Annotated in this window: 53 protein-coding genes and 3 tRNA genes (2 of these 56 only partly in view); 30 read left to right on the top strand and 26 right to left on the bottom strand. The window is 76.1% G+C overall.

The window, feature by feature from the left end; all coding sequences use genetic code 11:
- From BLR12_RS03870 to BLR12_RS03855, 4 genes are all read left to right on the top strand, one after another.
- Positions 1-257, top strand: the 3' portion of a protein-coding gene (locus BLR12_RS03870) for a UDP-glucose dehydrogenase family protein (RefSeq protein ID WP_091374353.1). 1063 nt of this gene lie to the left of the window's left edge; 257 of the gene's 1320 nt are visible here — the last part of the coding sequence; its start codon lies off the left edge, out of view; it ends in the stop codon at positions 255-257.
- Between the two features lie 303 nt (positions 258-560).
- The gene (locus BLR12_RS03865) at positions 561-2033 is read left to right on the top strand and encodes a sugar transferase (protein ID WP_218120529.1); all 1473 of its coding nucleotides are present in this window, start codon (positions 561-563) and stop codon (positions 2031-2033) included.
- 193 nt (positions 2034-2226) lie between these two features.
- Positions 2227-3969, top strand: a complete 1743-nt coding sequence (locus BLR12_RS03860; RefSeq protein WP_091373603.1) for an FAD-dependent oxidoreductase — start codon at positions 2227-2229, stop codon at positions 3967-3969.
- Positions 3966-5051, top strand: coding sequence for a glycosyltransferase (locus BLR12_RS03855; protein WP_091373599.1), 1086 nt, complete (start codon positions 3966-3968; stop codon positions 5049-5051). Before BLR12_RS03860 ends, BLR12_RS03855 begins: the two co-directional genes overlap by 4 nt.
- Here BLR12_RS03855 and BLR12_RS03850 read toward each other — a convergent pair.
- The gene (locus BLR12_RS03850) at positions 5024-5716 is read right to left on the bottom strand and encodes a class I SAM-dependent methyltransferase (RefSeq protein WP_091373596.1); all 693 of its coding nucleotides are present in this window, start codon (positions 5714-5716) and stop codon (positions 5024-5026) included. The two genes, BLR12_RS03855 and BLR12_RS03850, sit on opposite strands and share 28 nt — an antisense overlap.
- Positions 5717-5994: 278 nt before the next feature.
- On the opposite strand from BLR12_RS03850, the gene BLR12_RS03845 reads away from it, so the two are divergent.
- The 8 genes from BLR12_RS03845 to galE all read left to right on the top strand — a co-directional run bounded on the left by BLR12_RS03845 (position 5995) and on the right by galE (position 15165).
- On the top strand, positions 5995-6786 hold the full coding sequence (locus tag BLR12_RS03845; RefSeq protein WP_091373593.1) for an FkbM family methyltransferase: 792 nt from the start codon (positions 5995-5997) through the stop codon (positions 6784-6786).
- A gap of 89 nt (positions 6787-6875) precedes the next feature.
- On the top strand, positions 6876-7028 hold the full coding sequence (locus tag BLR12_RS24265) for a hypothetical protein (protein WP_176832326.1): 153 nt from the start codon (positions 6876-6878) through the stop codon (positions 7026-7028).
- Between the two features lie 66 nt (positions 7029-7094).
- Complete coding sequence (locus tag BLR12_RS03840; protein ID WP_091373590.1) at positions 7095-7937, top strand: hypothetical protein; 843 nt, start codon at positions 7095-7097, stop codon at positions 7935-7937.
- 270 nt (positions 7938-8207) lie between these two features.
- A complete protein-coding gene (locus BLR12_RS23895; protein WP_143018688.1) occupies positions 8208-9380 on the top strand; it encodes a hypothetical protein in 1173 nt (390 codons plus the stop codon).
- A gap of 132 nt (positions 9381-9512) precedes the next feature.
- Positions 9513-11840: a bifunctional polysaccharide deacetylase/glycosyltransferase family 2 protein gene (locus BLR12_RS03820; RefSeq protein ID WP_091373578.1), complete on the top strand. Its 2328-nt coding sequence runs from the start codon at positions 9513-9515 to the stop codon at positions 11838-11840.
- Entirely contained in the window at positions 11837-12898 is a 1062-nt protein-coding gene (locus BLR12_RS24260) for a glycosyl hydrolase family 18 protein (protein ID WP_176832325.1), read from the top strand. The genes BLR12_RS03820 and BLR12_RS24260 overlap by 4 nt, the downstream gene beginning before the upstream one ends.
- Position 12899: 1 nt before the next feature.
- A complete protein-coding gene (locus BLR12_RS03810) occupies positions 12900-14135 on the top strand; it encodes an acyltransferase family protein (RefSeq protein WP_091373575.1) in 1236 nt (411 codons plus the stop codon).
- A gap of 46 nt (positions 14136-14181) precedes the next feature.
- A complete protein-coding gene (gene galE / locus BLR12_RS03805) occupies positions 14182-15165 on the top strand; it encodes a UDP-glucose 4-epimerase GalE (protein WP_091373572.1) in 984 nt (327 codons plus the stop codon).
- Between the two features lie 15 nt (positions 15166-15180).
- On the opposite strand, the gene BLR12_RS03800 is transcribed toward galE, so the two are convergent.
- The 12 genes from BLR12_RS03800 to BLR12_RS03745 all read right to left on the bottom strand — a co-directional run bounded on the left by BLR12_RS03800 (position 15181) and on the right by BLR12_RS03745 (position 29915).
- On the bottom strand, positions 15181-16002 hold the full coding sequence (locus tag BLR12_RS03800; protein WP_091373569.1) for a metallophosphoesterase family protein: 822 nt from the start codon (positions 16000-16002) through the stop codon (positions 15181-15183).
- Positions 16002-18032 carry a PIG-L family deacetylase gene (locus BLR12_RS24255; protein WP_176832324.1) on the bottom strand — a complete coding sequence of 677 codons (2031 nt, stop codon included), beginning with the start codon at positions 18030-18032 and terminating at the stop codon, positions 16002-16004. The genes BLR12_RS03800 and BLR12_RS24255 overlap by 1 nt, the downstream gene beginning before the upstream one ends.
- Entirely contained in the window at positions 18029-19468 is a 1440-nt protein-coding gene (locus BLR12_RS03790; protein WP_091373566.1) for a polysaccharide biosynthesis protein, read from the bottom strand. Before BLR12_RS03790 ends, BLR12_RS24255 begins: the two co-directional genes overlap by 4 nt.
- Positions 19465-20643: a GNAT family N-acetyltransferase gene (locus tag BLR12_RS03785; protein ID WP_091373563.1), complete on the bottom strand. Its 1179-nt coding sequence runs from the start codon at positions 20641-20643 to the stop codon at positions 19465-19467. The genes BLR12_RS03790 and BLR12_RS03785 overlap by 4 nt, the downstream gene beginning before the upstream one ends.
- On the bottom strand, positions 20640-21752 hold the full coding sequence (locus BLR12_RS03780; RefSeq protein ID WP_091373560.1) for a GNAT family N-acetyltransferase: 1113 nt from the start codon (positions 21750-21752) through the stop codon (positions 20640-20642). The genes BLR12_RS03785 and BLR12_RS03780 overlap by 4 nt, the downstream gene beginning before the upstream one ends.
- Positions 21749-22879, bottom strand: coding sequence for a GNAT family N-acetyltransferase (locus tag BLR12_RS03775; protein ID WP_176832323.1), 1131 nt, complete (start codon positions 22877-22879; stop codon positions 21749-21751). The genes BLR12_RS03780 and BLR12_RS03775 overlap by 4 nt, the downstream gene beginning before the upstream one ends.
- Positions 22880-22881: 2 nt before the next feature.
- Positions 22882-24093: a glycosyltransferase family 4 protein gene (locus BLR12_RS03770; RefSeq protein ID WP_218120528.1), complete on the bottom strand. Its 1212-nt coding sequence runs from the start codon at positions 24091-24093 to the stop codon at positions 22882-22884.
- Positions 24090-25562, bottom strand: coding sequence for a hypothetical protein (locus tag BLR12_RS03765; protein ID WP_176832322.1), 1473 nt, complete (start codon positions 25560-25562; stop codon positions 24090-24092). Before BLR12_RS03765 ends, BLR12_RS03770 begins: the two co-directional genes overlap by 4 nt.
- Positions 25549-27189, bottom strand: coding sequence for a phospholipid carrier-dependent glycosyltransferase (locus BLR12_RS03760; protein ID WP_091373552.1), 1641 nt, complete (start codon positions 27187-27189; stop codon positions 25549-25551). The genes BLR12_RS03765 and BLR12_RS03760 overlap by 14 nt, the downstream gene beginning before the upstream one ends.
- Positions 27186-28640 (bottom strand): glycosyltransferase family 4 protein, encoded by a 1455-nt coding sequence (locus BLR12_RS03755; RefSeq protein ID WP_091373550.1) that lies wholly within the window; start codon positions 28638-28640, stop codon positions 27186-27188. Before BLR12_RS03755 ends, BLR12_RS03760 begins: the two co-directional genes overlap by 4 nt.
- On the bottom strand, positions 28637-29371 hold the full coding sequence (locus BLR12_RS03750; RefSeq protein WP_255363268.1) for a glycosyltransferase: 735 nt from the start codon (positions 29369-29371) through the stop codon (positions 28637-28639). Before BLR12_RS03750 ends, BLR12_RS03755 begins: the two co-directional genes overlap by 4 nt.
- Positions 29372-29657: 286 nt before the next feature.
- Positions 29658-29915, bottom strand: a complete 258-nt coding sequence (locus tag BLR12_RS03745; protein WP_091373545.1) for a hypothetical protein — start codon at positions 29913-29915, stop codon at positions 29658-29660.
- 16 nt (positions 29916-29931) lie between these two features.
- Between BLR12_RS03745 and BLR12_RS03740 the strand changes: the two genes are divergently transcribed.
- On the top strand, positions 29932-30480 hold the full coding sequence (locus BLR12_RS03740; protein ID WP_091373542.1) for a hypothetical protein: 549 nt from the start codon (positions 29932-29934) through the stop codon (positions 30478-30480).
- Positions 30481-31668: 1188 nt separating this feature from the next.
- Here the strand turns inward: BLR12_RS03740 and BLR12_RS03730 are convergent.
- Genes BLR12_RS03730 through BLR12_RS03715 form a run of 4 tightly spaced genes read right to left on the bottom strand, consistent with a single transcriptional unit; the run spans position 31669 to position 34474 of the window.
- Entirely contained in the window at positions 31669-32721 is a 1053-nt protein-coding gene (locus tag BLR12_RS03730) for a PHP domain-containing protein (protein ID WP_091374343.1), read from the bottom strand.
- Positions 32718-33266: a DoxX family protein gene (locus BLR12_RS03725; RefSeq protein WP_091374339.1), complete on the bottom strand. Its 549-nt coding sequence runs from the start codon at positions 33264-33266 to the stop codon at positions 32718-32720. The genes BLR12_RS03730 and BLR12_RS03725 overlap by 4 nt, the downstream gene beginning before the upstream one ends.
- Positions 33267-33300: 34 nt before the next feature.
- Positions 33301-33918 (bottom strand): phosphatase PAP2 family protein, encoded by a 618-nt coding sequence (locus BLR12_RS03720; protein WP_091373537.1) that lies wholly within the window; start codon positions 33916-33918, stop codon positions 33301-33303.
- A 22-nt stretch (positions 33919-33940) separates the two neighbouring features.
- Complete coding sequence (locus tag BLR12_RS03715; RefSeq protein ID WP_091373534.1) at positions 33941-34474, bottom strand: CGNR zinc finger domain-containing protein; 534 nt, start codon at positions 34472-34474, stop codon at positions 33941-33943.
- A 152-nt stretch (positions 34475-34626) separates the two neighbouring features.
- Between BLR12_RS03715 and BLR12_RS03710 the strand changes: the two genes are divergently transcribed.
- From BLR12_RS03710 to BLR12_RS03700, 3 genes are all read left to right on the top strand, one after another.
- Positions 34627-35832 (top strand): MFS transporter, encoded by a 1206-nt coding sequence (locus BLR12_RS03710; RefSeq protein WP_091373531.1) that lies wholly within the window; start codon positions 34627-34629, stop codon positions 35830-35832.
- A gap of 81 nt (positions 35833-35913) precedes the next feature.
- Positions 35914-36002, top strand: a tRNA-Ser gene (locus BLR12_RS03705).
- A 21-nt stretch (positions 36003-36023) separates the two neighbouring features.
- A tRNA-Arg gene (locus BLR12_RS03700) sits at positions 36024-36096 on the top strand.
- Between the two features lie 368 nt (positions 36097-36464).
- Here the strand turns inward: BLR12_RS03700 and BLR12_RS03695 are convergent.
- Genes BLR12_RS03695 through BLR12_RS03680 form a run of 3 tightly spaced genes read right to left on the bottom strand, consistent with a single transcriptional unit; the run spans position 36465 to position 40144 of the window.
- Positions 36465-37379: a universal stress protein gene (locus BLR12_RS03695; RefSeq protein WP_176832321.1), complete on the bottom strand. Its 915-nt coding sequence runs from the start codon at positions 37377-37379 to the stop codon at positions 36465-36467.
- Positions 37376-38797, bottom strand: coding sequence for an amino acid permease (locus BLR12_RS03685; protein ID WP_218120527.1), 1422 nt, complete (start codon positions 38795-38797; stop codon positions 37376-37378). Before BLR12_RS03685 ends, BLR12_RS03695 begins: the two co-directional genes overlap by 4 nt.
- Before the next feature lie 30 nt (positions 38798-38827).
- Positions 38828-40144 (bottom strand): alpha-hydroxy-acid oxidizing protein, encoded by a 1317-nt coding sequence (locus BLR12_RS03680; protein WP_091374330.1) that lies wholly within the window; start codon positions 40142-40144, stop codon positions 38828-38830.
- Between the two features lie 186 nt (positions 40145-40330).
- Between BLR12_RS03680 and BLR12_RS24250 the strand changes: the two genes are divergently transcribed.
- The 9 genes from BLR12_RS24250 to BLR12_RS03635 all read left to right on the top strand — a co-directional run bounded on the left by BLR12_RS24250 (position 40331) and on the right by BLR12_RS03635 (position 49455).
- Entirely contained in the window at positions 40331-41020 is a 690-nt protein-coding gene (locus BLR12_RS24250; protein WP_176832320.1) for a hypothetical protein, read from the top strand.
- 25 nt (positions 41021-41045) lie between these two features.
- A complete protein-coding gene (locus tag BLR12_RS03670; RefSeq protein WP_091373523.1) occupies positions 41046-41561 on the top strand; it encodes a MarR family winged helix-turn-helix transcriptional regulator in 516 nt (171 codons plus the stop codon).
- 157 nt (positions 41562-41718) lie between these two features.
- Entirely contained in the window at positions 41719-43218 is a 1500-nt protein-coding gene (locus BLR12_RS03665; protein WP_091373520.1) for an HAD-IIIA family hydrolase, read from the top strand.
- Positions 43215-44237, top strand: coding sequence for a glycosyltransferase family 9 protein (locus BLR12_RS03660; RefSeq protein ID WP_091373518.1), 1023 nt, complete (start codon positions 43215-43217; stop codon positions 44235-44237). Before BLR12_RS03665 ends, BLR12_RS03660 begins: the two co-directional genes overlap by 4 nt.
- Positions 44234-45226, top strand: coding sequence for a glycosyltransferase (locus tag BLR12_RS03655; RefSeq protein WP_091373516.1), 993 nt, complete (start codon positions 44234-44236; stop codon positions 45224-45226). Before BLR12_RS03660 ends, BLR12_RS03655 begins: the two co-directional genes overlap by 4 nt.
- The gene (locus tag BLR12_RS03650) at positions 45223-46425 is read left to right on the top strand and encodes a glycosyltransferase (protein WP_091373513.1); all 1203 of its coding nucleotides are present in this window, start codon (positions 45223-45225) and stop codon (positions 46423-46425) included. Before BLR12_RS03655 ends, BLR12_RS03650 begins: the two co-directional genes overlap by 4 nt.
- A complete protein-coding gene (locus BLR12_RS03645) occupies positions 46422-47096 on the top strand; it encodes a D-sedoheptulose-7-phosphate isomerase (protein ID WP_091373509.1) in 675 nt (224 codons plus the stop codon). Before BLR12_RS03650 ends, BLR12_RS03645 begins: the two co-directional genes overlap by 4 nt.
- Positions 47093-48466 (top strand): D-glycero-beta-D-manno-heptose 1-phosphate adenylyltransferase, encoded by a 1374-nt coding sequence (rfaE2, locus tag BLR12_RS03640; protein ID WP_091373506.1) that lies wholly within the window; start codon positions 47093-47095, stop codon positions 48464-48466. The genes BLR12_RS03645 and rfaE2 overlap by 4 nt, the downstream gene beginning before the upstream one ends.
- Positions 48463-49455 carry a glycosyltransferase family 9 protein gene (locus BLR12_RS03635; RefSeq protein ID WP_255363267.1) on the top strand — a complete coding sequence of 331 codons (993 nt, stop codon included), beginning with the start codon at positions 48463-48465 and terminating at the stop codon, positions 49453-49455. The genes rfaE2 and BLR12_RS03635 overlap by 4 nt, the downstream gene beginning before the upstream one ends.
- 114 nt (positions 49456-49569) lie before the next feature.
- Here the strand turns inward: BLR12_RS03635 and BLR12_RS03630 are convergent, their stop codons facing one another.
- The 5 genes from BLR12_RS03630 to BLR12_RS03610 all read right to left on the bottom strand — a co-directional run bounded on the left by BLR12_RS03630 (position 49570) and on the right by BLR12_RS03610 (position 54038).
- A complete protein-coding gene (locus BLR12_RS03630) occupies positions 49570-51210 on the bottom strand; it encodes a vWA domain-containing protein (protein WP_091373502.1) in 1641 nt (546 codons plus the stop codon).
- A gap of 90 nt (positions 51211-51300) precedes the next feature.
- The gene (locus BLR12_RS03625; RefSeq protein WP_091373499.1) at positions 51301-52278 is read right to left on the bottom strand and encodes a UDP-glucuronic acid decarboxylase family protein; all 978 of its coding nucleotides are present in this window, start codon (positions 52276-52278) and stop codon (positions 51301-51303) included.
- 118 nt (positions 52279-52396) lie between these two features.
- Positions 52397-52630 (bottom strand): DUF2630 family protein, encoded by a 234-nt coding sequence (locus tag BLR12_RS03620; protein ID WP_091373497.1) that lies wholly within the window; start codon positions 52628-52630, stop codon positions 52397-52399.
- 47 nt (positions 52631-52677) lie between these two features.
- Complete coding sequence (locus BLR12_RS03615) at positions 52678-53598, bottom strand: prephenate dehydrogenase/arogenate dehydrogenase family protein (protein ID WP_091373495.1); 921 nt, start codon at positions 53596-53598, stop codon at positions 52678-52680.
- Complete coding sequence (locus tag BLR12_RS03610; RefSeq protein WP_091373493.1) at positions 53595-54038, bottom strand: PaaI family thioesterase; 444 nt, start codon at positions 54036-54038, stop codon at positions 53595-53597. Before BLR12_RS03610 ends, BLR12_RS03615 begins: the two co-directional genes overlap by 4 nt.
- 43 nt (positions 54039-54081) lie before the next feature.
- On the opposite strand from BLR12_RS03610, the gene BLR12_RS03605 reads away from it, so the two are divergent.
- The 5 genes from BLR12_RS03605 to BLR12_RS03585 all read left to right on the top strand — a co-directional run bounded on the left by BLR12_RS03605 (position 54082) and on the right by BLR12_RS03585 (position 56698).
- A complete protein-coding gene (locus BLR12_RS03605) occupies positions 54082-54744 on the top strand; it encodes an O-methyltransferase (protein ID WP_091373490.1) in 663 nt (220 codons plus the stop codon).
- Positions 54741-55250 (top strand): tRNA adenosine deaminase-associated protein, encoded by a 510-nt coding sequence (locus BLR12_RS03600; RefSeq protein WP_091373487.1) that lies wholly within the window; start codon positions 54741-54743, stop codon positions 55248-55250. Before BLR12_RS03605 ends, BLR12_RS03600 begins: the two co-directional genes overlap by 4 nt.
- On the top strand, positions 55247-55906 hold the full coding sequence (locus BLR12_RS03595) for an HAD-IA family hydrolase (RefSeq protein WP_091373483.1): 660 nt from the start codon (positions 55247-55249) through the stop codon (positions 55904-55906). The genes BLR12_RS03600 and BLR12_RS03595 overlap by 4 nt, the downstream gene beginning before the upstream one ends.
- Before the next feature lie 151 nt (positions 55907-56057).
- Positions 56058-56522, top strand: coding sequence for a nucleoside deaminase (locus tag BLR12_RS03590; RefSeq protein ID WP_218120525.1), 465 nt, complete (start codon positions 56058-56060; stop codon positions 56520-56522).
- 88 nt (positions 56523-56610) lie between these two features.
- A tRNA-Ser gene (locus BLR12_RS03585) sits at positions 56611-56698 on the top strand.
- A 73-nt stretch (positions 56699-56771) separates the two neighbouring features.
- Here the strand turns inward: BLR12_RS03585 and BLR12_RS03580 are convergent.
- Positions 56772-57671, bottom strand: the 3' portion of a protein-coding gene (locus tag BLR12_RS03580; protein ID WP_218120524.1) for a serine/threonine-protein kinase. It continues 762 nt past the right edge of the window; the window shows 900 of its 1662 coding nt (coding positions 763-1662); its start codon lies beyond the right edge, outside the window; it ends in the stop codon at positions 56772-56774.

Raw genomic sequence — 57671 nt, 5'->3', positions numbered from 1 at the left:
CCGACCCCGCCGCGATCGAGAACTCCCGCCGGCTCTGGCCCCAGCTGGACTACGCCACCACCCCGGAGGAGGCGGCCGAGCGGGCCGATGCCGTGCTGGTGCTCACCGAGTGGCGGCAGTACCGCGAGCTGGACCCGGTCGCCTTCGGCGAGGTCGTCGCGAGCAAGCGGGTGCTCGACGGGCGCAACGCCCTGGACCGCGAGGCCTGGACGGCCGCCGGCTGGACCTACCGGGCCCTCGGCCGTCGCGCCGGCTGAGGAGCCCCTTCTCGTCCCCACGGGTCCGACGTGTCCTCAGTGTTGCCGCCCGGGTACTGACGTGTGACCTCGTGGCCAGCAGCCCGGCCGCCGCGTGAGTACTGCACCGCGCTGTGTAGCAACCGCGCCGTGTCGCCAGAGGGGCGTTGCCTTGCACGGGGTGCCGTGCCACGTTGGCGCGGTCGTGCAGAGCAGTTTTCGATACCGCATCTCCCGGAACGGCTGCCTGTTGCGCTCCTCATCGTCGAGGACGTCCTCGGCGAGTGGGGTGCAAGCCGGTCTCGACCAGCGGGGGTTTCCAGCATGAGCGTCATCAACCGGGTGACCGCTGCGTCCGGACCGGCGCGGGGGCGGTCGGACGCCGTCCTCCGGTCCGTGCCCCGGCCCCGCGGGGCGAGCGGCGCGTCGGTCCGTCCGCTGCCGCCGCCGGCGCTCACCTCTCCGCACCGCGCCGTGGCGCGCGTCCGGGCGTGGATGCTCGTCCCGCCCGTCGACGCCGTGCTGCTGCTCAGCCCCCTGCTCTGGGGCGAGCAGCACAAGGCGGTGCTGGTCATGACCGCCCTGTCGGTGCTGATGCTCTCCGGCTTCGGCCGGTACCGCGCCCGGCTGCACCTGAGCGTGCTCGACGAGCTGCCCACCCTGCTCAGCCGGTTGCTCACCGCGGCCGCCGCGGTCGCCGTGGTGATCGCGCTGCGCCACGAGCAGGACTCCGTGGTGACGTTCCTGCAGAACACCGCGGTCTCCATCGGCCTGGTCGTCGCCGGGCGGGTGCTGGTCACCCAGCTGATCATCGCCAGCCGGCGGCACCGGCTGACGGTGCACCGCACCGTGCTCATCGGGGGCGGCCCGCTCGCGGCCGAACTGGCGCAGATCCTGCAGCGGCACCCCCGGTACGGGTTGGCCGTCGTGGGGTTCGTGGACGACGGTGGCAGCCGCGAGGCCGAGTCGGTGGTGCCGCGGGTCGGCGGGCTCGCCGACCTCGACGTCGCGGTGCGGGAGACGGGCGCCGACGTCCTGCTCGTCACCGACGGCGACTTCTCCGAGCGGGAACTGCTCGACGTCGTCCGGACGCCGACCTGTGCGCCGTGCGACCTGCTCGTCGTCCCGCGGCTGCACTACTTCCACACCCAGACCGGGCAGGCCGACCACATCGGCTCCATCCCGGTCATGCGCATCCGCACGCCCAACCTGGCCGGCCCGGCCTGGGCCATCAAGCGGTCCTTCGACGCCCTCGGCGCCACCGCGTTGCTGGTGCTGCTCGCGCCTGTCATCGCCGTGTGCGCGCTCGCCTCGCGCATCGAGGGCGGCCCGGGGGTGATCTTCCGGCAGCCGCGGGTCGGCCGGAACGGGCAGCTGTTCGACTGCCTCAAGCTGCGCTCCATGCGCCCGGTCGACGAGCGGGAGTCGGCCACCACCTGGTCGATCGCCCAGGACGACCGGGTGGGCCGGGTGGGTCGGTTCCTCCGCCGGACGTCCCTGGACGAGCTGCCGCAGCTGTGGAACATCGTCCGGGGTGAGATGACGCTGGTCGGGCCACGACCCGAGCGGCCGCACTTCGTCGAGGAGTTCTCGGCCACCTACGACCGCTACGCCCACCGGCACCGGGTGCAGGCCGGGCTCACCGGGTTCGCCCAGGTGAGCGGCCTGCGCGGGGACACCCCGATCGGCGACCGCGCGCGGCACGACAACTACTACATCGAGAACTGGTCGCTCTGGCTCGACGTCAAGATCCTCCTCCGGACCTTCGCCGAGCCTTTCCTCGCCCGCGGTCGCTGAGGCAGGGTGCCGCGGGGGAGCCCGGCGGTCCGATCGGCACTACACTGAGTGTGCACCGGAGCTCTCAGCGTGGTGGGCACCGGCCTCCAACCGGACGACATCGCGACTCCGGCCGTGGAGCCGGTCGCCGTGTCGCCGTCCGCCGGGCCGGCGCCGCGGACCCTGGCCGGCACGGGTCGCGGGAAGGCCCACTGTGCAGCCCACCTCGACGACCCCCGACGGCCCCGTCCCCGACGTCTGCGTCGTGGGCGCCGGGCCGGTCGGGTTGTCGCTGGCCCTGGAGGCGGCCCGCGGGGGACTCCGGGTCCTGCTCCTCGAGGCCGGTCACGGTGCGCGCCGAGCCTCTGGCACCCCGCTGGACGCCTCGGCCGCCACGGTGGTCGACCCGGCCGTGCACGCGCCGTTCAGCGTCACGACCCGGCTCGGCCTGGGCGGGACGTCGTGGGTGTGGGGTGGCCGCTGCGTGCCGTTCGAGGCGACCGGCCTGGCCCGCCGTGACCACGTCCCGTTCTCGGGGTGGCCGCTCACCCGCGCGGACGTCGCCCCGTTCGAGCAGCGTGCGGCCGACCACCTGGACTGTGGGTCGGCCGAGTTCCACACCGATCCGGTCGACGGGTGGGACGAGAGCCTCGTCCACACGACCCAGCGGGAACGCTGGTCGCGGCGTCCGGCCGTGGCGCGACGGCTGGGCGCCCGGGTCCGTGCGCACCCGGGTGTCTCCGTGCTCCCGGACGCCACGGTCACCGACGTGGTCCTCGACCCCCACGGTGCCGCCGTGCGGCACGTCCGGGTGCGGCGGGACGGCGGGGAGACCACCGTGGCCGCCCGCGCCTACGTCCTCGCGTGCGGCGGCGTGGCCACCACCCGGCTGCTGCTCAACGCCCGGCGGACCTGCCCGGCGGCGTTCGGCGAGCCCGCCGGCGCGCTCGGCCGCTTCTACATGGGCCACCTGACCGGGAGCATCGCCGACATCGTCCTCGACCGCCCGGAGGACTTCGCCGACTGGGGCCTGGTCCGTGCCGAGGACGGCGTCGCGGTCCGGCGGCGGTTCACGCTCTCCGAGCGGGCCCAGCGCGACCACCGCCTGCTGGACACCGCCTTCTACCTGGCCAACCTCCCGTTCTCCGACGCCCGCCACGGCAACGGCGCCCTCTCGCTGTTCTCCCTCGTGCTGGCTGCCCCGGGCGGTCTCTGGCGGCTCGTGGCGAGGGCGGAGACCCGGCGCCGCAACGCGCGCTGGCAGGCCCTCGACTGGCGGGCCCACCGGCGCAACCTGACCCGGCGGCCGCACCGGGTCGTCCGGGACGTCGGCGCGGTGGTGCGGCTGCGGCTGCGGGACCCGCGACGCCGCGAGCAGTTCGTCCTGCGCACCGACACGGGCACGTACGCGCTGCGCTACCACGCCGAGCAGGTGCCCGACCCGGACAGCCGGATCACCCTCAACCACCGCACCGGGAGCGACGGGCGGCCCGGCATCGACGTCGACCTGCGGTACTCCTCCCAGGACGTCGACTCGGTGCTGCGGGCCCACGCCCTCCTCGACGGGCAGCTGCGGGCCAACGGGCTGGGTCGTCTCGTCTACCGGCACCCGGCCGGCGAGCTCGCGGCGGCGGTGCGCGACCAGACCATGGACGGGTACCACCAGCTCGGCACGACCCGGATGAGCAGCGACCCGCGGGACGGCGTGGTGGACGCCGACTGCCGGGTGCACGGGGTGGCCGACCTCTACGTCGCGTCCACCAGCGTCTTCCCGGCCGGCGGCGAGGCCAACCCGACGTTCATGGCCGTCACCCTGGCGGTCCGGCTGGCCCACCACCTCGCCGGGCGTCTGGCGGGTCCCGAGTCGCGCCCGGTACCGGCCGACCGGGTGGCACCGTCCCCGGGCGACCTCCCGGGGACTGCGGCGGGCCATCAGGACGAGGATCGACAGCCGTGACACACGACGCGCGAGGAGCCTGGCCGGTGCCCGTGGACGGCGTCTCCGTCGTCCTGTGCACGTACGACGGGGCCCGGTTCGTGCGGGAGCAGCTGGAGACCGTCCTGGGGCAGACCCACCCGCCGCTGGAGGTCGTGGTGAGCGACGACGGGTCGACCGACGACACCCTCGACGTGGTGCGGTCCGTCGCGGCCGGGACGGCGACGCCCGTCCACGTCTCCCGCAACCGGACCACGCTCGGGTTCGCGGACAACTTCCTGCAGGCGAGCACGCGGGCGCGCGGCCGGTGGATCGCCTTCAGCGACCAGGACGACCGCTGGGCGCCGGAGAAGCTCGAGCGGTCCCTCGACGCCCTCGGCACCCACGGCGCCGTGCTGGCCACTCACCCCGTGCGACTGGTCGACGAGCAGGGGGCGCCGCTGCCGGCCGGGCGCCGGCGTCGACCCCGCGGGACCCGCGTCGTCCCCCCGGGCCACGCCGACCCGTGGGGCAACCACTTCGGCTTCACCATGCTGCTGGAGCGCTCGCTGCTCGAGCGGATCCCCAGCAGCGAGCGGGGGCTCGACGACTTCACCCCCGGCGCTCCGCTGGCCCACGACCGGTGGGTGCACTTCCTGGCCTCCACGTTCGGTCGCACGGTGCTGCTGGCCGAGCCGCTCGCCGACTACCGGCAGCACCGCTCCCAGGCCTACGGTCGCCTGCCGCACAGGGGGATCCGGGCCCGCATCCGCACGAAGGTCGAGGCCGGCCGCGACCAGGCGCTGTACCTGGCCGGTGTCGCGGCGCACCGTGCTGCGCTCCTCGAGGACTGGGCGCCGGCCGGGGACGACGGCGCCTGGCGGGCCGGCGCGCGACGGTGGCGGGCCATCGAGTCCCACTGCCGCCGGCGGGCCGAGCTGCAGGGCGCCGGACCGGTCGCGCGGCGGGCGGGGTTGCTCGCCGGCAACGTGTGGCACGGGGTCTACCGCTCGACGGGCCGCGGTGGTCTCGGCGCCGAACGCCTCGTCGAGGACGTCGTGGTCTCCGTCCTCCGCGGCCGGGCCACCCGGGAGGGCTACTTCGCCAGCACGAGCAGCGAGTAGCCGCCGAGGACCCGCACCGTCAGGTCCGGGTCCCACCGGAAGGCCGCCCGCCGGAGCGGAGCGACCACCCGGCTGCTGCGCGCCTGGTCGGGCAGCTCCAGGCGGCTCGCGGTGTAGCGCCAGTCCAGGACGTGGTACCCGCAGTCCTGCAGGAGGGCCAGCGCGGTGTCCTTGGTGAAGTAGTGGATGTGGCCGACGCCCTCGCGCAGCCCCATGATCGGCCGCATCCGGGCCACCGACTGGACCGAGAGGTCGAGCGGGATGTGGAAGACCTTGAGCGCGCCGAGGTCCCGGACCCCACGGGTGAAACCGACGTAGTCCTCGACGTGCTCGATGACGTCGGCGACGAGGACCAGGTCGAAGGGGCCCTCGGGCTCGGTCAGGACGTCCTTCGCGTGGAAGCTGACCCGCGGGCGCTGCCGGCGCCGGGCCAGCTCCAGGGCCTGGGGGGAGATGTCGTACCCGGTGAAGGTGGCCCGGGGGAACGCCTCGGAGAGCTGGACCAGGATCTCCCCGGTGCCGCAGCCGACCTCGCAGACGGTTTCGAAGGACACGTCGTTGTCCTCGAGGATCGAGCGGATCTGCCTGGCCTTCCACGGCGCGTCCGCCTCGTGCCAGGACGGGTTCGCCGCCGCGTACCCGCCGTCCCGGTAGAAGTCCTCCACGGCTGCTCCATCCCACGGGGTCGGTGAGGAGCGCGAACCTACCGGGACCACACCGTCCCGGCGTCCCCTCGGCGCACGCCGACACGCACGGACGCAGTGGGCTGCGACACGGCGTGTCGCTGCGGGCCGGGCCCGCGGGCCGCCTGCACGGCCGGGAGGTGTCGTAGTCTCCGCGCGACCCGGCAGGGTACGGCACGGGCAGCGACAGCACCCGTCCCGGCCGCCCGCCGAGGGGACGTCCGGACACCGCAGAGCCGTACGCCGCAGGAGGCCACAGCGTGGACGCTCGCGCCCTGTTCCACCGCACCTCGGTGGCGACCCTGAACCGGCTGGCGGCCACCCCGCGGCTGGCCTACGCGGTCTTCGCCATGATCGGTCTCCACGACCACTGGCGGGACCACGCCTCGGAGGAACTGCGCTTCCTCGCGTTCTGCGGCAGCCTGCGCCACCTGTCCCACGCGCAGATCCTGCAGGACCTGTGGGTCCTCTACGAGCTCGACCTGAGGACCGGCGGCTACTTCGTCGAGTTCGGCGCCTACGACGGCACCGTGCACAGCAACACCCGGGCGCTGGAGGAGCGCTTCGGCTGGCGGGGGCTGCTCGCCGAGCCGAACCCGGCCATGGCCGAGGTGCTCCGGGCAGGACGCACCGCCACGGTCGACCAGCGGTGCGTCTGGGACACCACCGGCGAGGAGGTCGAGCTGGTCGTCACCGGTGACGCCGAGCTCTCCACCGTGGCCGAGCACGCCGCCCACGACCTGCACACCAGCGCGCGGATCGCGACCACCGTGGAACGCGTCGCCGTCCCGACGGTCTCCCTCGACGACCTGCTCGCCGAGCACGACGTCCCGGCCGGCTTCGATTTCCTGAGCGTCGACACCGAGGGCACCGAGCTGCGGATCCTGCGCGCGTTCGACGTCGAGCGGTGGCGGCCACGGCTCATCGCCGTGGAGCACAACGGCCGGCGCGACCAGGAGGCCGAGCTGGACACCCTGCTCGGCGCACACGGCTACGAGCGCCGGTTCCGCCAGCTGTCGGACTGGGACGCCTGGTACCGGCTGCGTACCTGAGCGGCCGGTGCGGACGACCGGGGTCCCGTGTTTGCGCAGGGGTCGTGCTGGGCATCCAGCCTGCCGATGTCTGACGCATGGAGGCGTGGATGATCGGCGTACTGGTCCTGTGGGTCATCGTGGGCCTGGGCGTCGCGCTCGTCCTGGGCCGGGGCATCCGCCTCGCCGACGCCCCCGGCGGCGCGGAGCCGCCGTTCAGCACGGCGGACCTGCCGGCCGGCTTCCGCAGCTCGCACTCCTGACCACCCGATCGGGTGACCGGGGCGCACTGAGTTCAGGAGTCCCGCGCGCGTGCCGATGACGGCTACGTGTGGACATGGGTCGCCGGGGGACTCCTGCTGTGGGTGCTGCTCGCCTTCACCGTGGCCGTCGTCGTCGGCCGCGGCATCCGGATCGCCGACGTCCGCTCCGCCGACCTGCACGCCCCCGCTGAGCCGCTGAGCGAGGTGCGGCTGCGCACCGCCCGCCGTCGCGTCCCCCTGCCGCCCGTCGGCGTCGCCCTGGCCGCCACCGCGGTGCTGCTCGAGACCACCGGCTACGTCAGCCGATTGGCCGGCGCCACCGGCCCGGTCGCCCGCGCCCTCTCCATGGACGCCCCGTACTCCGTGCCCCGTGCCTTCGTCGCGGCCCTGTTCGCCGCGGCGGCCGTCACCGCCGTCGTGGGCGCCGTCCGCGTGCCGGGGCGCCGCGCCTGGTGGCTGGCCGTCGGTCTCGTCAGCGCGGGCATCGCCGTGGTCAAGGTCGGCGGCACCGTCCACGTCGACGCGGTCGCCGCCCTGTCCGCCGCCGTCGGCGAGGCCGGTGCGGTCCTCGTGAGCACCGCCCTGGTCGCATCCGTGCTCGGCGTGCTCGGCTTCGTCAGCCGCAGCGAGCGCCGTGACCGCCGCCGGGTGCTCGGCACGCTCGCCGCCTACGGTGCGGCCTCGGTCGGCCTCTCCGGCCTCTCCGCCCTCGCCGTGGGGCAGTGGGCGGTCACCGCCATCTACCTGGAGGAGTCCGGCGAGGCGCTGGCAGGTGTGGCGGTCCTGGTCGCCGTCCTGGTCGGCGTCGCGCCGCGCCTCGTGCTGCCGGCGTCGTGGGTGCTCCGCCGTGAGGACGACGCCGCACCGATGCCGCTCGCCGAACGGCTGCCCGGCGCCCTCCGCGGCTGACCTGGAAGACTGGGCCGCCGCCGGGCACACAGGGTCCTCGGACCCTGGTGGAGGCGGCTCCACTCCTGATCGGAACGCGCGTGTTCCGGTGCGTAGCCGTACCCCCTCGTGACGGTGCGTCAGATCCATGCGCGCGTTGGGGTGAGATCCGCCCATCTGGTTGACGTACGCCTCGCCGCGTCGAAGAGTCGCTGCAGAGTGACGGGGCGAAAGAGGCCCCGGTCACACGCCACATCGCCACCCGCGTGGATGTGGCTCGGGGGCTGATACGTGCTGGTGGACGCCGGGATCGGCGGGGGAGTGCGCGGCCGTGCCGCGTCACCCTCCGTCGTCGTCCTCCCGTCGCCCGGGCTGCTGGCCGGCTGGGCCGGCCGGCTGTTCCTGGTCGCCGTGTTCGTCCTCGGTGCCTGGCTCCTGGCTGTCGCCGCGGCCGGTCCCGCCGCCGCAGCACCGACTGCGCCCCCGCCGTCGGACACGGGAAGCCGGGCGACCGCCGTCCCCGAGGTCGACGCGGAGACGCCGGCCCCGACCGGCGACGCGCCGGTGCCGGTCACCCACCCCGCCCGCGTGGCGGACCTCCCCGCCGACGACACGGACGGCGAGCCCCGCACGGCGGACGACGTCGAGCCGCCACCCGCCGGGGACGACGACCGTGAACCGCCGCGCGACAGCAGCGACGGACCGGCGCGCCACGACACCGACGGTGGACCGCCGCGCGACGACGACCGGGACGAGGACGCCCCGGCGCCGACCCGGCCCGGCGGGCAGGACGCTCCCGGTTCCTCGACGGATCCCGACCCGGCTCCCGCGCCCCCGGCCGACCCCACGACGACCCCGCCGGCCGACCCCGCGACGACCCCGCCGGCCGACCCCGCGACGACCCCGCCGGCCGACCCCGCGACGTCCGCGGGGTCCGACCCGGTGACGGCTCCCGACACCCCGGTCGCGGCGGACCCGGGTGCGACGCCGGCGACCGACCCCGCGGCTGCGCCGCAGGTCCCCGCCGCCACGCCCGGCCAACAGCTGCCGCAGCGGGCCCCACCCGCCGAGGCGGCCGGGGCCGGGGCCGACTCCCCGGCACAGGAGCGGCCCGCCGCCGCTCCGGCCGCTGCGGACGACCGTCCCGCACCCGCGCGCGAGGCCCCACCGGCCGCCGGGCACACGATCGACGCCGGCACGACCGAGGTCCCGGCTGCGCCGGCGCCGCACGCACCGGTGTCCACCCCGGCACCTCCGCCGGCTCCCGCCGGTCCGGCCGGCCCGTCCGGCGGCGGGCACGCGCCCTCGGCCGGATCCGGCGCCGGCGCCGACGTCGGCCCCGCCGCGGCGCACCTGGCGGCGGTCACCGCGACGCTGCCCACCGGGACGGCGGTCCTGCTCGCCCCCGGCAGTGCCGGGGTGGTCGTCGGCGACGCCGGCGAGCCCGTCGCACGACCCGACTGACCCCCGCGGCGCCGGCCGTCCCGCCGCGCTCTCCGGAGCGTCCCGCGGCGCGTCCGCGCGCCCTCCAGCCGTCAGCCGCAGCGTCGTCCTGCGGCACGCCCGCACGAGACCCACCCGAGGACCAGACACCCCATGAGGCGATCGCAGCGCCCCGGCCGTCCCACCGCCCGCACCGTGCCCGTCTTCGCCAACCCCTCCGGCCGTCGCTGGAGGTGGCTGCGCGCCGTCCTGCTGACCCTGCTCGTCGTGGCCGCGGCCTCGGCGGTGGTCGCCGTCCCGCGCGTGCTGGCCCCGCCGACGCTGGCCGGCGCGGCCGCCCCCGACGGACCGACGCCGGAGGAGGTGGGCGACGACGCCCCGGTGGTCGGTGCCGGCCCGCTCGTGCGCGTCGTCCGCCTGCTCCAGGAGGGCGGCGCCACCTACGCGCAGGAGCCGTTCACCGGACAGGTCGTGTCGCAGCTGACCGAGGACGACGCCGCCACCGCCGGCGACGCCCCCTACGCCCTGGAGCGCTACGGCTACGGCCCCGGCGTCGACCGGACGATCTCGCTGACCTTCGACGACGGCCCCGACCCGGTGTGGACGCCGCGGCTGCTGGACCTGCTCAGCGAGTACGGCGTCCCGGCGACCTTCTTCGTGACCGGCACCCAGACCGCCCGGTACCCGGAGATCATGCAGCGCATCGTGCGGGAGGGTCACGCGCTCGGGAACCACTCGCTGACCCACATCGACGTCAGCGAGACCACGCCCTTCCGCCAGCGGCTGGAGATGTCGCTGGCCGACCGCATCACGCGGGCGCAGACCGGGCAGAGCGCGGCGTTCTTCCGGCTGCCCTACGAGGGCGCCGACGAGGAGACCACCCGCGAGGACACCACCGGCATCCTGCGCGCCCAGCAGATGGGCTACGTGGTGGCCTCGCACGACTTCGACACCCTGGACTGGGCGCACGGGTCGGGCCTGCGCGAGGGCGGCATCCCCATGCCGCCGCTCGGCGACCAGGAGAACCTCACCATGCTGCTGCACGACGCCGGCGGGGACCGGTCGCAGACGCTGGCCTACGTCGAGGAGCTGGTCCGCGAGGCCCGTGACCAGGGCTACACCTTCACCACGATGCCGCAGTCGCAGCCGGAGATCGCCGGCGCGACCGGCACCGTGCAGCCGGCCCTGTGGGACCACGTCGCGCTGTGGACGGCGCAGGCGCTGTTCGTGCTGCCGCCGGACCTGCTGTACGTGCTCTTCGTGCTCGCCCTGGTGACCATGCTGGGCTTCGGGCTGTTCAACGCGGTGCTGGCCGTCGCCCGCTCCCGCCGGCGCACCCGGCCGGTCGGCACCTCACGGGACCCGGTCACCGTGCTGATCGCCGCCTACAACGAGGAAGCGGTCATCGCCCGGACGCTGGAGTACCTGCTGCGCTCGGAGCACCCGGTCGGCGAGATCGTCGTGGTGGACGACGGCAGCACCGACCACACCGCCGCCGCGGTGCGCTCGGTGGCCGACCGCGACCCGCGGATCCGCCTGCTCCGGCAGGCCAACACCGGCAAGTGGGCGGCGCTCAACCGGGGATTCGCCGCGGCGCAGCACGAGATCGTGGTGACCCTCGACGCCGACACCCTGTTCACGCCGCAGACGGTCGGCAAGCTCGTGGAGCAGTTCTCCTCGCCGCGGGTCGGCGCGGTCGCCGGTGTCATCAAGGTCGGCAACTGGTCGACCAACGTCATCACCCGCTGGCAGGCCCTGGAGTACGTCACCCAGATCGGCCTGGAGCGGTCGGCGGCCGCGCTGCTCGACGCGGTCATGGTCGTGCCCGGCGCGTGCGCCGCCTGGCGCCGGGACGCCGTCCTGCAGGCCGGTGGCTACACCGACGCCACCATGGCCGAGGACTGCGAGCTCACCCTCGCCCTGCACCGCCACGGCTGGCGGGTCGAGCAGGCCGACGAGGCGGTCGCCTGGACCGAGGCGCCGGAGACCGTCGACGCCCTGCTCCGGCAGCGGGTCCGCTGGATGTACGGCACCATCCAGGCCGTCTGGCGGCACCGCGACATGCTGCTGCGCCCGCGCTACGGCTGGCTCGGCATGCTGATCATGCCGATGACGGTGGTCACCATCACCGTGCCGCTGCTGTTCACCCCGCTCATCGTCCTGGGCGTCGTGCAGACGCTGTCGTCGCAGGGGCCGCTGGCGCTGGCGGCCTACTTCGCCGCCTTCGCCCTCGTCTACGGCGTCCTGGCGGCGATCGCCGTCCGGCTGCTGAAAGAGCGGGCCGAGCACCTGCTGATGGTCCCGGTGTACCGGCTGATCTACGAGCCGCTGCGGGTCTACCTGCTCTACGCCTCCCTGGGGACGGCGCTGCGCGGCGTGCGGCTGGGCTGGAACAAGCTGACCCGCACCGCGAACATGGACGACGTCGCCACCGGGACGGCGCCGTCGGCCGCGGTCCGCCCCGTGGTGGTGGGCCCGTGAGGCGGCACCGTCGCGATCCGCTGCTGTGGGCCGGGGTCGCCGTCGCCGTCGTCCTGCTCGTCGTCGGCGCCGTCGTCCTCCGGCCCCGGCTGTTCCCGCCGGCCCAGCCGCTGGTGGCCGCCGCCTGGCTGCCGGTGTGGGACGAGCGCGCCGCCGCGTCCCTCGGGACCGCCCTCGCCGACGGCGGGGTCACCGAGGTGAGCCCCACGTGGGCGACCGTGGCCCTCGACGGCTCGCTGGTCACCACGCCCCCGCCGCCGGAGGTGCTCGACCAGGTCACCGACGGCGTGCGGCTGCTGCCGACCGTGCAGAACTTCGCCGAGGGGGAGTGGCAGGGCCGGCTGGTCGCCGACCTGCTCGCCGACCCGGCCCGCGCCGACGCGCACCGTGCCGCCCTCGTCGACCGCGCCCTGGCGGAGGGCTGGGACGGCATCGACATCGACTACGAGGCGCTGCCGCCGACGGCCGGGCCGCAGTTCACCGCGTTCCTCACGGCGCTGCGCGACGACCTGCACGCCGAGGGCCTCGAGCTCACCGTCGCCGTTCCCGCCCGGGAGAGCGACGAGGACCCCGGCACCCTGGCGTACAGCTACCAGGTGATCGGACAGGTCGCCGACCAGGTGCGGGTCATGGCCTACGACCACTCCTGGAGCACCAGCGAGGCCGGACCGGTGGCGCCGGCCGGCTGGGTGCGGGACGTCGTCGACTACGCGGTCGAGCGGGTGCCCCCGGAGAAGCTGATGCTGGGCCTCCCCACCTACGGCTACGACTGGGTGGGTGCGCGAGGGGTGAACGTGTCGGCCACCGAGGCCGTATCCCTCGCCGACGAGGTCGGCGCCGAGCCGCGGTGGGACGACGGTGCCGCGGCCTGGACCTTCCGGTACCAGCGGGACGGCGAGGAGCACACGGTCTGGTACGAGGACGCCCGCTCGCTGGAGCGCAAGCAGCAGATCGCCGTCGAGGAGGGCCTGCGCGGCATCGCGATCTGGAGCCTCGGTGGCGAGGACCCGCAGACCTGGACGTCCGTGGCGGCCGCCACGAGCACGGGGGTGGAGTGAGATGGCACGGCAGCGCGACCGCTACATCGACGTCCTGCGGGCCGTCGCCCTCATCCGGGTCACGACCTACCACGTGCTGGGCTGGGCCTGGCTGCCGCTGGTCTTCCCGTCGATGGGCATCATGTTCGCCCTGGCCGGCGGGCTGGTCGCCGCCTCGCTGGACCGGGCGGACTCCGTCCGCGCCTTCTGGTGCAAGCGCGCCAAGCGGCTGCTCATCCCGTTCTGGGTCTTCGCCGCCGTCGTCCTGACGGGCATGTGGGCCCTGGGCTGGTCGGTGACCGAGGAGGCGGGCCAGCCGCTCAGCTGGGGCAACGCCTGGACGTGGGTGCTGCCGCTGTCCACCCCGCCGTCGTCGGCCGAGGCCGTCAACTGGGTCTCCCCGCTCTGGTACGTCCAGACCTACCTGTGGCTGGTGCTGCTCAGCCCGGTGCTGCTGTGGCTGTTCCGCCGGTGGCCGGCGCGGCTGATGGCGCTGCCGCCGGTCGTGCTGGTCGTCGTGACGCTGGGCCTGGTCACGCTGGACGGGCGCATCTACGACACCGTCGTGTTCCTGGCGACCTACGCCTGCTGCTGGCTGCTCGGCTTCGCCCACCACGACCGCACGCTGCGCCGGCTGCCGCTGGGGCGGACCCTGCTGGCCGGCGTCGCACTGCTGGGGGCCGGTCTCTGGTACGCGCTGTCCCAGCGGGAGGCGCTCGGCACCTACGACATCGACGACATCCCGCTGGCCAACATGCTGTACTGCCTCGGCGCGGTGCTGATCCTGCTGCGGCTCTACCCACGGCCGGGCCGGCTGGACCGGCTGGGCCGGGTACCGGGCCTGGACGCCGCCGTCTCGGTCTTCAGCAACCGGGCGATGACGATCTACCTGTGGGGCAACCTGGCCATCTGGCTGGTGCCCCCGGTGCTCGCGGCCACGCCGCTGGCGCAGTACCACACCGACGACGCGTCGGGGACGGCGCTGGGTTACGCGGCCGCCTGGACGCTGCTCTGGGCGGTCGTGCTGCTGGTCGGCTGGGTCGAGGACGTCGCCGCCGGGAGGCGGCCGCGGCTGCTGCCCTGGAGCCGGACGACGCCGGTCGCGGTGCCCGCGCCGCAGCCGGTGCGCCAGGTGTCCTTCGCGGACAACGTCGCCGCCGAGGCGCCGTCCCGGGAGGAGGCGTCCGCGCCCGTGCCCCACCCGGCGCGGCCGGACGGCAGAGCGGAGGCGGTGCCGCGGTCCGGGGCCGGCCGGTAGCCGACGGTGGTGCCCGTGTGCACTGCCGTGTCGCTACCCTCCGCCGGTGACGTGGCTGGTGACGGGTGGAGCCGGCTACATCGGTGCGCACGTGGTGACCGCCATGTGCGGGGCCGGTGAGTCGGTGGTGGTGCTCGACGACCTCTCGTCCGGCGACCCGGCGCGCATCCCCGGCGTCCCGCTCGTCGTCGGCAGCGTCCTCGACGGCGACCTCGTGGGCCGCACGCTGCGGGACCACGACGTCACCGGCGTCGTGCACGTCGCGGCGGAGAAGCGGGTCGAGGAGTCGGTGCGTCACCCGCTGCGCTACTACCGCACGAACGTCGAGGGCCTGCGCGTCCTCCTCGAGCAGGCGGTCGGCGTGGGCGTCGGCGCGCTCGTCTTCTCGTCGAGCGCGGCGGTCTACGGCATGCCGGACGTCGACGTCGTCCGCGAGGACACCGAGTGCCGGCCGGTCAACCCGTACGGGACCACGAAGCTGGTCGGGGAGCGGATGATCGAGGAGGTCGCGGCCGCGACGGGCCTGCGGTACGCCAACCTGCGCTACTTCAACGTGGCCGGCGCGGCGGCTCCGGAGCTCACCGACCGCGGCGTCTGGAACCTCGTCCCGATGGTCTTCCAGCGCCTCGAGCAGGGGCTGCCGCCCGTGGTCTTCGGGGGCGGGCACCCGACACCCGACGGCACGTGCATCCGGGACTTCGTCCACGTCGCCGACGTCGCCTCGGCCCACGTCGCGGCCTCCCGGGCGCTCGTCGACGGTCGCGTGACGGCGTTGACCGCCAACATCGGCCGGGGGGAGGGCGTCTCCGTCCGGGAGGTGCTCGACGTCATCCGGGAGGTCACCGGGACCGCGGGGGAGGCGTGGGCAGAGCCCGTCCTCGCACCGCCGCGTCCCGGTGACCCGCCTCGGGTCGTCGCCAGCGCCGACACCATCCGGGCCGTCCTCGGCTGGACGGCGGAGCACGACGTGCACGACATGGTCGCCTCCGCATGGGCCGGGTGGAGGGCGGGCCCGCTCGCCGCCCGGTGACCCCGCCCCCGGGGCTCACCTGGTGCGCGCGGAGCGGCGCCGCCGCTGGCCCGGCAGCCGGGCGGCGGCCCGGTCGAGGACCAGCCGTGCCCGGCGGGCCGCCGGCCACCACACCGGCGGCGGGGCGTGCAGGCACCGGTCGGGCAGTCCGTGCCGTCGCAGCTCCTCCCGGCTCGCCGCGACGTCGAAGTCCACCCGGAGGAACTCCACCGTCCCCGCCACGTCGTCGATGACCGCGCAACGGGCCCGGGGACGGCGCTCGCGTTGCCGGGACTGCCCCACGCTGCCCGGGTTGAGCAACCACGGTGCGGTCGGCGTCGGCACCGTGCTCCGCACCCGGACCGTGCCGGTCCCGGCGCCCACCAGCCACGGCTGGTGCGTGTGACCCAGCACGAGGGTGTCCGCGCCGGGGGCCTCCCGGGGCAGCCGGGCGAGCAGCTCGAGGGCTCGGGGCTCGCGCGTCACGTACTCCTCCGGGCTGTCGAGCGACCCGTGGGCCATGAGCACCCGGCCGGTGCGCAGCACCGTGGGCAGCGACTCCAGGTGGCTCCGCGTGCCGGCGGAGAGCAGCGAGCGGTGCAGCTTGGCGGCCATCCGGGCGACGGCAGGGAACCGGGTGGGTGGCAGGCGGTCGAGGACGAGCAGGTCGTGGTTGCCGAGCACGCAGTGCGCGCCTGCCTCGGCCAGCGTCGCCACGCACTCGTCGGGCTGCCCGCCGTAACCGATGAGGTCCCCGGCGACCAGGAGCTGGTCGACGCCACGGCGCGCCAGCACGCCGAGCACCGCCTGGAGCGCGGGGAGGTTGGCGTGGACGTCGGAGAGGACCCCGGTGCGCATCAGCGGCGGCGGTCGGCCGGGGCGCTCCTGCGGAGCCTGCGGTAGGCCGGTGCCAGCGCACCGGCGAGCGCGGGGAGCGGGTCGGTGAGGTCGAGCGGCGGCGTGGTCCCGGCCGCGGCCACCCAGCGGAGCCAGGTCACCGGGTGCATCCCCTCCTCGCGTGCGGCGAGGTAGTCCCGGTCCACCCGGCACCACGCCACCTCGGGACGGGCCGTGGACCTGGGCGGCCGGGGGAGCCCGAGGAGATCGGCCCGGACCACCGCCGGGATGTTGACGCCGGCTGCCGCACCGACGTGGTGCCACAGGCTGAAGCGCGGGTTGACCTCCAGCAGCCAGAGCCGACCGTCGGCGTCCCGCTTGAAGTCCAGCTTCGCCACTCCGCGCAGGTCCAGCGCCGCGACGATCTCCCGGCCCAGCCGCGCCACGTCGGGTGCATCGGAGGTGACGACGGCGGTGGAGTGGCCCATGGCCATGGGATGGGTGCGGACCTTCCGCCCGGTGAACTCGGCGGCCACCTGACCGGACGAGTCGACGTACACGTGGTGGCTCTCCATCCGGGTCTCCGGGCCCGGCACCGGCTGCTGGAGGATCAGCTGCGCGTGGTGGGCGGCCAGCTCGTCGACCAGCGCGTCGAGCTCCCCGCGGTCGCCGACGACGGCCGCCTTGGCCGCGGTGCGGACGTCCCAGCACGGCTCGCGACGGAGCGGCTTGACCACCAACGGGAAGGTCAGGCGGTCGTCGAGCACCGGCCGGGCGAGGTCCAGGACCTGGCCCCGCGGCACGGGCAGCCCGGCCTGCTCGGCCAGCTCCTGGAAGGCCGCCTTGTCGACCAGCTTCTCCACCAGGTCGGCGTCGGGGACGACGAACCGCAGGGCGGGGGAGAGCTCGTCGCGGTGGCGCGAGACGAACAGCAGGTCGTCGTCGGACTGGTAGAACAGCGTCGTCGGCTCCTGGCGGCCGCCGGCGTGGGCCACCAGCGCGGTGACCAGCGTGTCCTCGTCGGGGCGGGGGTCGTCCAGCCACCGGGAGACGTACCGGGAGAACCGGTCGGCCCGGGTGGGCCGGCCGACCATCGTGACCGAGGCGCCGACCGCGTGCAGCGGGACGGCGAGGTCCAGGTCGCCCAGCACGAGCGCCTCCGCGCCGGCGGGCACCGTCCGGCCCGCCCGTGCCCACGGCCGGGGAGACCGGGCTGCGACCGGCCGGTGGGGAGCAGGTACCGGCGTCCCTCCCTCGTGCCCGGGCGCCGTGAAGTAGGTCTCCGGGACGGCGGGGACCACCCCGTCCGGGAACAGCGCCGCCACCTGCGTGCGGTAGCCCTTGATGAGCACCTGCTTCGCGTCGAGGTCCCGGTCCCACGTGACGGCCGTCAGCCGGCCCACCCCCAGGTCGGTGACGTCGGCAGCGCCCCTCCAGTCGTAGGGGAAGTCGGAGTACAGCACCGTGGGCAGTGGCTGCCGCTCGGCCAGGGTGCGGGTGAGCAGGTGGTCGACGTGCCGGCCGACGCCGACCGGGCCCAGGACCACCGCCGCGTCGATGCGCCCGGCCAGTGCGCGCAGCTGCGCGCCGAGCCGGTCGACCAGCGCCCGGTCCCCCCGGGAGACGCGTCCCCGAGCGATGTCGAACCGGAACGTGGGGTAGCGGTGCGCCACCTCGGGGACCGCACGGCCGAGCCGGGCGACCGGCGGCGGGACCTCCCGCCGCCGGAAGAGGGCGTCGGGGGCCCCGAGGTGGACGTGCTCGACACCGAGCCCGGCCAGCACCTCGACGTCCTCCTGCTGCCGGGCCGCGTACAGCTCCGCAGCGTCGCCGATCGTGCACTGCCCCAGGAAGGCGCGGGCGGCCCGGGTGTGCGGCGGCGGCCCGGCCTCCGAGAACACGGTGGCCACCGTGACCGGGGTCCGCCGGGCCAGCGTGCTCAGCAGTGCACCGCACGAGAGGACGGCGTCGTCGAGGTGGGCGGACAGGACGAGGACCGGCCGGCCGTCGGCCATCGCCTCCTCCAGGGGCCCGGGCAGCAGGTCGGTCATCGGATCTCCAGTTCGTCGGCCGGGTCGTCGTCGGTCCGGCGAAGCAGCCGGAGCACCACGACGCCCAGGATCAGGACGGCTCCCACCCACACGGCGGGCACGGGGCGGACGGCGACGAGGAGGGCCACCAGCGCGGCGGTGGCGAGGAGGGCCCGCACCCCACGACGCAGCGTCTCCCGGGGCAGCAGCGGCGCGGCGGTGAGCCACAGCGCACCCGTCGACAGCAGCGCCGCCAGCGCCACCCCGAGGGCCAGGCCCGGGACGCCGTCGATCCGCCAGCCCAGCAGCAGGCCCGCGGGCATGAGCACGACGGCGGCGAGCAGCCCCACCTGGCACCGCCGGTAGGCGCGCATCCCGAGGAGCACGGAGGTGAACAGGGTGAGCGCGGCGTACCCGACCCCCGCCGCGGCGAGCACCGGCAACAGCGCCAGGGAGCCGGCGTACCGCTCGGGGAAGACGAGCAGCATCAGCTCCCGGGGCACGGTGGCCACCACGGCTGCGGAGGCCAGCGCGAGGACGGTGAACGAGTGCATCGTCGTGGACAGGATGTGCTCGGTCCGCGCCTGGCGGCTGCGCAGGAGCGGGAAGGCGACGGCGACCGCGCCGGCCGCCACGTAGACCGGCGCCTTCGCCAGCGTGGACAGCGCCTGGTAGCCCGCGCTCTCCGTGTCGTGGGCCGCGAGCACCGCGACCAGCACGACGTCGGCCCCGACCAGCGTGTAGACGACCAGCTGGGTGATCGCGATGTCCCCCGTCTCGGCCCACCGCGCGCGTTCCCGCAGGACGCCCGGGCGCCACGCCAGGTCGCGGCGCAGGGCCCGGGGCACGGTGAGCAGCACGAGCGCCGACCCGGCGACGAACCCCAGCAGCGCGCCGTCGGCCCCCCATCCGAGGACGACGACGCCGACGCTGACGAGGATCCGGACGCCGACCTCGGCGAGGATCACCACCGCGTCGCGGACGAACAGCAGCTCGCCGTGCAGCCAGCCCCACACCGGGCTGCACACGAACAGCACCAGTGCCGACACGGCGACCACCATCGCCACGCGCGGTGGCGCGAAGGCCGCCGTCACCAGGCCGGTCGCCAGGGCGGCGAGCAGTCCCCCGGCGATCGACAGCCACCCGGCGAAGGCCATCCCGCGGCGCCGCTCCTCCGACCGCCGCGGGTGGCTGCGGATGACGTGGGTGAGCGGCATCGGGATGAGTGCCGCGGCGAACACCCCCACGGTGCCGAGCAGCGTCGCGGCCGCGGCGTAGACGCTGTAGGCCGGCGGGTCGAGCAGGTGGGCCAGCACCAGGGCACCGCTGTAGCTGATGACGGCGACCAGGGCCATGGCCACCGACACCAGGGGGCCGCGCGAGGTGACCAGGCTGCCGTCCACCTCCGCCGGGACGCCGTCGGGCACCACCGTGCCGGCGGGCGGGACGGCGTTCACCGCTCCACCGTCCCGCCGGCCGGCCGGCCGGCCGTGACGTGGCCGACGACCGCCCGCAGCCGGTCGGTGGCGGTGGTCAGCGGGAGCCGCTCGAAGCGGAGCGTGTCATAGCTGGTCGGCGTGGCCCCGAAGCCGGCCTTGAAGCGCGCCACCCCGGATCCGGGATCGGACTCGCCCAGCTGGAACCACCGGGCACCCGCCCGGCAGGCGGCCTCGATCGCCAGGGACTGCAGCAGTGCACCGGCGTTCGTCCGCCCCGCCAGCCCCTGGTCCATCGCCGACATCCAGAACCACGCCTGTTCGCGGTGCTGCACGGCCACGTACGCCGCGACCGCCTCCCCTTCCAGGTGCGCCGTCCAGCCGGTCACGGCCGAGCCCAGGGCCGCCAGTGCGGACGCCAGCTGACCGACGCGGTCCCGCCGTCGTTCCACCAGGTGCGCGAGCCAGAGGGGTTGGTGCCGCTGCTGGGCCCAGCGGTCCACGCACCGGCGGTTCAGTTCGGCGAAGGTGTCGACCAGGGAGCTGTCGCGGACCTGGTGGACCTCGAGCGACTGCTTCTCGGCCCGGCGCACCTTCCGCCGCGCGTCCTGGCGGTACCTCTTCGACCACACGTGGTCGAAGCCGCCCTCGAGGTCGAGGACGTGGCACAGGGAGGGCACGCGCAGAGCACCGCCCGGCGCGGCCGCGCTCCAGGTGCCGGCGACCAGCGGGTTGGGGACCAGCCCGGCCCGCAGCACGGGCCGTCGCGCCAGGTCGGCCAGCACCGCCCGGGCCTCCGCGAGGGTGACCCGGCCGCCGGCGACCAGTGGCCCGCCGTAGCCGAAGCCGTAGGGCATCGACTCCTCGGTCACCGTCACGCCTGCCGCCGTCCGGGCCAGCAGGGGCAGCAGCAGCCGGCGGCCGTCCGGGAACTCGTACAGCCGGCTGGCATCGGAGAACCCGCGGGTCCGGCGCAGCCAGTCGGTCCACTCGGGGGTCTGGCTGGGCACGGCGTGCGGATCGTCGTGGGCCACGGCCACCCAGATGTCCCGCGGTGCCGGGCTGACCACCCGGACGCACCGCAGCAGGTCGTCCCCGCGTCCCGGGAGGAGCCGGCGGGCGGCCTGCCCGGGCCGCCGCTGCTCTCGCGGTGCCCCGGGGACGACGGAGCCGGCGGACGGCGGGACGACGCTCACCGCTCGCCCCCGTCCATCCGGGCGGGCACGGTGGCGGCGACCCGGTTGGCGAGCGTCCGGAGCCGCCGGCCGGCAGCCGTCACGGGGAGCCGCTCGAGGTGCACGGCCGACCAGGGGACGGGGACCCCACCGAAGCGTTCCTTGAACGCGGCCACTCCGGAGCCGGGATCGGACTCGCCCAGCTGGAACCACCTGGCACCGGCCCCGCAGGAGTCCTCGATGGCCAGCGACAGCAGCAGCGCGCCGGCCTGGGTGCGCTGTGCCATCTGCTTGTCCATGACGGACAGCCAGCCGTAGGCCTGGTTGCCGAAGCGCAGCACCACGTTCACCGCCACGGGCTCGCCGTCCAGCCACGCCGTCCAGGGGCGCACCATCGGTCCGAGGTCGGCGATCGCGGAGGCCAGCCGTCCGACCCGGTCGCGCCGCTGCTCCACCCGGCGGACCAGCCACAGCGGCTGGCGCCGTTGGCGCGCCCAGCGCTCCACCGAGCGGCGGCTCAACTCGGCATACGCCTCGAGGACCCCGCTGTCGGATCCCGTCCGGACGTCCAGCCCCTGCTTCTCCGCCTTGCGGACGTCCCGGCGGATGCGGGGGCGGAACCGGTCCGCCCAGACGGAGTCCCATCCGCCCTCGAGGTCGAGGACGTGCGCGAGATAGGGGACGGCGACCGCCCCCGGCGGCGCGGCCCGGGTCCAGGTGGCGGCCGACAGGGGAGCGGGCGCGAGGGAGGCGCGGACGACGGGACGCCGTCCGAGGTCGTCCAGGATCGCCCGCGCCTCCTCCGGCGTGGGCCGACCGCCCGCCACGAGAGGGCCCCCGTAGCCGGCGCCGTGCGGCATGGACTCCTCGCTCAACGCCCCTGCGGTCCCCCGGGCCAGCAGCGGCAGGAGGAGTCGGCGACCACCGGAGAACTCGTAGAGCCGGCTGGCGTCGCGGTACCCGCGCGTGCGGCAGAGCCAGTCGGTCCACTGGGGGGTCTGGCTCGGCAGTGCGGTGGGGTCGGCGTGCAGCACCTCCCGCCAGGCAGCACGCGGGGCGGGGGAGACGACGCGGACGCCGGCCTGGGGATCCTGCGACGAGGCCGTCGACCACCGGGCGACCGGGGTCACGCCTGCACCTCCCGGGTGGGGCCGGGCTCCCGGCGGAACGGGTGCCGGGGTGCTGAGACGACCCGGTCGAGGACTGACCGGAGACCGCGCTCGGCGGCGGTCATCGGGAGTCGCTCGAACCGCAGCCCGGCGAAGGGCACGGCCTCGGCTCCGAAACGCTCCTTGAAGACCGCGACGCCCGAGCCGGCGGCCGCTTCCCCCATCAGGAACTGCCGGGCCCCCGTGGCGCAGGCGTCCTCGATGGCCAGGGACTGCAGCAGGGCGCCGGCGTCCGTCCGTCGCGCGAGTGTCGTGTCCATCGCCGACATCCAGGCGTACGCCCGTTCACCCGAGCGCAGCAGCACGTAGGCGGCCACGGGCTCACCGTGCAGGTGCGCCGTCCACGAGGTCAGCATCGAGCCCAGCGCAGGGATCGCGGAGGAGAGCTGCTCGACCCGGTCCCGCCGGCGCTCGACCAGGTGGGCCAGCCACAGCGGCTGGCCCCTGTCATGAGCCCAGCGGTCCACGGAGCGCCGGTTGAGCTCGGCGAAGGTGTCGACGACGTCGCCGTCCCTGGACTCGCCGATCTCGAGCGGCTGACGGCTCGCGCGGCGGATGTTCTTGCGGATGTCACTGCGGAACCGGTCCCGCCAGACCCGGTCGAAGCCGCCGTCGAGGTCGAGGACGTGGGCCAGGTAGGGCACCCGCACCGTGCCCGGCGGCGCAGCCGCCTCGAGGATCCCCGCGGTGAGCGGGTCGGGCACCAGCCCGGCCCGCAGCACGGGCCGTCGCGCCAGGTCGGCCAGCACCGCCCGGGCCTCCGCGAGGGTGACCCGGCCGCCGGCGACCAGTGGCCCGCCGTAGCCGAAGCCGTAGGGCATCGACTCCTCGGTCACCGTCACGCCTGCCGCCGTCCGGGCCAGCAGGGGCAGCAGCAGCCGGCGGCCGTCCGGGAACTCGTACAGCCGGCTGGCATCGGAGAACCCGCGGGTCCGGCTCAGCCAGTCGGTCCACTCGGGGGTCTGGGTCGGCAGGGCGCCGGGGTCGGTGGACGACAGGTCGCGCCACACGTCCCGAGGCGCCGGGGAGACGACGCGGGGGCCCCGGTGTCCGTGCTGCGCCGGCTGCCCGGGGGTACGGGCGGTCACGGTCACGGGCGTGCCCTCTCAATCAGGTCGCGCCGCCGTCGCGGCGGGTGGTCCGACCGTGGCGACGCCACGGTGGAGCGGTAGACGTCGGCCTGCCGGCGGGCGAGGACGTCCCAGTCGTGACCGCCCGCGAACGCGCGGCCGGCGACGCCCATGGCCACGAGCAGGTCCTCGTCGGCGTACAGGTCGAGCAGTGCGGCCGCGAGTGCCGGGACGTCGAACGGCGGGACGAGCCTCCCGCAGTCGGGCGGGACGACCTCGCGCAGGCAGGGGATGTCGAAGGCCAGGACCGGCGTCGCGGCGGCCAGTGCCTCGACCGCCACGATGCCGAAGGTCTCGGCGCGCGACGGCACCACCACGACGCGGCTGGCGTTGAGCAGCCGGGCCTTGTCCGCGCCACCGACCCAGCCGGGGAAGCGCACGCGGTCGGCGATGCCCAGCCGTGCGGCGAGCTGCCGGACACGGACCTCGTCCGGGCCGGTCCCGGCGACCACGAGGTCGCCGTCGACCTGCCGGTGCACCTGTGCCCACGCCGCGAGGAGCAGGTCCAGGCCCTTCCCGCCCAGTTCGAGGCGGCCGATGCAGAGCACGTCGCGGCCCAGCTGTGCCGGTTCGTCGAACAGGCCGGGGTCGACACCGTTGCTGACCACGTCGACCGAGGCACGCGGGTTCATCGCCGTCAGCCGCTCGGCGACGCCGTCCGACACCGCGATGAGCCGGCGGTGGGTGCGCACGGCTGCCCGCTCGACCAGGTGGAAGGGCAGCTTGTACTGGCGCGCCTTCTCGCGGGCGTGCAGCCACTGGACCATCCCGACGACCGGCCGCCGGGTCCACAGCGGGACGGCCATGCTCGAGAACGGCGGCAGGAAGTCCTCCACGACGAGGTCGGCGTCGCGGTGCCTCCGGACGGCGAACGGCAGCGCGACCACGTAGCCGAGCAGCCGGGTCAGGCGGTTGCGGCCGCGCCCGACACCGACGTGCTCGTAGCGCACGCCCTCGTGGTCGCCGTCCGCGCAGCCCGGGTACCGGGTGGTGAGCACGGTGATCGCCATGCCGTCCGCGGCCAGCCGCCGGTCGATCTCGTGCGTACGCAGCGATCCGCCTCCGGAACCGGGCATCAGCGGGTCCTCGAAGCCCAGGTGCAGCACCCGCAGGGGCGCCGGCCGGTCGCCGGGGAGCTCCGTGGGGGCCGGGGCGACGGCCGTGCCGGTCACCGTCCCCCCTCCCTGCGTGTGCTCCGGCGCCGGGGCTGCCGTCCCCCGGTGCCGATCGCGCGGATCTGCTGGGCGTAGTCGGCCACACCGGCCCCGGGACGTCCGCCGAACAGGTCGTCCTCGAACGCCCACATGAACAGCGACATCCCGCACTCCCGGGCGTACTGCGGCGCACGCACCATCTGCTCCGCCGAGCTGTCGGTCAGCTCGTTCCCGCCGGTCCGCGGGGTGTCCGGCGAGCCCGGGTTCTCGCCCATCACGCCCAGCCCGGCCCTGCGGGCGTTGGCGACCGTCCAGCGGACCGAGGACCACCGCTCCACCCCGGGTTCGGTGAGCAGGTCCCGGTCGGCGTCCCCGGGGCGGCAGCTGTCCTGGGGCGGGTCCAGTTCCCGGGCGGTCACCGCCGTCGCGTCGTCCACGCTGCTCGAGTCGGCGATCAGCTCCCCCCACCCGTCGCGTTCGGTGCGCGCCAGGCTCTCGGCGACGTAGGGCAGCTGCTCCGGGTAGAACAGGCCCCCCTCGAGGCTGCCGTCACGATCGGCGGTGCCGTCCAGGCGCGCGGCCAGGGCCTCCTCCAGGTCGCCGGGCAGCGCCCCCCGGCCGGCCAGCGGGAAGTGGACGTCCCCCGCGTAGCCCCGCTCGCGCAGCGCCCGCACCACCCACACGACGGCGTCGGCGACCGACCGGGAGTACCACCGGAACCACTCCTGCACCTGCTCGGTACCGACGTCGGCGCCGTCCCACGTGGCCGAGCCCGGCACCCATCCCGGCATCGGGGTGACCGTCGCCCCCTCGGCCAGGCCCTCGCCCGACTGGGCGGCCGCGTCGAACGCCCAGAAGGGGTTGCTGCCGGAGGACTCGGTGCCCGGGTAGCCGAGCTCGCCGTTGACGCCGGTGCCCACGCGGATCGCCGCGGCACGGCCGAGGCCCACGGCCCGGTCCAGCTCGGTGAGGTAGTCGGCGACCGCGTCCCGGACCGCCGCGCTGAACACCAGGTTGGGCACCTCCTGGGGCCCGGTGTCGCCGTGCTGGCTGACGTAGGAGCCGCCGGGCAGCTCGGCCACCCAGCCGGGGGCCGAGTGCAGCCCCAGGGTGAAGACCACCCCGATGCCGGCCCGGTCGCACAGGTCGAGGTGCTCGCGCAGGAAGGCCGCGTAGCCCTCGTCGAACTCCCCCGGGACCGGCTCGAACGCCTCCCAGCTGAGGCCCACCTCGGCGTAGCGCACGCCGGCCTCGCTGAGGGCGGTCACCCGGTCGGCCTCGCACCGGGAGCCCAGGACCCCGAACGCCAGGCCGGCGCCGTCCTCCGCCGTCACGTCGTCCCCCGTCCCGTCGTCCACCGTCTGGCGCGACACGAGCAGTGCCCCTCCGACGGCGACGACGACGAGGGCGAGGACCACCAGCAGGGCGAGGCCCCGTCGGTGACGTCGGTCGGCCCGCGATCGGCCCGTGGCGTCATGGAGTCCCACCGTCACCTCCCTCGGGGACCGGCTCACCCGCGGTCCCGGCGTCCAGGGGTGGCGGCGGAGGGCCACCGACCCCGCGGTCGGCCGCGCTGGTCAGGTCGTCCTGGTCCACGGACCACAGCACCGTCTCCCCGTTGGTCGGTCCCACGTCCCGGAACAGCGGGGTCCCGTTGTCCTCCAGCCACTCCAGCAGGTCCGGCCGGGCCCGGGCGTACCCCTGCTCCGTGGGCAGGCTCACGGTGAGCACGTACCGGGCACCGTTCTCCTCCAGCTGCTCGGCGGTGGACCACGGGCCGAAGCGGTCGTCGTCGCGGAACGCCCGAACGGAGGTGTCGTTGGTGACGCCCACCCGTGCGTCGGCCGGGAGCTCGGTGGCCGCCCACGCACGGAAGCGGAGGAAGCCGTCGTCGTCGCCCGTCGCCAGTGACAGGCCCAGGGAGGCCACGGCGGCCAGCAGGACCGACGACACGACGGCGGCCGCCTTCCGCAGCGACGGCCGGCGGTCGACCACCTCGGCACCGGCGACGGCCAGAGCGGTCGCGCCGGCCACCACGACCGGGTAGCCGAAGTGCTCCTCGAGGGTGCCGAACAGCGCGAGGAAGGCGCCGAGCGAGCCCATGACCACGGCGGTCAGACCGACGAGGCGGCGGCCGGGCCGGCTGCTGGCCGCGGCGACCAGCCCGGCCAGCGGGCACAGCAGCAGCAACAGGTAGCTGGTGCCGTAGGCCTGCGCCTGGTCGAGGAGCCGCTCGACCAGGCTCGGCGCACCGGGGGCGTTGAAGCCGGTCGTCTGCTCGGCCCCGACCAGCCGCAGGAAGCCGCCGACCTTGGCCGTGGTCCACAGCCCGAGGTAGCCGGTGCCCCAGAGCAGGGCCAGGTAGGCCGTGTACGGGACCACCACGCCCAGCAGGACGGTCGTGGCGTCCCGGAACGGGATGGTCCGCCTCCAGACGACGGCCAGCAGCACGGGGGCCACGGCGTAGAACGCGAACACGTCCTTGGTCAGGACGGCCAGACCGAGCAGCAGCCCGGCGAGGAACAGGCGGAGCCGCGGACGCCCCTGGTCCCGGTCCCCGAGGTGGCGCGCGAGGAGGAGCAGCCCGGCGAGGACGGCGACGGTGGCCGGCGTCTCCAGGAAGACCCGGCTGTTGTTCCGGAGCACGAACGGCTCGAACACCAGCACCGCCGCGGCCCACACCGCCGGCCAGGTCCCCGCGACCCGCCGGACGAGCAGGAAGGCCAGCCCCACGGCGAGCGCACCCAGGGCCGCGGTCAGCCACCGCAGGTCGTAGACGAGGTCCATGCTGTCGGCGGTCTGCAGGTCGAGGAGCCGGATCACGGCCCCCTCGAGCAGGAAGAAGCCCGGCGGGTGGAGGAAGAAGGGCCCGTCGGCGAGCGCCGGCATCTCCCCGCGGCTGATCGAGGCGCCCAGATCGGCGTAGTGCATCTCGTCGATCCACAGCTCGAAGCCCCGCGTCAGCCCGACCGAGCGCACGGCGAACGCCAGTGCGGCCAGGGTGGCCGCGACGAGCAGGGGCATCGAGGTGACGCGCCGCCAGGCGCCGGCCCGTCCGGGCCTCGATCCGGACGCCGCCTCCACGGGGGCGTGCGGCTGGTCGACGAGCGTCATGCGCTCCTCCCCATGTCGAGGTGACCGGCGCCCCAGTCGGGCGCCGGCGGTGCAGCGGGACCGGCCAGCAGGAGCCGGCGGTCCACGAGCTGGAGGTGGCTCTCGCGCACGCCCATGCGGGCGAGCACTCCGGCGGCGTCGAACTCGTCGCAGCCGCTGAGCACGACCGCCGTGCGGTCGCCGCGGCGGACGACCTCGTCGGTCGAGCGCAGTCCACCGCGCACGTCGACCTCCGGGGTGGGGAAGCCGGCCAGCACGGCCATGTCCGACCGGGCCGACCGTCGCTCGAACGCCTGGCCCTCCTCGATCGCCGCCATGTGCCGCATCTCCTCGAGGACGACCCCGGCGAGCAGGTCGGCGCTGCGGTCCCAGGAGAAGCACCCGGCCCAGTCGCGGCAGGCGGCCGCCATCTTGTCCGCACGCTTGCGGTCGCGGAGGTACTCGAGCGCACTGACGAGGGCCGCGCCCAGCTTCTGCGGCTCCTCGATCAGCCAGCCGGTCTCGCCGTCCAGGACCGAGTCCCGGATGCCGGGCGCCTGCAGCGCCAGGCACGGGACCCCCCATGCGGCGGCCTCGATCACCGAGCAGCCCCACCCCTCGGCAGCCGAGGTGGACGTGGTGAGCCAGGCCTGGGCGAGCAGGTCGTCGCGGACCTCGTCGGACACCCGCCCGTGGAGACGGACGGTCGACTGCAGACCCAGGTCGGAGACCAGCCCCTGGAGCCGGGGGCGCTCGGGACCGTCACCGGCGATGTCCACCCGCAGTCCGGGGACATCCCCGGTGATGGTCGCCAGGTGACCCAGGAGCAGGTCGATCCGCTTGTGCGGCACCAGCCGGCTGACCACGGCGATGGTCGGCTCGGCGGCCCGCTGGCCCCTGGGCTGCCGCACCGGGGTGGTCCCGTTGGGGACGACGAAGATCGGGCCCCGGAAGCCCAGCCGCCGCCGCATCTCGTTGCGCGTCGACGTCGAGACGGCCGCGATCGCCCGGTCCCCGTAGACGCGGCGGGCCACCGGTCCCTCCAGCCAGCGGCCGACGGCGGCAGCCGGGGCGGGGAACCGTGTCGCGAACTGGTCCTGGTGCACGTGGTGGACCACCTGCACCACCGGCGTCGTCCCCCCCGCGAACAGCGGCGCGAAGAACGGGATCCCGTTCTGGCAGTCGACCACGGCGTCGAAGTGCCCGTGGGCCCGCACCAGGCGGGCCGCCGTCCGGGGGTACACCGACAGCGAGCCGCCGGCACGCAGCACGTGCATGCCGTCGATGCGGTCCCGGGCCGCCTGGCCCGGCCCCCGCGCGGTCAGCCACGTCACGTGGGCGCCCGCCTCCACCCAGCGGGCGCCGATCTCGTGCATGTACTGCTCCGCCCCGCCTGCGTGCGGGTGCCGGATGTCGCGCCAGTTCAGCACCAGGATGCGCGAGCCCCGCAGGCCGGCGGCCGTGCCGGTCACGACGCCCTCCCGGTGGCGGAGCGCTGCATCCGCAGGACGGCGCCGAAGCTGGCGAGCCCGTCCCGCAACGGTGAGAACGACGACTCGTCGGCATGGCTCCACGCCACGGGGACCTCCACGATGTCCAGGCCGGCCCGCTGCAGCTGGCGCAGGAGCTCGACGTCGAATGCGAAGCCGGTGGTCCGGCAGGTGACGAGGGCCTGCGTGACCGCGTGCCGCTCGAAGAACTTGAACCCGCACTGGGTGTCGTGCACGCCTCTGACCAGGCTGCGCGCCATCAGGCGGAAGGCCGCACCGCCCAGCCGTCGTCCCGCGGGTTGCGCCTGCACGAACCGGGCGCCGGGGGCGTGCCGCGATCCGATGACCGCAGCGGCGCCTGCCTCCAGGTGCCGCATCGCGGTGGCCAGGGTCTCCACCGGGGTGGCGAGGTCGGCGTCGAAGAAGCCCACGAACCGTGACCGGCTGCTCAGCAGGGCCCGCCGGACGGCCGCACCCTTGCCGGGCCGTGCGCAGCCCACGAGGTCGACGGGGACGTGGTCGTCGGACGCGCGGGCGTGGGCCCGGACGACCTCGGCGGTCCCGTCCGAGCTCCCGTTGTCCACGACGACGACCCGCGAGCGCCAGGGCTGTTCGCGCAGGTACTCGACCGTGTGCCGCAGCGTGAGCGGGAGGCGGGCTGCCTCGTTGTACGCGGGGATCGCGATCTCGAGGTCCGCGGCGGGCCGTGCCACGGGGGTCGCGGAAGCACGGGGGAGAGGCGCGCGGACCACCCGGGCACCCGGTGAGTGGACGAGGACGGGGCGGTCCGGAGCGGTCCGGACGGGGGGTGCGACGGAGGCTGGTGTCAGGGGGTGACTCATGAGCAGCGTCCTTCTCACGCGTGCCTGCGGCCAGGCGGGCACGACGGGGATCAGGGGATGGGACACGGGTCCAGGGAGGGCAGCCGGCCGGAGCCGTGCCCGCGTCACGCGGAGGGGTGCGGCGGCCGTGCAGCACGCCGCAGGCGCGGATCCCGGGTCAGTCGGGTCGGGCGCTGGAGTCGTCGGCCGCGTCGACGACGGCCCCGCTCCGGCCGGAGGCGGCGAGGACCGCGGCCATGGCCTGCGTGGCGGCGCGGCCCGCGCCGAGGACGGCCGACGGGCCGTCGGTGTCGTGACCGTGCCCGGGACCCGATGCCGACGCGCCGGACGACGACCCGGCGCAGGGTGCGGCCGGGGCCGGCGGTGGCGGCAGCGGTGGGCTGATCGGCTGCTGCAACGGCGCCGAGGGACTCACGGGCGCCGAGGTGCTGGTGACCGCCGCCGGCGCCGGGTGCGACGGTGGTGTGGAGGTCGTGGACCCGACCCGGGACGCGGCGGCGCGCCCCGTCCCGGCGCTGCCCTCGGCAGCCGAGGCCGCCGCGGCGAGGCACGGGGACGCCGCGGTGGGCAACGGGGCGGCCCGGTCTCGCTCGGGGGAGTCCGTGGCGGGTGCGGTGCCCGGTGGCGCGGTGCTCTCGGGAGAGGGATCCACGACCGCGGACGTGGTGACCGCCGTCGTGGTCGCGGGGCGGGGGAGGGACGCCGTCGGTGTGGCGGCCTGGACAGTCGCGGCCGCGCTGCCGGTGGTGGCCGTGCCGGTGGTGGCCGTCCCCGGTGCCGCGCACGAGGGACCGGGCGTCGGCGTGGTGCCCGTCGTCGGGCTGTGCGCGCGTGTGGCGTCAGTGGCCGTGGTGCCGGCGGCCGTGGCGTCAGTGGCCGTGGTGGCGGCGGACGCGGTGCCGACCGCGGCAGAGCAGATGGAGGTGGCCGGGAGCGGGGTGCCGCTGGGTGCAGCAGCGGGCGACTGCCCCGTGGCGTGACCGCCACCCGGCGGGCCCTGTGGGCGGGGCTCGGGCTCCTCGCGGTCCGCGGGTGTGGAACCGCCCGCCGGCGCGTGGCCGTCCGTCGGCGCCTGGCTCCCCGGGGGCGTCTCCTGGTCCGTGGGCGCGTCCTGGTCCGTGGTCGCGTCACCGTCCGTCGACCCGTCGCGGTCGTGCGTGGGGCCGTTCGGGCCGGGATCGACCGGCGGGGCGTCCCCTCCGGGCGGCCCGTCGGCGTCCCGCGGGGCATCCGCAGGAGTGCCCTGCCCGGGTGGCGCTGCGAGAGGCCGGGTGATGCCCTCCATGGCCTGCGGGACCGAGGCCGGTGGTGCGAGGGCCGGCCGGGGCGATCCCGACGGAGACGGCGGGAGGCTCTGCGGGGCCGGGGCGCCGACCTCGGCGGGGACCACGACGGTCTGCGGGCTGACCGGTGCCGCCTCCGCGGCCACGGAGACGCCCACCGATCCGGAGGCGGCCTCGTTCGCGGAGGCCGGGGCTCCCCCGGCGGTGAGCGCCGCCCACCCGCCCGCGGTCAGCACCGCGGACAGCAGGAGGCGGCGTCCCCACGGCCGGCGTCCCGAGGTCGCCCCGGAGGAGGACGACTGCACCGTGGCGCCCGGCTCGACGGGTGCAGTGGGCTGCCGAGGCATGCGTTGCGCGCACGCCGCACCGGCCGCCAGCGACACCGTGTCCCCGTTCTCCTCGATTCGGGAGGCCGCCGATGTGCTGCACCTGGACGCCTCCGGGTCGTCGGGGGAGGACGCTCTCCCGGACGGCCACGCCGGTCAAGACCATTCGGCGCCCAGCGAGACGATGGAGGCTCAGCGTCGCTCAGCGTGACGAACTGGTGTGATCCAGCGCATACGACCACGTGAGACCGTCACGCACAGCGATCGTCGTGACACGTGCCGACGGGGACCGGTTGCCCGCCCGTCACGGGCCGGGGAAGGCGCCGGACACGTGTCGGCCGTCCAGCGGTCGTACTGCCGAGGTCGCCGCCCGCGGGACGCGGTGCGGCCAGCGGGCCGGTGACGACCGGCCGGGCTGCCGGCATCCGGCGTCCCGCCCAGCAGGGCGACGACGGGTCGCGGCCGGGCAGGACGGCGATGACCGCGCCGCCCCCTCGGGCGGTGGCGGGGCCGGGAGCCGCCGACCGCCGGTGGAGTCAGCCGCCCGCCGTGTGCGTCCTCACCGCAGGCTCCAGGCCAGCAGGTCCTCGGCGGAGCGCGTGTTGACCACCCGGTCGGCCGGGACGCCGCACTCCACGGCGCGCTCGCAGCCGTTGCCCTGCCAGTCCAGCTGACCGGGGGCGTGCGCGTCGGTGTCGATGGCGAACTCGCAGCCCAGGTCGACGGCCAGGGTCAGCAGCCGCAGCGGCGGGTCCAGCCGCTCCGGCCGCGAGTTGATCTCCACCGCCGTCCCGTGCTCGACGCAGGCGGAGAACACCGCCTCGGCGTCGAAGGTGCTCTCCGGGCGGGGCCGCTGGCGGCGTCCCTCCCGCTGCTCGCGGGGGATCAGCAGCCGGCCGGTGCAGTGCCCGAGGACGTCGGTGTGCGGGTCGGCCACCGCGGCGAGCATCCGCTCGGTCATCGCCGCCGAGTCCGCGCGCAGGTCGGAGTGCACGCTCGCGACGACGACGTCCAGCCGGCCGAGCAGCTCGTCGGTCTGGTCGAGGCTGCCGTCGACGTTGATGTCGCACTCGATGCCGGTGAGGATGCGGAAGGGGCTGAGCTCCTCGTTGAGCTCGGCGACGACGTCCAGCTGCCGCTCCAGCCGCTCGGGGGACAGGCCGTTGGCGACGGTCAGCCGGGGGGAGTGGTCGGTCAGCGCCAGGTACTCGTGGCCCAGCCCGATGGCGGCCTCGGCCATCTCGCGGATCGGGCTGCCGCCGTCGGACCAGTCCGAGTGCGCGTGCAGGTCCCCGCGCAGCAGGGCGCGGAGCGCGGCGGCGTCCTCGGCCAGCGGCAGCAGGTCGCCGTGGGTCTCCTCGAGGCGCGCCAGGTACTCCGGGACCTCGCCGGCGTGCGCCTGCACGATGGCCGCGCCGGTCTTGGGGCCGATGCCGCGCAGGTCGGTGAGGGTGCGCGTGCGGATCCGCCGGTCGAGCTCGTCGGGGCCCAGGGTGTCGACGACGGCCGCGGCCGTGCGGAACGCCGAGACGCGGTGCGAGGGCTCGCGGGCGCGCTCCAGGAGGAAGGCGATCCTCCGGAGCGCGGCCGCGGGCGGGAGGGGCTCGCTCAGCGCGAGGCCTTCCGGTACTTCTTCTCGGACTTCCGCTGCGCCTTGGCGGCCCGCTTCTGCGCCCTCTCCAGGCTCTTCTCCGTGCTGTCGGCGGCCCTGGTCGCGGCACGGCGGGCGCGGTAGCCGACCGAGGGCCGGCCCTCGGTGTCGACGGCGGCGATCAGCAGTCCGCCGAGCATGCTCAGGTTCTTGGCGAAGTGGGCGGTCTGGCCGAAGCGCTCCTTCGGGTCCTCGTGCTCCCAGAAGCGGTGCCCGGCGAGGGTCGTCGGCACGAGGCTCGCCGAGAGGACCAGCGCCGACAGCCGAGGGAGCCGACCGAGGGCCAGCAGGGAGCCGGCCGCGACCTGCGCGCCGGCGTTGACGCGCACCCACTGCTCGACGTCCCGCGGCACCTGGACCGGCAGCTGCTGGTCGGCGGTCTTGGCGATCTGCTCGACGACGGGCTTCGCGCCCGGCACCCGGCTCTGCGGGTTGCGCAGCGTGTCGATGCCGCCGTAGACGAACGACGACGCCAGCAGCGGCCGGGCGATCCGGCGGACCAACATGGGGGACCTCTCTCCGTTGGGGACTCTGGTCGGCTCAGTGCCCCGGTCGGCGCCGGGACACCCGTGATCGGACCGTAGTGAGATCGCCGCCACTCCGCTGGCTCAACGCCCTCGTCACCGGGGTCGCCGGCCGCACCGGCCACCAGTACCGGCCGCTCGCGGCCACGGCCGCACCGACGGCCAGGCCGGCGACGACGTCCCCCGGGTAGTGCACGCCCACGTGCACCCGCGAGTAGCCGACGGCCAGCGCCAGCGGCGCGAGCGCCGCCCCGGCCGGCGGGCACTCCAGCGCGAGGCCGGTGACGAAGGCCCCGGCCGAGGAGGAGTGCCCGCTGGGGAAGGAGTGCGTGGTCACCGGGTGGTGCAGCAGCCGGTGCACCGGGTGGGCGGCGAGGTCGGGACGCCGGCGGCCCACCACCGGCTTGATCGCGGCGTTGACCAGGCCGCTGGACACCGCCATGGCGGTGAGCCCGCGGATCGCTCCCCGGCGCGGCGTGCCGCGGCGCAGGGCGAGCAGTGCGCCGACGGCCATCCACACCCGGCCGTGGTCGGCGGCCGTGGTGAGCCGCCGCAGCCAGCGGTCGGCCGGGGTGTCGGGCAGCCCGCCGACGACGCGGTGCAGGCGCGCGTCCCAATGCCGGACACCCACCACGCGTCGACGCTAGCGGGGAGCGCTACGTCCTGCGGCGGGCCCGGTAGGCGGCCACCGTCGAGCGGCTGGCGCAGGTGTTGGAGCAGTAGCGGCGGCTGGCGTTGCGCGAGGTGTCGACGTAGACGTCGTCGCAGCCCTCGGCGGAGCAGACGCCGATCCGCTGCCAGCCGTGCTGGACCACGACCTGCGACAGGCCCATCGCGACCGTCGTCGTCAGCTGCTCGAGCAGCGGCGCGTCGGGACGCGCGTAGTGCAGGTGCAGCTCTCCGTCGTGGTCGGTGGCGTACGGCTGCGGGTGGGCCAGCGCCAGCAGCGCGTTCAGCCGCTCCATCACCTCGGCCTCGGACTGCGCGACGGCCACGGCCCGCACCCGGTCGGCCGTCGCCCCTGCCTGCCCGACCTCGTCGGGGGAGAGGTCGAGGTCGGTGCCCGGTTCGAACCACTCGTCGTGGGCGCGCAGGAACGCCGATGCCCACTCCGGACCGGCGTCCCGGTCGGCGTTGGCCAGGTCGATGGCCAGCTCGACCGCGCTGGACCCGTAGGTGTCGTAGTCCATGGAATCCCCTACCGCAGGTGTGCCGTCGACACGCCGTAGGCGTCATAGCTCACTTGACCACCTACGCTCTCATCCGTAGCGTGTAGGGAGTCAACGGTGGTTGACCCCCTACTTCTTCCCGTTCCGCGTGCTACCCGAAGTGTGAGTCCGTCGTGCGTGCCTATCTGTCCGTCTGGCGGCTGCCGTCCGCCCCGGTGCTGCTCGTCGCCGGCTTCGCCGGCCGCCTGCCCTCCGCCATGGTCCCGCTCGCGCTGCTGCTCATGGTGCAGCAGCAGACCGGTTCCTACGCCGTCGCCGGGCTCGCGGCCGCCACCTACGGCCTCGCGATGGCCGGCATGGCCCCGGTGCTCGGCCGGCTGGCCGACCGCCGCACCCCGCGCCCGGTGCTGCTGGCGCAGGCCGGCGCGTACCCGCTGCTGCTGACCCTGCTCGTGGTGGTCGTGCTCGGCGGTGCCCCGACGGGGGCCGTCATCGCCGCCTCTGCCGCCGCCGGCGCCGGGACGCCGCTGGTGTCCGGCGCGGTGCGGGCGCTGTGGTCCCGGGTCGACCGGTCGGTGCGCGGCACCGCCTTCGCCCTCGACGCCACGGCCACCGAGCTGGTCTTCGTGGCCGGCCCCACGCTGGTCGCCGCCCTCGCGGTGCTGGCGTCCCCGGCCTGGGCCGTCGCCGTCGCCGGCGCGCTCGCCGTCGCCGGCGCCCTCGGCGTCGCGCTCTCCGCGGCGATGCGCGGCTGGGCGCCCGTGCCGGCCGCGCAGCGCACCAGCCCGTTCGCCACGGTGCTCAGGCCGGGCATGCCGCGGGTGCTGCTCAGCGGGTCGGCGCTGATGCTCGGCTTCGGCGCGCTCGAGGTCGCCGTCCCGGCGTTCGCCGAGGCCGCCGGGTCGCCCGGGCTGTCCGGCGTCCTGCTGGCGGTGTGGTCACTGGGCTCGGTGGCCGGCGGGCTGTGGTTCGGTGCCCGGGTGGTCAGCGCCTCGCTGCCGCGGCAGTACCGCTGGCTGCTGCTGGGCGTGACGATCGGCCTGGCCCCGCTCGCCGCGGCCTCGAACCCGTGGGTGCTCGGTGCGCTGCTGTTCCTCGGTGGGACGGCGATCGCGCCGACGCTCACCGTGCAGAACTCGCTGGTCGGCGCCATCGCCCCGGCGCACGCCACCACCGAGGCGTTCACCTGGCTGTCCACGATGGCCACCGGTGCCTCCGCCATCGGGGCAGCGCTCGGCGGTGCGCTGATCGAGGGTCCGGCCGGGGTCAGCGGCAGCCTGCTGCTGGCGGTCGCCGGGGCTGCGCTGGCGGTGCTGGTGACCCTGGTGCCGGGCCGCCGTCCGGCCGCGGAGCGGGTGCCCGAGCCCCTCGCCGCGTGAAGCGGTGAGCCCCCCGGCGGATGGCCTCCCGGGGCGCTGGTAGTCTCTCTCCTCGGTGGTTCCGAGTGGACTCGGACCCCGGGAGGCTTCGCCTAGTCCGGTCTATGGCGCCGCACTGCTAATGCGGTTTGGGTTAATCCCCATCCCGGGTTCAAATCCCGGAGCCTCCGCGCACGACAACTGAACAGCCCGCACCCGTAGCTCAACGGATAGAGCATCTGACTACGGATCAGAAGGTTAGGGGTTCGAATCCCTTCGGGTGCACGTCTGGTTGAGACAGCACAGCGGCTCCGTCCTCCGGGACGGGGCCGCTGTTCTCTTCCCCCTCCTCTGGCGGCTGCGGCGCGAGCGGTTCCGGAGCCGACCGGTACGTCCGTGCCCGCGGCGTCGCCGGGACCCACCTCGCCTCCAGCGGCCTGGCTCCCGACCGGGCACTCCTCCGGAAGGTCGTGCTCTGCCCACCACGGTGGGCAGAGCACGAGCTGCGAGGGAGAGAGGTCGTGCGGGGAGTCGAGGGGCGGGGGGCCGGTCCTGGCGGTCTGGCCGCGTTGGTCGGTCCTCCCAGCAGTGGGAGGCCATTCGTTACCGGCTGCCCCCGCCCGCCCTACTGTGACCCACGTCACTTGACGGGGTCAAGTCCGGTCCGGCGTGTCGTCGGGGGCGGGGTGGGATCGAGCAGAGCCGCGCGGGACGACGACCACCGGCACCGGCGAGGCCCGCACGATCTTCGTCGCGGTCGAGCCCAGGAACACCCGGGCCAGCGGGCCGTGCCGGGACGAGCCGACGACCAGCAGGTCCCCGGGCAGCCAGTCCCCGGCGGCCAGCGCCCCGGCCCAGCCCGACCCCGCGGCCACGTGTGTCCCCGGCAGGGGCCCCGGCCCCCGCCACCCGGCGGCCACCTCGTCCAGCTGCGCCCGCGCCTGCTCGGCCCACTGCGCGGACACCAGCGCCTCGGTCCGCAGCCCCGTCTCCGATGGCAGCATCGGCGGGCGCTCCGGGGCGAAGGTGACCAGCCGCAGCGGGACGTCCCAGGCGCGCGCCGTCCGGGTGGCCCAGGCCAGTGCCTCGCGGGACCGGCCGGTGCCCGCGTACGCGCAGGTCAGCCGCTCGACCCGCGGTGCGGTCGGCCAGGGACGCGGGGCGAGGGCCAGCGGGACCGGCGAGGAGTGCAGCAGGTGTCCGGCGACGCTGCCGGTCGAGAACCGGCCCGCGGGCGACCCGTGCGCCGCGCCGAGCACCAGCAGCGACCCCTCGACCCGGGTCACGGCGGAGACCAGCCCGGCGGGCACCGACGGCGCCTCCAGCGCGACGGCGCGCACCGGCGGGACGCCGTCCCCGGCCAGGTCCTGCACCGCCTCCTGCTGGGCCTCCCGGACCATCGCGACGAGGAACCGCCGGTACTCCCGGTCGGTGCGCGGGTCGTCGAACCCGCGCGGGACCACGGTCGCCAGGACGACGTCCTCCCCGCCGGTGGGCGCCAGGGCGGCGGCCAGCCGCAGCGGGGCCGCCTCGACCGGGTCGACGGCGTACCCGACGACGAGGGTCACCGCGGCGTCCGCAGCCGGGAGTGGCTGCGGGCGTAGCCGACGTAGACGACCGCGGCGATGGCGAGCCAGCCCGCGAACAGCGCGTACGTGACGCCGGGCAGCCCGGAGACGAGGTAGAGGCAGAACGCGATCGACAGCAGCGGGACGACGGGGTAGCCGGGCACCCGGAAGCCGCGGGGCAGGTCCGGCTGGGTGCGGCGGAGCACCATGACGCCGATCGACACGACGGTGAAGGCCACCAGGGTGCCCATGCTGGTCAGGTCGACGAGGAAGTCCAGCGGCACGAGGCCGGCGAGCACCCCGACGAACAGCGCCGTGGCCACGGTGCCGCGGACCGGGGTGAGCGTGCGCCGGCCGACCCGGCTGAACAGCGACGGGATCAGCCCGTCGCGGCTCATCGCGAACAGGATCCGCGTCTGGCCGTACAGCACCACCAGTGTCACCGAGAAGATCGAGACCACCGCACCGGCCGCCAGGACGATCGCCGGCCAGCGCGACCCGGTCACCTGCTCGAGGATCGCGGCCAGCCCCGCGTCCTGGCCCTCGAACCGCGCGGGCGGCTGGGCCCCCACGGCCGCGACCGCGACCAGCAGGTAGACCGTCGTCACCACGACGAGCGACCCGATGATCGCCAGTGGCAGGGTGCGGCGCGGGTCGCGGACCTCCTCGCCGGCCGTGGACACCGCGTCCAGGCCGATGAAGGAGAAGAAGATCGAGGCGGCCGCGATGCCGATGCCGCCCACGCCGGTCGGGGCGAAGGGCGTGTAGTTGTCCGCGTCGAAGGCGCTGGACGCGATCGCGGCGAAGAACAGCAGCACCAGGACCTTCAGCCCGACCATGACCGCGTTGGCGCGGGCCGACTCGCTCGCCCCGCGCACCAGCAACGACGCGCACAGGACGACCAGCACGATCGCCGGCAGGTTCACGACGCCGCCCGCGCCCGGGGCCGCCGACAGCGCGTCGGGGATGCGCAGGCCGACCGTGTCGTCGAGCAGCGCGTCGAGGTACTCGCTCCAGCCGACCGAGACCGCGGCCGCGCTGACCGCGTACTCCAGCACCAGGCACCAGCCCACGACGTAGGCCACGACCTCGCCGAGCGTCGCGTAGGCGTAGGAGTACGAGGAGCCGGCCACCGGGATGGTCGACGCGAGCTCCGCGTAGCAGAGCGCGGTGGAGCCCGCGGTCACCGCCGCCAGGACGAACGAGACGACGACGGCGGGGCCGGCCTCGGGCACGGCCGTGCCGAGCACGAAGAAGATCCCGGTGCCGATGGTGGCGCCGATGCCCAGGCCCATCAGCTGGACCGGGCCGATCCGGCGGGCGAGGGCGCCGCCGTCGGTCTGCGCGCCGGTCTCCTCGACCATGGCGGAGACCGGCTTGCGCCGCAGCAGCTGGGCGCGCAGGGACGGAGAGCTCACGCGGACCTCCTGGACGAGCGTCGCGGTCTGTCAGCCCACCCGGCGCAGGGCGTCCGGGGAGAGCTGGTCGACCGCCGTGTGACCGCTGAGCCCCAGCGTCAGGTCGAACTCGCCCAGCACGTCGGAGACCACCTGGCGCACGCCCTCCTCACCGGCCAGGGCCAGGCCCCAGGCGAACGGCCGGCCGAGCAGCACCGCCCGGGCGCCGAGCGCGACCGCGGTCAGGACGTCCGCACCGCTGCGCACCCCGCTGTCGAACAGCACCGGGGCGCGGCCGTCCACCGCAGCGACCACGTCGGGCAGCGCGTCGAGCGCGGCGATGGAGCGGTCCACCTGCCGGCCGCCGTGCGTGCTGACCACCACGCCGTCCACGCCCGCGTCGAGCGCCCGCCGGGCGTCGTCGGGGTGCAGCACCCCCTTGAGCACGATCGGCAGCCGGGTGCGCGCCCGCAGCCAGGCGAGGTCGTCCCAGGTGGTCGAGGGCCGGGAGTAGATGCCGAGGAACGTCTCGACCGCCGCCCGGGGCAGCGGCGAGCGCAGGTTGGGAAGCCACGGCCCGGGCCAGGCACGGGCCATGCCGACCAGCGCGCGCACCGCCGCCACGGTGGGCCTCGGCTGGCGGTCCCGGCCGGCCGAGGCGCCCGGCTCGGCCGGTGCGGGGGTCGCGGACGCCGCCGCCCGCTCCTCGGCGAGCCGGCGGAACACCGGGTCGGAGGTGTACTGCGCGATCCCCTTGCCCAGCGCGAACGGCAGGTGGCCGAGGTCCAGGTCGCGGGGGCGCCAGCCCAGCATGGTGGTGTCGAGGGTGACCACCAGGGCGTCGCAGCCGCTGGCCTCCGCCCGCCCGACCAGGCTCCCCACGAGCTCGTCGGACGTCGACCAGTACAGCTGGAACCAGCGCGGCGCCGTCCCCATCACCGCGGCGCACTCCTCCATCGGTACCGAGGCCTGGTTGGAGAAGACCATCGGCACGCCGAGGGACGCCGCCGCGCGGGCCACCGCGAGGTCCGCCGCCGGGTGCACCAGCTCCAGTGCGCCGACCGGGCCGAGCAGCAGCGGTGCGGGCAGCCGCCGCCCGAACAGCTCGACGGAGGTGTCGCGGACGCTGACGTCCCGCAGCACCCGGGGGACGACGGCCCACCGGTCGAACGCCGCGCGGTTGGCGCGCTGGGTGGCCTCGTCCCCGGCCCCACCCGCGACGTACGAGTAGGCGCGGGCGCCCAGTCGCTCCCTCGCGCGGCGTTGCAGGGCCCGGGCGGCGGTGGGCACCCGCGGCCGGCGGCCGTACACCCCCGCGCGGTAGACCTCGTCCTGCCGGCGGCGTCCGGTCCCCGCTGCTGAGTCCACGCCGGTCACCGTAGTGAGCCGTGGGTCACAGGCCGCGGACGGTCCCGGACCGGTTTTCTGCCGACACGCCGCAACGACACGCGCGACCCACCGGTGACGCACGGTCCGCCGGGCTGCCCGGGCGGCATCATGGGCGCACCGGCGCACCGTGGGTGCCCCGGCGCGGGAACCAGGGGGAACGTGCACGTGCAGGTGGCCACTCGGCCGGTGTCGATCGTGGGCGGCGGCGTGCTCGCCCTGGTCGTCGCCGGTGTCGCCCTCGCCGGGCCGGCGGCCGCCGTCGACCACGCGGCCCGCCCCGACGTCCGCGTCACGCACGGCCCCAGCTGCCGTCCCGGGGGCGTCGTCGTCGAGGTCGCCGGCGGGACCGTCGGCCACGCGGTCACGCTGGCCACCACGCGCGCGCCCGGCGGGGAGGACACCGCCGAGGTCGCACCGGGCGCCGTCGTGGTGCTGGCCACCGGCGAGGTCGACTGGGGCGAGACCATCGACCCGTTCCTGGAGATCCGCGCGCTCGACGGGTCCGGCGCCGCCTGGGTGGACGAGCTCCCCGGCTACAGCTTCACCCGGCCCGCCGAGGAGGACTGCGCCGCGATCGCCCCGCCGACCGGCGCCGCGGCCGTCCCGCCGATGGGCGAGGTCGTGCCGGGGCTGCCCGGGCCCGACGGCTCGGTCCCGGCCGGCACCACGCCCGGCTCGCCCCCGGTGGACGTCTCCACCCGGGTGGTGGCCGCGGTCGACGACGCGGGCCCCGGCTGGCCGCTGCTGGCCGGCGGCGGCGCGCTGGTCGCCACCGGCGCGGGCCTCGCCGTCGTGGCCGGCGCCCGGCGGGCGGGATCCCGTCCGCGGGGATCGAGCTCTCCCGGGAGCGCCTGAGCGCTCCGTCGGCGACGATGGACCGGTGGCCCGCCCCGAGGACGCCCTGGCTCCGGACGTCCCTGCCGAGCACGTGCCGGAGGACGTGGCCGAGGTCCCCGGCGCGGTCCCCGGCCCCGCCGAGACGTGGCTGCGCATCGTCCAGGTCCACGACCGCATCACCCGCCGCGTCGACTCCGCGTTGCACCGGCGGCACGACCTCTCGCTCACCGGCTACGAGGCGCTGCGCCGGATCGCCGAGGCACCGGGTGAGCGGGCCACGATGGGCGAGCTCGCCGAGGCACTCGGCATCTCCCGCGCCGGGGTGACCAGCACCGTCAGCCGCCTGGTGACCGAGGGGCTCGTCGTCCGCGAGCGGTCGGCCGGCGACCGGAGGCTGCTGCACGCCCGGCTCACGCCGGCCGGGCAGGCCAAGGTCGAGCAGGCCCGGCCCACCCACGACGGGCTGGTGGCCCACCTGCTCACCCTCCTGGGTGACGACGCCGCCGTCGTCACCGACGCCCTGGCCCGGGTCTCCGCGGCCGCCCGCACCCGCCGCTGAAGAAGGGAGGAGGACCCCGTCCTCCTCACCGCTCGCAGGCTCGCGGCGAGCCTCCGGACGGGGCCGAGGTCGCTGCAGGGGGTCGGGCGCGACTCCTCCAGGGGACACTTCAAGCCCGTAGTGTTTCCACTCCACCCAGCGCGGGCAGGACTCGATCATGCAGGTGGGGATCGAGCACTGCTCCGTGGTCGTGCCGACCGTCGGCCGGCCGTCCCTCGACGTGCTGCTCGACGCCCTCGCCCAGGCCCCCGGGCCGCGTCCGGCCGAGCTGGTCCTGGTCGACGACCGCCCCACCGGGGACCCGCTGCGTCCCGCCCGGCCCGGCCTGCCACCCGTGCGCGTGCTGCGCACCGGCGGCGGTGGCCCGGCCCGCGCCCGCAACCTCGGCTGGCGCAGCGTGCGCACCGAGTGGGTGGCCTTCCTCGACGACGACGTCGTGCCCGACCCCGACTGGTACCAGTGCCTGGCCGAGGACCTCTCCGGGCTGCCCGCGGACGTCGCCGGCAGCCAGGGCCGCGTGCGGGTGCCGCTGCCGGAGGACCGCCGGCCCACCGACTGGGAGCGCGGCACCGCGGGCCTGGCCACCAGCTCCTGGATCACCGCCGACCTGGCCTACCGGCGCGGCGCGCTCGCCGCGGTGGGCGGCTTCGACGAGCGCTTCCCCCGCGCCTTCCGCGAGGACTCCGACCTGGCCCTGCGGGTGATGGGCACCGGCGCCCGGCTGGTCCGCGGGCAGCGCCGGATCACCCACCCGGTGCGCCCGGTCGACCGCTGGGTCAGCCTCCGGGTGCAGGCCGGCAACGCCGACGACGTCCTCATGAGACGGCTGCACGGCGCGGACTGGCGGGAGCGCGCCGACGCCCCGCTGGGCCGTCGTCCGCAGCACCTGGCCGTGACCGCGGCCGGGCTGGCCGCCGTCGGTCTCGCCGCCGCCCGGCGGCCCGGCGCCGCGCTCGCCGCCGCGCTCGTCTGGGCCGCCGGCACCGGTGAGTTCGCCTGGGCCCGCATCGCCCCCGGCCCGCGGGACCGCGCCGAGGTCGGCACCATGCTCGCCACCAGCGCGCTGATCCCGCCGCTGGCCACCTGGCACTTCCTGCGCGGCGCCGTCCGGCACCGGCGGGTGCGGCGCTGGCGCGGGCTGCCCGACCTGGTCCTCTTCGACCGCGACGGCACCCTCGTCCGCGACCACCCCTACAACGGCGACCCGGCCCTGGTGAAGCCGGTGCCCGGCGCCCGCGGAGCCGTCGACGCGCTGCGCGCCCGAGGTGTCCGGGTCGGCGTGGTGAGCAACCAGTCCGGCGTGGCCCGCGGGCTGGTCACCCGCGAGCAGGTCGACGCCTGCATGGCCCGGCTCGAGGAGCTGCTGGGCCCGTTCGAGACGGTCCAGGTCTGCCCGCACGGGCCGGACGACGGCTGCAGCTGCCGGAAGCCCGCGCCGGGGATGGTCGAGGCCGCCTGCGCCGAGCTCGACGTCGACCCGGCCCGCTGCGTGGTCATCGGCGACATCGGTGCCGACGTCGAGGCCGCGGCCGCCGCCGGTGCCTCGGGCATCCTCGTGCCGACACCGGTGACGCGGCGGGCCGAGGTCGAGGCGGCGTCCCGCCGCGCGGCCACGATCACCGAGGCGGTCGAGCAGGTGCTGGCGGGGACGTGGTGAGCCGCACCGTCCTCGTGGCCCGGCTGGACTCCGTCGGCGACGTCCTCGTCCAGGGGCCGCTGGTCCGCGCCGTGGCCGCCGGCGCGGACCGCGTCGTCTTCCTCGCCGGGCCGGCGGGCGCCGGTGCCGCCCGGCTGCTGCCCGGCGTCGACGAGGTCTGGACCTGGGCCTGCCCCTGGATCCTCGGGGACCCCCCGCCGGTCGACGCGGACGACCTCACCGTGCTCACCGACCGCGTCCGCGCCCTCGCCCCCGACGAGGCCGTGGTCTCCACGTCCTTCCACCAGTCACCCCTGCCCCTGGCGCTGCTGCTGCGCACCGCCGGCGTGCCCCGCATCTCGGCGATCAGCGTCGACTACCCCGGGTCGCTGCTCGACGTCCGCCACCGGGTGGACGACGACCTGCCCGAGCCCGAGCGCGCCCTCTCCCTCGCCCGCGCCGCGGGCTTCGACCTGCCGGCCGGCGACGACGGCCGGCTCGCCGTGCGCCGGCCCCTGCCCCCGGTCGCGCACGGACCCAGCGGCCCTGACCTGTCGCCCGGGTACATCGTCGTGCACCCCGGCGCCAGCGTCCCCGCGCGCGCGTGGCCGGCGCACCGCTGCGCCGAGGCGGTCGAGGCCCTCGCCGACGCCGGCCACCGGGTGCTGGTCACCGGCGGGCCGGGGGAGCGCGCGCTCACCGCGGCCGTCGCCGGCACCCGCGGTGTCGACCTCGGCGGCGCGCTGGGCCTGGCCGAGCTGGCCGCCGTGTTGGACAGCGCCGCCGCGGTGGTCGTCGGCAACACCGGCCCGGCGCACCTGGCCGCCGCGGTCGGGACGCCGGTCGTCTCGCTGTTCTCCCCGGTCGTGCCCGCCGCGCGCTGGGCACCCTACGGCGTCCCGACGGTGCTGCTCGGCGACCAGGACGCCCCCTGCCGGTCGACCCGGGCCCGCGAGTGCCCGGTGCCCGGCCACCCCTGCCTCTCGTCGGTGACCGCAGCCGACGTCGTCGCCGCCGTCGAGAAGTTGGTGAGTGCGTGAAGGTCCTGCTCTGGCACGTGCACGGCTCGTGGACGACGGCGTTCGTCCAGGGCCGGCACGAGTACCTGCTGCCGGTGGTGGTGGGCCCCGGCGGGAGTCGGGGCCCCGACGGGCTGGGCCGCGCGCGCACCTGGGACTGGCCGGCGTCGGCCCGCGAGGTGACCCCGGAGCAGCTGCGCGACGAGGACGTCGACGTCGTCGTCCTGCAGCGGACCCGCGACCTGGAGCTGGTGCGCGAGTGGCTGGGCCGCGAACCCGGCCGCGACCTGCCCGCGGTGTTCCTGGAGCACAACGCGCCGGGGCTGGAGCCCGGGGACGGGCCGGTCCCGCACACCCGCCACCCGCTGGCCGACCGCGCGGACATCCCGATCGCCCACGTCACCCCCTTCAACGAGCTGTTCTACGACAACGGCCGGGCGCCGACGACGGTGATCGAGCACGGCATCGTCGACCCCGGTGAGCGCTACACCGGCGAGCTGGCGCGGGCCGCGGTCGTGACCAACGAGCCGGTCCGCCGGGGCCGCACGGTCGGTGCGGACCTGCTGCCCGGGCTGGCCGCGGTCGCGCCGGTCGACGTGTTCGGCATGGGGCTGGCCGGGCTGCACGAGCGCTACGGCCTCGACGCCGGCCGCGTCGCGCTGCACGACGACCCGCCGCAGGCCGCGATGCACGCCGAGCTGGCCCGCCGCCGGGTCTACGTGCACCCGGTGCGGTGGACCTCCCTCGGGTTGTCCCTGCTGGAGGCGATGCACCTGGGGATGCCGGTGGTCGCCCTGGCCACCACCGAGGTGGTCGAGGCGGTGCCGGCCGACGCCGGCGTCGTCTCCACCCGGCCCGGCGTCCTGTGGGACGCCGTCCGCACCTACCTGCACGACGAGGACGCCGCCCGGCTGGCCGGCAAGGCGGCACGTGCCGCCGCGCTGGAGCGGTACGGGCTCCCTCGCTTCCTCAGTGATTGGGACGTCCTTCTCGGAGAGGTGACGCGATGATCATCGACCTGGTCAGCGAGCACGCCAGCCCGCTCGCCGCCATCGGCGGGGTGGACGCCGGCGGGCAGAACGTGCACGTCGCGGCCCTCGCCGCGGGCCTGGCCCGCCGCGGGCACACGGTGACCGTGCACACGCGCCGGGAGGACCCCGACCAGCCCGACCGGGTGGCCACCGTCGACGGCTACGACGTCGCGCACGTGGCTGCGGGGCCGCCCCGGGTGCTGCCCAAGGACGACCTGCTCCGCCACATGCCCGGGTTCGCCGCGGTGCTGCGCCGGGAGTGGGCGCTGCGGCCCCCGGACCTGGTGCACGCGCACTTCTGGATGAGCGGGCTGGCCGCGGTCGCCGCCGCCGGGCCGATCCCGGTCCTGCAGACCTTCCACGCGCTCGGCTCGGTCAAGCGCCGCCACCAGGGCGCCGCCGACACCTCGCCGCCGCAGCGGGTCGAGCTGGAGCGCTCGCTGTGCCGCACGGTCAGCCACGTCGTGGCCACCTGCTCCGACGAGGTCTTCGAGCTGCGCCGGCTGGGCCTGGACAGCGACCGGGTGTCGGTCGTGCCCTGCGGCGTGGACACCGGCGTCTTCACCCCGCGCGGCCCGGTGGCGCCCCGCGGTGGACGGCAGCGGCTGCTGGTCCTGGGCCGGCTGGTCGAGCGGAAGGGCCAGGAGGACGCCGTCCGCGCGCTGGCCGCCGTCCCGGACGCCGAGCTGGTCGTCGTCGGCGGGCCGCCGACCGCGGAACTGGACGGCGACCCCGAGGTGCGCCGGCTGCGGGAGGTGGCCGGCTCCCTCGGCGTCGCCGACCGGGTGGTGTTCACCGGCGCCGTGGCGCGGGCCGACGTCCCGGCCTGGATCCGCTCGGCCGACGTCGTGCTCGCCGTGCCCTGGTACGAGCCCTTCGGCATCACCCCGCTGGAGGCCATGGCCTGCGGCCGGCCCGTGGTCGCCACCGCCGTCGGGGGCCTGCAGGACTCCGTCGCCGACGGCGTCACCGGCGACCTGGTCCCGCCGCGGGACCCCGCCCGGCTCGGCGAGGTGCTCGCCGCGCTGCTGGCCGACGACGCCCGCCGCGCCGCCTACGGCGCCGCTGGCGTCCAGCGCGCCCGCAACCGCTACCGGTGGGCCCGCGTGGTCGCCGACACCGACACCGTCTACCGGCAGGTCCTGGCCAGCCGCCGTCTCGTGGAGGTCGCCCGATGAACCCGCTGTCCGAGGCTCCGCACTCCGCCGGCGAGGTCGTCTCGCCCGACACCTGCACCCACCTCACCGGCGCCGACCACGTCGCGTCGCTGACTGCCGCGCTCGGGTCGCTGGACGGCCAGCTCGACGTGCTCGACCGCTGGGGCCGGCTGGTCGCCGACGTGCTGTGCGGCGAGTCGCGCGGCCGGTTGCTGGCCGCGGGCAACGGCGGCAGCGCCGCCCAGGCCCAGCACCTCACCGCCGAGCTGGTGGGCCGCTACCGGGCCGACCGGCCGCCGTTCTCCGCGATCTGCCTGACCGCCGAGACCTCGTCGCTGACCGCGATCGCCAACGACTACCCGGCCGACGAGCTGTTCGCCCGCCAGGTCGAGGCGCACGGGCGGGCGGGCGACGTGCTGGTGCTGCTGTCGACGTCGGGCCGCAGCCCCAACGCCGTCGCCGCCGCCCGCCGGGCCCGGGAGTGCGGCCTCACCGTGCTGGCGATGACCGGCCCGGCGCCCAACCCGCTGGCCGCGGCGGCCGATGACGCGGTCTGCATCGACTCGCCGTGGACGGCGACCGTGCAGGAGTGCCACCTGGTCGCGCTGCACCTGGTGTGCGCGGCCTTCGACGCGGCGGTGCTCGCCGAGCCGGCCCGGGTGCCGGAGACCCGGCTCGGGGTGGCCCGGTGAGGCCGCTGGTCGTCGTCGGCGACGCGCTGCTCGACGTCGACCTGGTCGGGACGGCGTCCCGGCTCACCCCCGACGCACCCGTGCCGGTCGTCGAGCACGTCGAGACCCGCGAGCGCCCCGGCGGCGCGGCCCTGGCGGCGGTGGTCGCCGCACGGGCCACCCGCCGGCAGGTCGTGCTGGTCACCCCGATGGCCGACGACGAGGACGCCGACCGGCTGCGCGCGCTGCTCGCCGGCCGGGTGCGGCTGGTCGAGATCCCGGCGACCGGTGGGACGGCCGTCAAGCGCCGCGTCCGGGTGGGCGACCACTCGGTGGCGCGCATCGACAGCGGCGCGCCGGTGGTCTCGCTGGGCGCGCTGCCCGCGGAGGCCGCCGCGGTGATCCGGGACGCGGCCTCGGTGCTCGTGGCCGACTACGGCCGGGGGACGACGGCGGATGCCGCCGTCCGCGCCCTGCTGGGCGAGGCCGGCGGCCCGGTGGTCTGGGACCCGCACCCGCGGGGCGCCGACCCGGTGCCCAGCGCCCGGCTGGTCACGCCCAACGGCGCCGAGGCCGCCCGCGTCGCCGCCGACGCCGGGGTGGCCGCGGCGGGGGACGGCCTGGCCGCGGTGGGTGCGCGGGCCGAGGCGCTGATCCGGCACTGGGGGGTCGGCGCGGTGGCGGTGACGCTCGGTGCCCGGGGCGCGCTGCTGTCCTACGGCGAGGGCGCGCCCATGGTCGTGCCGGCGACGCCGGTGACCGGCGGGGACCCGTGCGGAGCCGGTGACTCGTTCGCCGCCGCGGCCGCGCTCGCGCTGGCCGACGGCGCGGTGACCGGCGAGGCGGTGGCGGCCGCGGTCGCCTCCGCCGGGTCCTTCGTGGCCCGCGGTGGGGCGTCGGCCTGGGACGCCGCGGACGTCGTCGAACCGGACGTCGTCACCGAGCCGGGGGTGGACGGCGTGATCGCCCGGGTCCGGGCGTCGGGCGGGACGGTCGTCGCCACCGGCGGCTGCTTCGACCTGCTGCACCCCGGCCACGTCGCGACGCTGCGGGCCGCCCGCGGGCTGGGGGACTGCCTGGTGGTCTGCATCAACTCCGACGACTCGGTGCGCCGGCTGAAGGGGCCGTCCCGCCCGCTGGTGACAGCGGCCGACCGGGCCCGCGTGCTGGAGGCGCTGGAGTTCGTCGACGCCGTCGTCGTCTTCGACGAGGACACCCCGGCCGAGGTGATCGGGCGGCTCCGGCCGGACGTGTGGGCCAAGGGCGGGGACTACGCCGGCGCCGACCTGCCCGAGGCCGCGGTGCTGCGGCGCTGGGGCGGCCAGGCGGTCGTGCTGCCCTACCTCGACGGGCACTCCACGACGGCCCTGGTCGAGCGCTCCCGCGTGTGAACGACGCCCCCGTTCGCCTTTATCGCGATATTGGCGGTGACGACGGGCCGCCGGTGGCGGTGGTCCTCCGGCCGCTGGGTCTCGGCGACCTGCTCACCGGTGTCCCGGCCATCCGCGCCGTGCGCGCCGCGGTACCCGGCCACCGGCTGGTGCTGGCCACGACCCGGGCGCTCGAGCCGCTGGCCTCGCTGATCGACGCGGTCGACGAGGTGCTGCCCGCCGGCGAGCTCGAGCCGCTGGACTGGTCCGGCCCGCCGCCGGAGCTCGCCGTCGACCTGCACGGGAAGGGCCCGGCCTCGCACGTCGTGGTCGCCGACCTGCACCCCGACCGGCTGCTGACCTTCGCCAGCCCCGGCTACCCGGGACCGACCTGGTACCCCGACGAGCACGAGGTGCGCCGCTGGTGCCGGCTGGTCGTCGAGGGGCTGGGCGTGGCCGCCGACCCCGACGCGCTCGACCTCGCCGTCCCGCCCGTGCCCGCGCCGGCGCCGGCCGGGGTCGCGCTGGTGCACCCGGGGGCGGCGTTCCCCGGGCGGCGCTGGCCGCCCGACCGGTTCGCCGCGGTCGCCCGGCACCTGGCCGACCGGGGCCTGGACGTGCGCGTCACCGGCGGCCCGGCCGAGGTGCCGCTCGCGCAGGCGGTGGCCTCGGGCGCCGGGCTGGGGGAGGAGGCGGTGCTGGCCGGGCGGACGACGACGCTCGAGCTGGCCGCGGTGGTCGCCGGCGCGCGGGTGGTCGTCAGCGGGGACACCGGCACGGCGCACCTGGCGACCGCCTACCGCCGTCCCTCGGTGGTGCTGTTCGGGCCGGTCTCGCCGGCGCTGTGGGGTCCGCCGGCGCGGGGTGGGCGGGGAGGGCCGTTGCACGTCGTCCTCTGGCACGGCGACGGCACCGGCGACCCCTGGGGCACCGAGCTCGACCCCGCCCTCGCGGAGGTGACGGTCGACGAGGTCACCGCGGCGCTCGACGCACTGCTGACCCGCACCTGAGGGAGGGCCCCCTCCTCCCCACACCTCGCAGGCTCGGTGCGGGGGCCGGGAGGGGGCCGCGGGAGTGGGTCAGCGGCGGTCGGGGAGGAGGTGCGGTCCGGGAGGACCGCGACCTCACCGCTGCCGCAGGGCGTCGAACAGGACGGTCTGCAGGTCGGTCGGGTCGACCGCGGAGTACGCCGCGCCGCCGGTGGCCTCGGCGATCTGCTCGAGGGCGGCCAGGTCGGCGTCCGGGCCGAGGGCGACGCCGATGACCTTGACCGGCCGGTCGGGGTCGGCCTCGCTGCGCAGCGTGTCCAGCAGCTCGTCGAGCTCGACGCCCTGGGAGTCCTCGTTCGTCCCGTCGGTGACCACCAGGACGCTGTTGACCGCAGCCGGGTCGAAGTCCGAGCGTGCCGCCTGCACCGCCGCCAGCGTCGTGTCGTAGAGGCCGGTCCCGCCGGGGCTCAGCCGGTCGGGGATGGTGTCGAGCTGCTCGGCGAGCACCTCGCGCTGCACGGTGCCGTCGACCTCCGTCCCGAGCGCCCGCGTGGGCACCACCTCGGTCCAGTCCCGGTCCCCCTCCAGCTCTGCGGCGAAGAACCACAGCCCGAGGGCGAAGTCGCCCGGCACCAGCGTGAGCGTGCTCTGGGCGGCGTCGCGGGCCAGCGTGGCCCGCGTGCCGTCGCCGGCCGGGGCCTCCATGGAGGTCGAGATGTCGAAGACGGTGAGGATCCGCGACGGCGCGGCCAGCTCCGACAGCTGCGCGACCAGCGCCTGCACCTCGGCGGGGTCGAGCTGGAGGGCCGGCGGGGCGGTCTCCTGGAGCCCGGCTGCCTCGGCGTCGGGCGGCGCGGTGCCCTCGGCGTCCCGGAAGCCCGCCTCGAGGACGGCGGCCGACGCGGCGTCGGAGGTGAGCGCGCGCACCGCCGCGTCGACGGCCGCGGCGTCGGTGGCAGACGCGGTGCCGACCCGCAGCAGGGGGTGGTCCAGCGTCGGCGAGCCCTCGGCCGGGTAGACGGCGACCAGCTGCGGGTCCTCGGCGTCGGCGTTGGCCGCCCACACCTCCTGCTCGCTGACCGGCACCAGCGGCGCGTCGGCCGCGCCCTCGCTGCCGGCGGCCAGCGCGTCCGCAGGGGAGACCGACGGGCCGCGCTCGGCGGCGAGCACGGTCTGCACCACGGCGTTGTCGGCCTGCTCGCCGCCGCCCAGCGAGGTCCGCACGGCGCTGAGCGCGGCGAGGGCCTCGGCGCTGGTGGCCAGGTCGGGGACGGCGATCCCCTGCCGGCTGGCCAGCGCCTCGCCCCAGCCCGGCGCCGCGTCGGCCCAGCCCAGCGCGTCGACCGCGGCGCGGCTGGTCGCCAGCACCACGGGGGAGGAGGCGACCGACCCGACCGGCTCCAGGGCGGCGTCCCCGGCGCGCGCCGCCCACAGCGAGGAGTCGGGCACCCACAGGTGCGGCAGGTCAGCGGGGTCCAGCGCCCCGAGGTCGCCCACCGTCTGCACCGGCTGCTGGGCGGCCACCTCGGCGACCGCGCAGTCCTCGGCGCGCAGGCCCTCGGCGTCGGCGAGCACCCGCTCGGCGACGGGGACGAGCTCGGGGGCGACCGTGACCCGCACGACCGCCGGGTCCTCGCAGTCGCCGTCCCCGGCGCCCGCCCACCAGAAGATCCCGCCGGCGAGCAGCACGACCGCGGCCACCGCGAGGGCGATGAGCACCTGGGGGGCCAGCTGCGGCGACTGGCCGGCAGCAGAGCGGGCGGCGTGGCGGCCCATCGAGCAGCTCCCCCGTCGAAGTCGTCAGCGTCCCCGGCGACCTCGCGACCGCCGACTACACAGTAGATGCGTTCGCTGACCCCGCGTGGATCACCCGGCCCTGGTGCTCGCCGCCTCCAGCTGCTCGGCGAACCAGGCCACCGTCCGTCGCAGGCCCTCCTCCGAGGGCACCGTCGGCCGCCAGCCGAGCAGCTGCTCGGCGCGGGTGGTGTCGGGACGACGCACCTTCGGGTCGTCGACCGGCAGGTCGATGAAGGAGATCGGCGACCGCGAGCCGGTCAGCTCGACGATCCACTCGGCCAGCCGCAGCATCGACAGCTCGTCGGGGTTGCCGATGTTGACCGGCCCGGCCTCGCCGGAGGAGGCCATCGCGAGGATGCCGCGCACGGTGTCGTCGACGTAGCAGATCGACCGGGTCTGCGAGCCGTCGCCGGCCACGGTCAGCGGGCGGCCGGACAGCGCCTGCCCGACGAAGGCCGGGATGGCGCGGCCGTCGTCCGGGCGCATCCGCGGGCCGTAGGTGTTGAAGATCCGCACGATCCCGGTGTCGGTGCCCTTCGACGTCCGGTAGGCCGTGGTCATCGCCTCGCTGAACCGCTTGGCCTCGTCGTAGACGCCGCGCGGGCCGACCGGGTTGACGTTGCCCCAGTACTCCTCGTGCTGCGGGTGCACCAGCGGGTCGCCGTAGACCTCCGAGGTCGAGGCCAGCACGTAGCGGGCGCCCTTCTCGTGGGCGAGCCCGAGCGTGTGCAGCGTGCCCAGGCTGCCGACCTTCAGCGTCTCGATCGGCATCTTCAGGTAGTCCAGCGGGCTGGCCGGCGAGGCGAAGTGCAGCACCAGGTCGACCTCGCCGGGCACGTGCACGAAGTCGGTGACGTCGCACCGGACCAGCCGGAAGCCGGGGTGCTCCATCAGGTGGACGACGTTCTGCGGGGAGCCGGTGAGGAAGTTGTCGAGGCACACCACCTCGACGCCGCGCCCCAGCAGGTGCTCGCAGAGGTGCGAGCCGAGGAACCCGGCCCCTCCGGTCACCACCGCCCGCCGGATCGTCCGTGCCTCGCGCACCATGCCTGCTCCCTCCGCACCGGACGCGCGGCCGTGCGCGCCGGAGCGGCTCCTACCCGACGATCACCACCGCACACACTTCAACGGCTAAGTGTCCGGCGGCAGCGGCTGCGGTCGGCGGCTACTGCAGGTAGTTCTCGACCTGCTCCTCGGGACGCGGCTGCGCCTCGTCGGGGTCCTCGCCGTACTGGCGCTTGGCGTCCCGCTGGCGGATGAGGTCCCAGAGCTGGTCGCGGTCCTCCTCGATCTGCCGGAGCCGGGCGCGCTGCTCGTCGGTGTGCTCGCCGCTCTCGCGCAGTCGGCGCTCCTCCTCGACGAGCGCCTCGATGCGGCTGCGGATCTCGCTGTCGTCCATGCCCGCTCCCTGCCCGCCGCGTCGCGGGCGAAACCGGTCGGCCGGCGTCACCCGACGTCCGGCACGTACCCCTCGACGAAGGCCGCGAGCCGCCGGGTGACCGCTCCGCCGGCCCGGCCCAGCGACAGCAGCGCGGCCCGCTCCAGCGGCACCCGCACCGGACGCCGTCCGGCCGGCGCGGCCGCGCGCACCGCGTGCCCGGCGGCGACCAGCTCGGGCCAGGGGCGGGACAGCTGGTCCAGCACCCGGGCCAGCGCGGCCGCCGTCGGGCCGGCGTTGCCCTGCACCATCGCGGTGACGAGGCCCGGGTCGCTGCCGATGACCCGGGTGCCGTCGCGGAAGCTGCCGGCGGCCAGCGCGAGGGCGAGCGGCCCGGCCTCGCCGGCGGCGGCGGCCAGCGCCGCGGCCAGCAGGTGCGGCACGTGGCTGACCGCCGCGACCGCGTCGTCGTGCTCCGCGGCGGTGGTCGGCACCACCTCGGCGCCGGCGGACAGCGCGACCTCGGCCACCCGCAGCCAGCGCGGCAGCTCGGTGCCCGGTTCCAGGCACAGCGCCCAGCGGGCGCCGGCGAACAGGCCGGGGTCGGTCGCCTCGTGCCCCGACCGCTCGGTGCCGCACATCGGGTGCCCGCCGACGTAGCGGTGTCCCACCGCGGTCCCGACGTCGGCGAGCACCGGCGTCTTGACCGAGCCCAGGTCGGTGACGGTGGCGTCCGGGGCGACGTCCAGCCCCTCCAGCGCCCGGGCCATGGCCGGCAGCGGGACGGCGAGGACGACGACGCCGTCCATCTGCCCGGTGACCCGCACCCCGCGCGCGGCGGCGGCCTCCCGGGCAGCGGGGTCGACGTCCCAGCCGGACACCTCACGACCGGCGGCGACCAGGGCCGCGGCCAGCGACCCGCCCAGCTGGCCGAGCCCGACGACGCCGACCGGGGGAGCGGGCATCGTCGGCACGGGGAAGGCGGTCACGCCGGGGCCTCCCAGGCGCTGTCCGTGCGGAAGACCCTGGCCAGCGCGGTCGCCACCAGCCGGCCGTCCTGCGCGCGGGCCTCGATGCGGTAGACCGCGGTGCGCCGGCTGCGGTGGACCTCGGTGCCCTCGGCGACCAGCCGGTCCCCCGGGCGTCCGGGGGCGAGGAACTCGGTGTGCACGTCCTGGGCCACCGCGACCGTGCCGTGGCTGTTGCTCACCGCCGCGTGGACGACGTCGAGCAGGGCCATCGTCGCCCCGCCGTGCGCCATGCCGGCGGCGTTGAGCAGCCGCGGGCCCACCGTCATCGCCGCGCGGGCGTACCCGGGCCGGACCTGCTCCAGCACGATCCCCAGCAGGTCCGCCAGCGGGTCGGCGGCCAGCTGGGCGAACAGGGCGGGAGCGACGTCGGCACCGTCGTCCGGAGGAGGATCGGCCATGATCGGAGGCTATGTCCCCCGCGCTCCCCCGTCCCTCCGTGCCATGACACCGCGCTCGTTCCTGCTCACCCCGGAACTCGGCGACTACGTCCGGGCGAGCTCCGAGCCGCCGGACGACGTCGTCACCGACCTGCTCGCCGAGACCGCCGCCCTGGCCGACCGCGGCGAGGCGTCGCCGACGTACCAGATCGCCCCCGAGCAAGGCACCTTCATGCAGCTGCTCACCCGTGTCCTCGGGGCCCGCCGGGCGATCGAGATCGGCACCTTCACCGGCTACTCGGCGCTGTGCGTGGCCCGCGGGCTGCCCGCGGACGGCTCGCTGCTGTGCCTGGACACCAGCGAGGAGTGGACGGCGGTGGCCCGGCGGTACTGGGCCCGCGCCGGGCTGGCCGACCGCATCGAGCTGCGGCTCGGCGACGCGCACGAGTCGCTGCGGGCGCTGCCGGCCGAGCCGACCTTCGACCTGGCGTTCGTCGACGCCGACAAGACCGGCTACGCCGACTACGTCGACCAGCTGCACCCGCGGATGACCGGTGACGGCGTCGTGCTGCTGGACAACACCCTGCGCGGCGGCCGGGTCCTGGACCCGCAGACGGACGACGACCGGGCGCTCGCCGAGCTGAACGCCGCGCTGGCCGCCGACCCGCGCTGGGAGACGGTGCTGCTGCCGCTGTCCGACGGCCTGACCGTGCTGCGCAAGCGATGAGCGGACCGGACTCGCCGGGCAGCTGGGCGGTGCGGGTCAGCCGCCCCGACGGCCGCTGGCGGGTGGAGCTGCTGGCCGCGGACGCCGGTGACGAGCTGCCCGCGCTGGAGCGGGCGCTGGGCGACCCGGGTGCCGGGCACTGGCCCGCGCCGTTCGTCGTCGTCGTCGACTCGCGGCTGTACTTCGTCGTCCTGCGGCACGGGCCCGGCGGGCTGGTGCGGGCGCTGATCTCCGACGCGACCATGCAGGAGTGGCTGCTCGCCGCCGAGGTGGTGGAGCGCTACGGCATCGCGGTGGACGCCGAGGGTGCCTTCGACGACGACGAGACCGGCTGGCCCGGCGGCGACCTGGACGTCTTCGCCGACGACGGCCTGCCCGCCGCCGAGCTGCGGCCGATCGTGACCGCCGACGACCTGTGGGCCGACGAGATGGTCGCCGCGATCGCCGCGCGGTTGGGCTTCGCGGACGAGCTGGCCACGGCGGTGGCGAACCAGGTGACGCCGTGAGCGGGGTGGCGACCGCCGTCGTGTTCGACCTCGGCGGGGTGATCACCGAGAGCCCGATGACCGCGTTCACCGCCTACGAGGCCGAGGCCGGGCTGCCGGAGGGGCTCATCGTGCGGCTCAACAGCACCGACCCGGACACCAACGCCTGGGCGCGGTTCGAGCGCAACGAGCTGGACGCCGCCGGGTTCACCGACGCCTTCGAGGCCGAGGCGCTGGCCGCGGGGCACCGCCTGGACGCCGGGCGGGTGCTGGCCGCGCTGGCCGGCGAGGTGCGCCCGGCGATGGTGGCGGCAGTGCGGCGGCTGCGGACCGCGGGGCTGCCGCTGGCGCTGCTGTCGAACAACGTGGCGCCGATGGAGCGCAGCGGCCGGCTGGGGGAGCTGCTGGAGCTCTTCGACGCGGTGGTCGAGTCCTCGGTGGAGGGCGTGCGCAAGCCCGAGCCGGAGATCTACCGCCGCGCGCTGACCCGGCTGTCCGAGGCCGTCGGCCGGGAGGTCCGGGCGTCGGACTGCGCCTACCTCGACGACCTCGGCATCAACCTCAAGCCCGCCCGGGCGATGGGCATGCACACGGTCAAGGTCGTCGACCCCACCGCCGCGCTGGCCGAGCTGTCGGCGCTGGTGGGCATCGACCTGCTGGACGAAGTGGCGTCGTGACCCCACACCCGGCACGGCTGTCCCCGCGACAGCTCGTGCTCTGCCCACCCTGGTGGGCAGAGCACGAGCTGTCGGGGACCACGACTGCCGCCCGCCCGTCGTGCTCTGCCCACGGTGGTGGGCAGAGCACGACCGTGCCGGGGGAGACCCGGTGACCCCGGACGTCGACGCCGCGATGGGCCGCGCGCTCGAGCTGGCCGCGGCCGCCGTCGAATGGGGGGACACGCCGATCGGCGCCGTGGTCCTCGGGCCGGACGGCGCGGTGCTCGCCGAGGCGGCCAACGAGCGGGAGAGGCAGGGCGACCCGACCGCGCACGCCGAGGTGCTGGCCCTGCGCGCCGCCGCGCGGGTGCACGGTGACGGCTGGCGGCTGACCGGGACGACGCTCGTCGTCACCCTCGAGCCCTGCACCATGTGCGCCGGGGCGAGCGTGCTGGCCCGCGTGGACCGGGTCGTCTACGGCGCCGACGACCCCAAGGCCGGCGCCGCCGGGTCGCTGTGGGACGTCGTCCGCGACCGCCGGCTCAACCACCGCCCGCAGGTCACCGGCGGGGTCCGGGCCGAGGAGAGCGCCGCCCTGCTGCGCGCGTTCTTCCGCGGTCAGCGGGGCCGGTGAGCGCCCGCGTCACGGCGGGTCGGCGGTGACGCGCGCGTCGGTCCGCCGCGGTGCGGGACCCGGGAGCGCGCCCTGTAGTCTGTTCGGCGGTGGCGTGTCCGAGCGGCCGAAGGAGCACGCCTCGAAAGCGTGTGAGGTGCAAGCCTCCGTGGGTTCAAATCCCACCGCCACCGCCAGCAGGACAGACGCGGCGGCGTCCGCACGGGGTCTCGAGCCCAGCGGGCGCCGCCGTCGTCGTCCCGGGCCCGCTCAGACGACCAGGTCCAGGTCGACCAGCCACTCACCGTCCTGCTGCACGAGGCGCACCTGGTGGGTCTCGACCAGCTCGCCGCCGTCGTCGCCGGTGAACGCGACCTCGGTCGTGGCGGTGATGACGCCGTCCTCGGGCTGCTCCACCGCGCGCACGTCCTGCAGCCGGACGTCGGCCCACGGCGCCCAGAAGTCGCGGTAGTAGCCGGGGCCGGCCTGCGAGCGCAGGTAGGGCCCGGTCAGGGCGTAGGCGGCGGTGGGGTCGTCGGGGAGCAGCCCGTAGTACTGGTCCAGGGTCTGCTCGAGGACGACGGCCGGGTCGCCGGACGCCGGCTCGCTCGCCGGTGCGCTGGTGCTCGGGGTCGGCACGGTCTCCGAGGTCTCCTGGGACTCCGACGGTTCGGCAGGCTCCGGCGTCGGCGTCCCCGGCTCGGGTGCGGTGGTCGCCGCGGCCGCGGTGGAGGGTGCGGCGGGGGCGTCGGCACTGGTCCCGGCGTCCCCGCGGGTGGTCAGCCAGACGAGGCCGCCCACCAGCAGCGCGGCGAGCAGCAGCACCGCGGCGACCAGCGGCCCGCGCCGGCGACGCCGGGCGGCCGGCGCGGCCGGCTGGGTCGGCGGCGGGCCTGCGGGCGCGGGCGTCGTCGGCGGGGTGGGCGGTCCGGCCGGCACGTCCTGGACGGCAGTGCCGGAGTCGTGGACGGCGCCCGCGGCGGCGGCGCCGGCCCCCGCCGCGGGCAGCACCCCGGTGCGCAGCTCCTCCGTCCGCTCCCGGTTGGTCGAGGACCGCAGCGAGGTCCGCGCCAGCAGCACCGTGGTCGGGTCGCCGTCCCGGCCGGCCGCGAGCCGGGCCAGCTCATCCCGGACCTGCGCCGTCGTCGGCCGGTCCGCGGGGGCGTCGGC

Origin of the sequence: Geodermatophilus sp. DSM 45219 (genome assembly GCF_900104025.1) — a bacterium.
In the GTDB taxonomy this organism is placed as follows: Bacteria; Actinomycetota; Actinomycetes; order Mycobacteriales; family Geodermatophilaceae; genus Geodermatophilus.
The sequence above is the reverse complement of the archived record's forward strand: the minus strand, read 5'-3'. Positions and strand labels throughout refer to the sequence as shown.

Excerpts from the sequence above, each read along its gene's own strand:
- BLR12_RS03865 (WP_218120529.1), top strand. The coding sequence starts at position 561 with ATGAGCGTCATCAACCGGGTGACCGCTGCGTCCGGACCGGCGCGGGGG.
- BLR12_RS24265 (WP_176832326.1), top strand. The coding sequence starts at position 6,876 with ATGATCGGCGTACTGGTCCTGTGGGTCATCGTGGGCCTGGGCGTCGCG.
- BLR12_RS03820 (WP_091373578.1), top strand. The coding sequence starts at position 9,513 with ATGAGGCGATCGCAGCGCCCCGGCCGTCCCACCGCCCGCACCGTGCCC.
- BLR12_RS03810 (WP_091373575.1), top strand. The coding sequence starts at position 12,900 with ATGGCACGGCAGCGCGACCGCTACATCGACGTCCTGCGGGCCGTCGCC.
- BLR12_RS03800 (WP_091373569.1), bottom strand. The coding sequence starts at position 16,002 with ATGCGCACCGGGGTCCTCTCCGACGTCCACGCCAACCTCCCCGCGCTC.
- BLR12_RS24255 (WP_176832324.1), bottom strand. The coding sequence starts at position 18,032 with ATGACCGACCTGCTGCCCGGGCCCCTGGAGGAGGCGATGGCCGACGGC.
- BLR12_RS03760 (WP_091373552.1), bottom strand. The coding sequence starts at position 27,189 with ATGACGCTCGTCGACCAGCCGCACGCCCCCGTGGAGGCGGCGTCCGGA.
- BLR12_RS03725 (WP_091374339.1), bottom strand. The coding sequence starts at position 33,266 with ATGTTGGTCCGCCGGATCGCCCGGCCGCTGCTGGCGTCGTCGTTCGTC.
- BLR12_RS03715 (WP_091373534.1), bottom strand. The coding sequence starts at position 34,474 with ATGGACTACGACACCTACGGGTCCAGCGCGGTCGAGCTGGCCATCGAC.
- BLR12_RS03665 (WP_091373520.1), top strand. The coding sequence starts at position 41,719 with ATGCAGGTGGGGATCGAGCACTGCTCCGTGGTCGTGCCGACCGTCGGC.
- BLR12_RS03650 (WP_091373513.1), top strand. The coding sequence starts at position 45,223 with ATGATCATCGACCTGGTCAGCGAGCACGCCAGCCCGCTCGCCGCCATC.
- BLR12_RS03645 (WP_091373509.1), top strand. The coding sequence starts at position 46,422 with ATGAACCCGCTGTCCGAGGCTCCGCACTCCGCCGGCGAGGTCGTCTCG.
- BLR12_RS03630 (WP_091373502.1), bottom strand. The coding sequence starts at position 51,210 with ATGGGCCGCCACGCCGCCCGCTCTGCTGCCGGCCAGTCGCCGCAGCTG.
- BLR12_RS03625 (WP_091373499.1), bottom strand. The coding sequence starts at position 52,278 with ATGGTGCGCGAGGCACGGACGATCCGGCGGGCGGTGGTGACCGGAGGG.
- BLR12_RS03620 (WP_091373497.1), bottom strand. The coding sequence starts at position 52,630 with ATGGACGACAGCGAGATCCGCAGCCGCATCGAGGCGCTCGTCGAGGAG.
- BLR12_RS03610 (WP_091373493.1), bottom strand. The coding sequence starts at position 54,038 with ATGGCCGATCCTCCTCCGGACGACGGTGCCGACGTCGCTCCCGCCCTG.
- BLR12_RS03605 (WP_091373490.1), top strand. The coding sequence starts at position 54,082 with ATGACACCGCGCTCGTTCCTGCTCACCCCGGAACTCGGCGACTACGTC.
- BLR12_RS03600 (WP_091373487.1), top strand. The coding sequence starts at position 54,741 with ATGAGCGGACCGGACTCGCCGGGCAGCTGGGCGGTGCGGGTCAGCCGC.